General features: G+C 68.8%; 38 protein-coding genes and 10 pseudogenes. 24 read left to right on the top strand and 24 right to left on the bottom strand.

All coding sequences use genetic code 11. The features are described from left to right. Positions 1-1068: 1068 nt before the first annotated feature. Genes ACZ5WG_RS40030 through ACZ5WG_RS40020 form a run of 3 tightly spaced genes read right to left on the bottom strand, consistent with a single transcriptional unit; the run spans position 1069 to position 4191 of the window. Positions 1069-2295 (bottom strand): hypothetical protein, encoded by a 1227-nt coding sequence (locus tag ACZ5WG_RS40030; protein WP_468729570.1) that lies wholly within the window; start codon positions 2293-2295, stop codon positions 1069-1071. Beyond that, positions 2296-3078 (bottom strand): AAA family ATPase, encoded by a 783-nt coding sequence (locus tag ACZ5WG_RS40025; RefSeq protein ID WP_468729569.1) that lies wholly within the window; start codon positions 3076-3078, stop codon positions 2296-2298. A 3-nt stretch (positions 3079-3081) separates the two neighbouring features. Further along, positions 3082-4191, bottom strand: coding sequence for a Mu transposase C-terminal domain-containing protein (locus ACZ5WG_RS40020; RefSeq protein ID WP_468729568.1), 1110 nt, complete (start codon positions 4189-4191; stop codon positions 3082-3084). A 760-nt stretch (positions 4192-4951) separates the two neighbouring features. Between ACZ5WG_RS40020 and ACZ5WG_RS40015 the strand changes: the two genes are divergently transcribed. Next, the gene (locus ACZ5WG_RS40015; RefSeq protein WP_468729567.1) at positions 4952-5290 is read left to right on the top strand and encodes a PadR family transcriptional regulator; all 339 of its coding nucleotides are present in this window, start codon (positions 4952-4954) and stop codon (positions 5288-5290) included. Then, entirely contained in the window at positions 5287-5865 is a 579-nt protein-coding gene (locus ACZ5WG_RS40010; RefSeq protein WP_468729566.1) for a hypothetical protein, read from the top strand. The genes ACZ5WG_RS40015 and ACZ5WG_RS40010 overlap by 4 nt, the downstream gene beginning before the upstream one ends. A gap of 150 nt (positions 5866-6015) precedes the next feature. Here the strand turns inward: ACZ5WG_RS40010 and ACZ5WG_RS40005 are convergent. From ACZ5WG_RS40005 to ACZ5WG_RS39990, 4 genes and pseudogenes are all read right to left on the bottom strand, one after another. Continuing rightward, a pseudogene (locus tag ACZ5WG_RS40005) lies at positions 6016-6369 on the bottom strand (LacI family DNA-binding transcriptional regulator); the annotation flags it as partial. A 188-nt stretch (positions 6370-6557) separates the two neighbouring features. Continuing rightward, a complete protein-coding gene (locus ACZ5WG_RS40000) occupies positions 6558-7859 on the bottom strand; it encodes a cytochrome P450 family protein (protein WP_468729565.1) in 1302 nt (433 codons plus the stop codon). A gap of 81 nt (positions 7860-7940) precedes the next feature. After that, positions 7941-8123, bottom strand: a complete 183-nt coding sequence (locus ACZ5WG_RS39995) for a hypothetical protein (protein WP_189998590.1) — start codon at positions 8121-8123, stop codon at positions 7941-7943. Then, positions 8120-10114, bottom strand: coding sequence for an alpha/beta hydrolase family protein (locus tag ACZ5WG_RS39990; protein WP_468729564.1), 1995 nt, complete (start codon positions 10112-10114; stop codon positions 8120-8122). The genes ACZ5WG_RS39995 and ACZ5WG_RS39990 overlap by 4 nt, the downstream gene beginning before the upstream one ends. 195 nt (positions 10115-10309) lie before the next feature. Here ACZ5WG_RS39990 and ACZ5WG_RS39985 point away from each other — a divergent pair, with 195 nt between their 5' ends. The 5 genes from ACZ5WG_RS39985 (at position 10310) to ACZ5WG_RS39965 (ending at position 15777) form a co-directional block, all read left to right on the top strand. Continuing rightward, positions 10310-11623, top strand: coding sequence for an MFS transporter (locus ACZ5WG_RS39985; RefSeq protein ID WP_468729563.1), 1314 nt, complete (start codon positions 10310-10312; stop codon positions 11621-11623). Between the two features lie 115 nt (positions 11624-11738). Continuing rightward, entirely contained in the window at positions 11739-11975 is a 237-nt protein-coding gene (locus tag ACZ5WG_RS39980) for a hypothetical protein (protein WP_468729562.1), read from the top strand. A gap of 136 nt (positions 11976-12111) precedes the next feature. Next, positions 12112-14214: an NACHT domain-containing protein gene (locus ACZ5WG_RS39975; RefSeq protein WP_468729561.1), complete on the top strand. Its 2103-nt coding sequence runs from the start codon at positions 12112-12114 to the stop codon at positions 14212-14214. A 162-nt stretch (positions 14215-14376) separates the two neighbouring features. Then, complete coding sequence (locus ACZ5WG_RS39970) at positions 14377-14529, top strand: hypothetical protein (RefSeq protein ID WP_468729560.1); 153 nt, start codon at positions 14377-14379, stop codon at positions 14527-14529. A 381-nt stretch (positions 14530-14910) separates the two neighbouring features. Next, positions 14911-15777 carry a hypothetical protein gene (locus ACZ5WG_RS39965; protein WP_468729559.1) on the top strand — a complete coding sequence of 289 codons (867 nt, stop codon included), beginning with the start codon at positions 14911-14913 and terminating at the stop codon, positions 15775-15777. A gap of 341 nt (positions 15778-16118) precedes the next feature. Here ACZ5WG_RS39965 and ACZ5WG_RS39960 read toward each other — a convergent pair whose 3' ends face one another. Beyond that, on the bottom strand, positions 16119-16502 hold the full coding sequence (locus ACZ5WG_RS39960) for a hypothetical protein (RefSeq protein WP_468729558.1): 384 nt from the start codon (positions 16500-16502) through the stop codon (positions 16119-16121). Between the two features lie 71 nt (positions 16503-16573). On the opposite strand from ACZ5WG_RS39960, the pseudogene ACZ5WG_RS39955 reads away from it, so the two are divergent. The 5 genes and pseudogenes from ACZ5WG_RS39955 to tpg form a co-directional block, all read left to right on the top strand. Further along, positions 16574-16822, top strand: a pseudogene (locus ACZ5WG_RS39955) (helix-turn-helix domain-containing protein); the annotation flags it as partial. A 1548-nt stretch (positions 16823-18370) separates the two neighbouring features. Beyond that, positions 18371-19723, top strand: a pseudogene (locus ACZ5WG_RS39950) (helicase associated domain-containing protein); the annotation flags it as partial. A 357-nt stretch (positions 19724-20080) separates the two neighbouring features. Next, positions 20081-21271: an ATP-binding protein gene (locus ACZ5WG_RS39945; RefSeq protein WP_468729557.1), complete on the top strand. Its 1191-nt coding sequence runs from the start codon at positions 20081-20083 to the stop codon at positions 21269-21271. Then, positions 21243-21650 (top strand): helix-turn-helix domain-containing protein, encoded by a 408-nt coding sequence (locus tag ACZ5WG_RS39940; protein ID WP_468729556.1) that lies wholly within the window; start codon positions 21243-21245, stop codon positions 21648-21650. Before ACZ5WG_RS39945 ends, ACZ5WG_RS39940 begins: the two co-directional genes overlap by 29 nt. Further along, on the top strand, positions 21557-21958 hold the full coding sequence (gene tpg, locus ACZ5WG_RS39935; RefSeq protein ID WP_468729573.1) for a telomere-protecting terminal protein Tpg: 402 nt from the start codon (positions 21557-21559) through the stop codon (positions 21956-21958). Before ACZ5WG_RS39940 ends, tpg begins: the two co-directional genes overlap by 94 nt. A 28-nt stretch (positions 21959-21986) precedes the next feature. Here tpg and ACZ5WG_RS39930 read toward each other — a convergent pair whose 3' ends face one another. Together ACZ5WG_RS39930 and ACZ5WG_RS39925 are read right to left on the bottom strand one after the other, a co-directional pair. Further along, a complete protein-coding gene (locus tag ACZ5WG_RS39930; RefSeq protein ID WP_468729555.1) occupies positions 21987-22394 on the bottom strand; it encodes a hypothetical protein in 408 nt (135 codons plus the stop codon). 82 nt (positions 22395-22476) lie between these two features. Next, positions 22477-22923, bottom strand: a complete 447-nt coding sequence (locus ACZ5WG_RS39925) for a hypothetical protein (RefSeq protein ID WP_468729554.1) — start codon at positions 22921-22923, stop codon at positions 22477-22479. Positions 22924-23108: 185 nt separating this feature from the next. Here ACZ5WG_RS39925 and ACZ5WG_RS39920 point away from each other — a divergent pair, with 185 nt between their 5' ends. Then, positions 23109-23792 (top strand): hypothetical protein, encoded by a 684-nt coding sequence (locus ACZ5WG_RS39920; protein ID WP_468729553.1) that lies wholly within the window; start codon positions 23109-23111, stop codon positions 23790-23792. A 58-nt stretch (positions 23793-23850) separates the two neighbouring features. On the opposite strand, the pseudogene ACZ5WG_RS39915 reads toward ACZ5WG_RS39920, so the two are convergent. Further along, positions 23851-24328 (bottom strand): annotated as a pseudogene (locus ACZ5WG_RS39915) (IS5 family transposase); the annotation flags it as partial. 57 nt (positions 24329-24385) lie between these two features. Here ACZ5WG_RS39915 and ACZ5WG_RS39910 point away from each other — a divergent pair. Both ACZ5WG_RS39910 and ACZ5WG_RS39905 read left to right on the top strand, forming a co-directional pair. Further along, positions 24386-24567, top strand: a pseudogene (locus tag ACZ5WG_RS39910) (transposase); the annotation flags it as partial. An 81-nt stretch (positions 24568-24648) separates the two neighbouring features. After that, a complete protein-coding gene (locus ACZ5WG_RS39905) occupies positions 24649-26160 on the top strand; it encodes an oxidoreductase (protein ID WP_468729552.1) in 1512 nt (503 codons plus the stop codon). Here ACZ5WG_RS39905 and ACZ5WG_RS39900 read toward each other — a convergent pair. Both ACZ5WG_RS39900 and ACZ5WG_RS39895 read right to left on the bottom strand, forming a co-directional pair. Continuing rightward, a pseudogene (locus ACZ5WG_RS39900) lies at positions 26157-26920 on the bottom strand (IS5 family transposase). The gene ACZ5WG_RS39905 and the pseudogene ACZ5WG_RS39900 sit on opposite strands and share 4 nt — an antisense overlap. 150 nt (positions 26921-27070) lie before the next feature. After that, positions 27071-27335, bottom strand: a pseudogene (locus ACZ5WG_RS39895) (transposase); the annotation flags it as partial. A 1-nt stretch (position 27336) separates the two neighbouring features. On the opposite strand from ACZ5WG_RS39895, the pseudogene ACZ5WG_RS39890 reads away from it, so the two are divergent. Together ACZ5WG_RS39890 and ACZ5WG_RS39885 are read left to right on the top strand one after the other, a co-directional pair. Then, positions 27337-27465 (top strand): annotated as a pseudogene (locus ACZ5WG_RS39890) (IS5/IS1182 family transposase); the annotation flags it as partial. Positions 27466-27986: 521 nt separating this feature from the next. Beyond that, complete coding sequence (locus ACZ5WG_RS39885; protein ID WP_468729551.1) at positions 27987-28202, top strand: hypothetical protein; 216 nt, start codon at positions 27987-27989, stop codon at positions 28200-28202. Positions 28203-29043: 841 nt separating this feature from the next. Here ACZ5WG_RS39885 and ACZ5WG_RS39880 read toward each other — a convergent pair. The 4 genes from ACZ5WG_RS39880 to ACZ5WG_RS39865 all read right to left on the bottom strand — a co-directional run bounded on the left by ACZ5WG_RS39880 (position 29044) and on the right by ACZ5WG_RS39865 (position 33019). Further along, positions 29044-29331: a hypothetical protein gene (locus ACZ5WG_RS39880; protein WP_468729302.1), complete on the bottom strand. Its 288-nt coding sequence runs from the start codon at positions 29329-29331 to the stop codon at positions 29044-29046. 592 nt (positions 29332-29923) lie between these two features. Next, complete coding sequence (locus tag ACZ5WG_RS39875; protein ID WP_468729550.1) at positions 29924-30496, bottom strand: hypothetical protein; 573 nt, start codon at positions 30494-30496, stop codon at positions 29924-29926. A gap of 371 nt (positions 30497-30867) precedes the next feature. After that, the gene (locus tag ACZ5WG_RS39870) at positions 30868-31896 is read right to left on the bottom strand and encodes an ATP-dependent DNA ligase (RefSeq protein WP_468729549.1); all 1029 of its coding nucleotides are present in this window, start codon (positions 31894-31896) and stop codon (positions 30868-30870) included. Positions 31897-32179: 283 nt separating this feature from the next. Further along, positions 32180-33019 carry an amidohydrolase family protein gene (locus ACZ5WG_RS39865; RefSeq protein WP_468729548.1) on the bottom strand — a complete coding sequence of 280 codons (840 nt, stop codon included), beginning with the start codon at positions 33017-33019 and terminating at the stop codon, positions 32180-32182. Between the two features lie 47 nt (positions 33020-33066). On the opposite strand from ACZ5WG_RS39865, the gene ACZ5WG_RS39860 reads away from it, so the two are divergent. The 5 genes from ACZ5WG_RS39860 to ACZ5WG_RS39840 all read left to right on the top strand — a co-directional run bounded on the left by ACZ5WG_RS39860 (position 33067) and on the right by ACZ5WG_RS39840 (position 37417). Further along, complete coding sequence (locus ACZ5WG_RS39860) at positions 33067-33423, top strand: MerR family transcriptional regulator (RefSeq protein WP_266846390.1); 357 nt, start codon at positions 33067-33069, stop codon at positions 33421-33423. A 926-nt stretch (positions 33424-34349) separates the two neighbouring features. After that, positions 34350-34610, top strand: a complete 261-nt coding sequence (locus ACZ5WG_RS39855; RefSeq protein WP_468729547.1) for a hypothetical protein — start codon at positions 34350-34352, stop codon at positions 34608-34610. Between the two features lie 221 nt (positions 34611-34831). Further along, positions 34832-34957 (top strand): hypothetical protein, encoded by a 126-nt coding sequence (locus ACZ5WG_RS39850; RefSeq protein ID WP_468729546.1) that lies wholly within the window; start codon positions 34832-34834, stop codon positions 34955-34957. A 489-nt stretch (positions 34958-35446) separates the two neighbouring features. Continuing rightward, positions 35447-36706: a hypothetical protein gene (locus tag ACZ5WG_RS39845; protein WP_468729545.1), complete on the top strand. Its 1260-nt coding sequence runs from the start codon at positions 35447-35449 to the stop codon at positions 36704-36706. A gap of 492 nt (positions 36707-37198) precedes the next feature. Next, complete coding sequence (locus ACZ5WG_RS39840) at positions 37199-37417, top strand: hypothetical protein (RefSeq protein ID WP_468729544.1); 219 nt, start codon at positions 37199-37201, stop codon at positions 37415-37417. Between the two features lie 62 nt (positions 37418-37479). Here the strand turns inward: ACZ5WG_RS39840 and ACZ5WG_RS39835 are convergent, their stop codons facing one another. From ACZ5WG_RS39835 to ACZ5WG_RS39825, 3 genes are all read right to left on the bottom strand, one after another. Beyond that, complete coding sequence (locus tag ACZ5WG_RS39835) at positions 37480-38472, bottom strand: AraC family transcriptional regulator (RefSeq protein ID WP_468729543.1); 993 nt, start codon at positions 38470-38472, stop codon at positions 37480-37482. Positions 38473-39002: 530 nt separating this feature from the next. Continuing rightward, complete coding sequence (locus ACZ5WG_RS39830; protein WP_468729542.1) at positions 39003-39947, bottom strand: hypothetical protein; 945 nt, start codon at positions 39945-39947, stop codon at positions 39003-39005. A gap of 455 nt (positions 39948-40402) precedes the next feature. Then, on the bottom strand, positions 40403-40792 hold the full coding sequence (locus ACZ5WG_RS39825) for a helix-turn-helix domain-containing protein (protein ID WP_468729572.1): 390 nt from the start codon (positions 40790-40792) through the stop codon (positions 40403-40405). 104 nt (positions 40793-40896) lie between these two features. On the opposite strand from ACZ5WG_RS39825, the pseudogene ACZ5WG_RS39820 reads away from it, so the two are divergent. Continuing rightward, positions 40897-41013 (top strand): annotated as a pseudogene (locus ACZ5WG_RS39820) (XdhC/CoxI family protein); the annotation flags it as partial. Positions 41014-41085: 72 nt separating this feature from the next. On the opposite strand, the gene ACZ5WG_RS39815 reads toward ACZ5WG_RS39820, so the two are convergent. After that, the gene (locus ACZ5WG_RS39815) at positions 41086-41769 is read right to left on the bottom strand and encodes a hypothetical protein (protein WP_468729541.1); all 684 of its coding nucleotides are present in this window, start codon (positions 41767-41769) and stop codon (positions 41086-41088) included. Positions 41770-41869: 100 nt separating this feature from the next. Continuing rightward, entirely contained in the window at positions 41870-42409 is a 540-nt protein-coding gene (locus ACZ5WG_RS39810; RefSeq protein WP_468729540.1) for a cation:proton antiporter domain-containing protein, read from the bottom strand. Positions 42410-43927: 1518 nt separating this feature from the next. Between ACZ5WG_RS39810 and ACZ5WG_RS39805 the strand changes: the two genes are divergently transcribed. Continuing rightward, positions 43928-45181, top strand: a complete 1254-nt coding sequence (locus tag ACZ5WG_RS39805) for a protein-glutamine gamma-glutamyltransferase (RefSeq protein WP_468729571.1) — start codon at positions 43928-43930, stop codon at positions 45179-45181. Between the two features lie 334 nt (positions 45182-45515). Here the strand turns inward: ACZ5WG_RS39805 and ACZ5WG_RS39800 are convergent, their stop codons facing one another. Beyond that, positions 45516-45800, bottom strand: coding sequence for a hypothetical protein (locus ACZ5WG_RS39800; protein ID WP_468729539.1), 285 nt, complete (start codon positions 45798-45800; stop codon positions 45516-45518). Between the two features lie 1264 nt (positions 45801-47064). After that, positions 47065-48033: pseudogene (locus ACZ5WG_RS39795) on the bottom strand (hypothetical protein); the annotation flags it as partial.

Below are 48033 nucleotides of genomic sequence, written 5' to 3'. Positions count from 1 at the left end.
CCCGCGGAGCGGGTACCTGAGCGCTGCGCGCTCAGGACTGAACGGCCTCGCTGCGCTCGGCCGGGGCCCTTCGGGCCCAGCTCTCCGCTTCGCTCCGAGCCATGGCCGGCCCTTCGGGCCGGAGTCCTGCGCTTCGCTCCGGACTGGCTCAGGCTCCGCTGCGCTCCACCTGAGCGGGCCGGCTTCGCTGGCCTCAGGGCTCCCGCGCTCCGCGCGGGAGGTGACCCCGTTTCACGGAGGCCGGGCCTCCGGCCCGTTGGGCGGGTCCGCTCCGCTCCCCCACCTTGGCCCTTGCGGCTCCGCCTCCAGGACCAGCCCGCTACGCGGGCTAGCTGGCAGCGGCAGGGGGCTCGGGTAAGGCTCCCTCGGCCGGGTCTTCTACTTCGCCTCCTTGTCGCCATCTCTCTAGCTGACGCCTTGGGCGTTCAAAACGGCTGTCAGATACCGCATCGAATCAGGGGCGCACCCGACCAGCACCACAGCATCACCGTCGCGGCACTCGGCCACCTGCCAACCGTGCTGCACCAACCGGGAATCCGTACGGCCTCTCGACCGGATCCGAACCAGCTCCCACCGCGCCGCGGGAAGTGGACTTCGATGAAGGTCCTTGAACTCCGTCGGCGTGACATGAAGCGTGGAACCCGTAGCCCAGAGGAAGACCAACGCCTCATCCCGGCAGTACGGACGGTCACCAAGGACGCAGGCAACGAAACCCGTCTCCGCCCCCTCCGCGAAACCCCGAGCCTTCCGCCCGGCTCTGCGCCTCTCATGACCCCACGTCAGCAGACCGCCAAAAACAAGCTCCAGCAAGAAACCCAGCACGCGCCACCCCCATCGGCCTCAGCCCCCAAGCTGCAATCCAAACAGGCGCAACCAAAGACCGCACTCCTCCCCGAGGAGGAGTGCAGGACACGGTCTTCTACACCGACAGCCAGGAGGAGAGGTGGGCGCCTCCCTCTGAAGACTCCCTCAGTGCTGTGGATGATTCATTCTGATACTCAGATAGACTCAGGGATACGGCCAAAGTGCACACCAGCCGGACACTCCCAGACAAACGACTGCAGAGCCTCAACGCGGAGGCTGGAGCGCACGCAGGCCGTAGTCCGGTGGCAGCCATCCCTTCTTCCGCCGCTCGATGGTCTTCCGCGTGTGCGGAGGCGGATACGGGCAGCCCTGCATCAGATCCGGTTCAGCCCTGGCCCACGCAAGGCCGTAATGGGCAGTACACACAGGCCAGATGGTCTTCGCAGGCTCCTTCGAAGTTGGCACCGTCCCTCTCCGAGTCCGGCGCGGCTTGGGGCGCGGCGGCTGGGGCGGGCGCAGCCTGCAGTCCTCAGCGAAGGACGTCAGGGACGGCAACCCCTCGCCTCCCAGCGGATCGCGGAACAGCGGTCCGCCTGTTCCGGCCCCGATCCGCCGGAGGAGAGCGGCCGCCCTCAGCAGAGGACGGGCCCAGGCGGGAACAGGGTGGGTCATACATCCTCGGCCCAGCCCCTGGTCGTGAAGCGTGAGCGTAGTGCCGTCCGGGCCCAGATCTCGGACGTGCGCGGTGGCAAGCTGAGTCATGGAAGCCGCGGTGAACGCCGCTGTGGCGAGCTGAGCCGCCAAGTAGGGGTGCGCCGTCGCGCGGTGGAGTCGCCACGCCACCTCCGCCTTAGTGACCGGCGGCATGACCGGCGGGAAGAAGTCCCGGTCCGCCGCCATGGGCGCGGTGCAGCAGCACGGGCCGGTCGCGTCGTCGAAGGCCTTGAGGGTGGTCAGGGCGGGCAGGCTGATCCAGCGGTTCGCCAACGGCCGCCCAGCGTGCGGTGCCTGGTGCTCAAGGGTGGTCGGTTCGGCCTCGGGCAGCAGGGCGGAGGCCTCGGCGATGCTGTGGTCGACCTGGCGCAGTTCGCGTTCCAGGAATGCCCGCATGGAGCGGTGGTGGCAGACCAGAACCAGGCGGACACCGGTACGCCGGCGCAGGGCGAGAAGGCCTTTGAGGCGGTGCGGGGTGAGCAGGTGGGCGCGCAGCAGGGTCAGGTGGGTGATGGGGGTGGCCAGGATCCAGGCGGCCGCGACCGCCCAGGCCGGCGCCGGGTCCAGGTGGCGGTAGCCGGGCAGCGGAACGGGCTTGCCCAGGGCCGCAAGGACGTCGTAAGCGAGCGCGATGGCCGCGTCGGTCCCCGGGGTCGGGTGCACGGTGAGGCGCCCGTGCTGCGGGGCGTGGGAGGCCAGGGCCGCCCGGGTGTGGACCACGTCGTCATACGGGTCCAGGACCACCGTGACCGGCGGCGCATTCGGGCACTCCAGCACTCAGGCCACCACCGGGCGCTGGCGCAGTTTGCTGTAGGACCAGCGCAGCAGGTCCTCGTCCAGGATCCGCCCGGACTCCTTCATCCCCGCGGTCAGGTGATGGGTGATCTTCGCCCAGGCCCGGAAGTTGCCGTGCGCGGCCTCGTCATCGCACATCGCGATCAGGTCCGGGTCCGCGTCCGCCCACACGGGGTGAAAGGCCGGGATGACGGTGAGGACCTCCTCCAGCGGCATGGGCTCGATCTCCTGCCACGCGTACACGCGGGACTCCAGCATCGGCTCGCTCTGCAGCATCTCGAAACAGCCGTCCCCGCCCGTGAACACGATCGTCAGGTCCGAGCCGATGTCATCCCACAAATAGCGCAGGTACTCGAAACACATCTTCGACAGCCACTGCGCCTCATCACAGAGCAGGACATGCGTCGCCTCCAGAGCCCCGCGCAGCACCCGGTCGAACTCGATCGGCTGCCCCGGCGGACGGCCCTGCAAGCCCAGAGCGTGGAACAGCTCGTGGCGCAGGTCGCGGGTCGAGGGGCGGGAGCGGAACTGGATTCGGCGCGTCAGCTTCGGCGCGAGCTCACGCAGCGAGGTGTTCACCGCCAACGACTTCCCCCGGCCCGCCTGCCCGTAGATACAGATCATCGCCCTGGCCTCGATCGCGGCACGGATGTTCTCCCGCACCATCAGTAGGGCACGCGTGGAGACGACCTGGGCGCCCGGCAGGCGCATGAAGTGGTCCTCCCGCTCACGCGGCAGCCGGCCCTGTCGCTCAGCAGTCACCATCGCTCAATGCTCCCCGCTGTCGTCACGTACATCAGCCGCTCCAGGCGGCCCGCCGTCGGCGGCCTGCCCGGCATCCGTTCGCGAGTCGGCCGCGCGGCGAGGGCGGACAACCGGCCGGGCCCAGGAAGCCGGGGGCTCGCGGGGAGGGATCAAGTCCGGGAGCGCCCGCGCCGCCAGATCCACGCCCCTGGCCCGGGCGATCTCCGCCTCGGCCTGAGAGGAAGTGACCGTGCGCCGCGGACGGGGCACGGCAGCCGTGGTCGTCGCCGTGTAGCGGGCCTTGCGCAGCTTCTCCGCCGCCTTCAGATCCGCCTTCAGTGCGCGGGCCTTCTTCTCCCTGACCGAACCCAGCGCACGACGCTGCTCCAGCGTCGCCGCCTCCGCGAGATAGGCGCTGCCCAGGTGACGGCCCCACTCCTCGGTAGAGAACACCTCGATCCGCCCGTCGTAGTGCGGCAGATATCGCAGCCGGACCCGCATGCCGACGTGCCCGGCCATCCACGGCGCGATGTAGGCACGGCGCCGCCACGAGATCCCGTTCGTGGTGATCTTCCGGACCCGGCCGTCGTCCTCCAGCGCGAAGAACGCCAGCCGCTCCTCCGCGACGTCCTCGACCGGTGACGGATCCGCCTCCCACGCCGCCAACGGCGTCATCCCCTTCGCGAGACCCTCCGGATGGTGGCCGGTGTTCCACCCCCGCACCCACCTCAGCAGGGCCTCGACGAACTCCGGATACGACAAGAGGTCCTCCACCCGGTCCGGATGGTGAGCACCGACCGGCCGGGCCCTGCGGGTATAGCCAGGCAGAGAAACCAGGAACATCTCCTCCACCGCGTCGTTCAGCGCCTCGACGGTGCCCTTGCGGTACGGCTTGTACGCCGGCAGATCATCCACCGGAACCGTGAACGCGCCCAGAGCGCCCTCCACCGTCCGGCACAAGAACTCCTTGCCCCGGTCGACACGCACCACGCCGGGCAGGCCACCGAACGGGCCATACGGCTCGGTGCGGCTGATCCCCGCGCGGCCAGGACCGCGTCCCTCGCCGGCTGATGCGGGGTAACCGCCACTCCCACGATCGCCTTCGTCGCGACATCGATGAACCACGTCACCCACGGACACACCGCAGAGCCTTCGAGGTCCACACGTACCGGGATCCGCTTGTGGTCCCCCTCCCAACACGCGTTGCGGTCCGTGGGCGGCCGCTTGCCGTACACGTCAAACCGACGACGAGCAGCCTCACCCCCCTTCAACCCCGCCCGCTCCCCCGCCGACAAGTCCTTCCGTACGGCGCGCTGCAGAGCACGAAGAGAAGGCACCGAGTCCGCAACACCAGCCTCCGTCGCCTCGGCGACCAGCTCACGGTGGACCGCGGCCACGTTCCCTCCCCACACCGCCAGACGCGCGCGGACATCCGCGCTCACACCGGCCCGCGCAGGCGTCCGGGCCGACAACCTGCCCTCGCGTCGGGCCACCGCCACCCAGTTCCACACCGTCCGCTCCGACACCCCCAAAGCCGAAGCAGTCAACCGCACATGAGCAGAACCGAGTTCACCGCGACCATCGAGAGCCATCAGCCGCGAGACCGCCGCCTCCCGCCCCACACCAGCCGGCACCATCCAATCGCTGAAGCCACCGGAACCGTCTTCAGTCATCAATCCCTCCCGCAGAGGCCCCGCCCCCGCCCCCGAAACGCTGTCCACGGCCACGCACCCCACACCGACACGCCGGACCCCACCCCACCAACGAGTGACGGCCCCAGCGAGCCAAGCAGTCAGGCCCGTGCTCTCCGAGCAGGATCCAGCCCTCGAAAGGACCTGCGATCAGGACCTGTTGAACCCTGGACAACCTAACTCTACATAGCTAGAGTTCCATTATGGACAGGCCATTCAAGGTCACGCAGGCCACGCTCGACGTGATGGAGGCCCTGGTCGTATCCGAGGAGGGCGTCCACGGGTACGCCATCGCGCAGGCCGCCAAGAAGCCCACCGGCAGCGTCTACCCGATCCTCGCCCGCCTGGAATCAGCGGGATGGCTGGAGAGCAGCTGGGAGACTGCAGAACCAACCCCCGGAGTGCCGCGCAAGCGCTTCTACCGGCTCACCCCAAACGGCACCGCCGGAGTACGTGAAGTACTGCTCGAACGACGTGGCGCACTCCCCCCACCCCCCGCACGGGCCAACCCCCTGCGCAGCCCCGGATGGGGAATCGCGTGATAGACCTTCTGCGCTACATCACCCCGCTCATCGCCGGGCTCCTCGTCAACGAAGCAGTCGACATCAGCCCGTGGCTCGCCCGCAGAACCATCCGATGGGCAGCCCATCGCATCCCCGACGCCGAACTGGCACTGCGCTACGAAGAAGAATGGACCGCCCACCTCGACGAGCGCCCCGGCAAGCTCCTCAAGCTGACCTACGCCCTGACGTTCCTCGCCCCCGCCCTCCGGATGCGGCGCGAGGCCCTCGGACGAACCCCATGGCCCCGCCGGCTCGTCCACACGCACACAGCCTTCTGGACCGGCCCCAAAATGATGCGCGGCTGGCTCCTTTTCCCTCTGGGCATGGCCAGCCTGATGTGTTCTGAACGCATCCCGCCCACTGCGGACAACAACACCCTGCACCTCGCCGTCGCCATACCCGGAAGCATCGCGATGACCTATCTCGCAGCAGGCATGATCACCTACAAGCGCTTCCTACGACGCCAGGCAGCCCTCGCCGCCACAGGCGATGCGCAGGCCCACGAACACCTCGACCGGTGGTACGGAACCAGGCACTGCCCCGAACACCGCTAACCACTCACCCCCACACACGCGACACGAGACCTTCAGCAGGAAACGACACCGGCCTTCAGCAGAAGAACGACACCCCGCAACCCGCCCACCAGCAAAAACACCCACTGAAAGCTCTGTCGCCAACCACTGAAAATCGCACGTCGCGCATCACCTGGTCCGCTCGGCGTCCGAGCGGACCAGGGTGAGCAGCAGCTGTACCGAGGTGTCCGCCAGCGCGTCGCCGACCGCGCGCACCACCTCCGAGAAGAACGGCTCCCCGAACTTGCGCCAGTCCTTCTCGGTGATCGCCAGCGCCACGGCGTCCGCGCGCCGCCCCGCCAGTGAACGGGCCGCCAGGTTGGGCACGTAGCCCAGCTCGGCGATGGCCTGCTGCACGGCACGCCGGGTCGACTCCTTGACACCGGTCGCGTTGTTGATGACGCGGGAGACCGTGCCCCGCCCCACCCCGGCAAGCGCGGCCACTTCCTCCAGCGTCGGCGTGGTGCCAGGGCGCCGCTTCACCATATTCACCCCACCCCCAGGGCACCCGATCGGTCCCGGGCGGGCGCCTGATCGGGGGGTCGGCGTCAGTCTGCGGCCCGTTCGCCTGCCGTACGTCTGGCGCGGTTCCACCTTGCGCACCCCGTGTCCCGTTCTCCATGACCGACCCGGCCCCGGCCGCGACGGTGAGGGCGACAGGGTCAGGGCGGGGGTCAGCGGCGCAGGGTGACGGGCAGCGCCTCCAAGCCGCGCAGCATCATCGTGTTGCGCCAGCGCAGGTCGCGCTCCCGGCAGGCCAGGGTCATCCCGGGGAAGCGGGCGAGGAGCACGGTGAGCGCGATCTCGGTCTCCAGCTTGCCGAGCAGGGCCCCGAGGCAGCGGTGGATGCCACCGCCGAAGGCGAGATGGCCGGCGTCCCGGCGGTCGAGGACGAGGCGGTCGGGGTCCTGGAAGCGCGCCGGGTCGCGGTTGGCCGCGCCGAGGGACAGCAGCACGAACTCGTCCTGCGGGATCACCACCCCGCCGACGTCCACCGGCTCGGTGGTGAAGCGGGTGGTGGCCATACAGATGGGTGAGTCGTAGCGCAGGAACTCCTCGACGGCCCTGGGCATCCGGGTGGGATCGGCGCGCAGCCAGGCCGCCTGGCCGGGATCGCGCAGCAGCGCGAGGCAGGAGGTGCTCAGCAGGTTCACGGTGGTCTCATGCCCGCCGATCAGCAGCAGGGCGACCATGCCCACGATCTCGTCGTCCGTCAGCTCCCCGCGCTCGCGGGCCTCCAGCAGCTCGGTGAGCAGATCGGCGGGACGGTCATTGCGGCGGATACGCCGGTCGGCGATGGCCAGGACGTACGAGCCCATCTCCTGGACGGCTCGCCGGACCGCTGCGTGGTCGCCCTCCTGGGTGACGATGGCGGTCGACCACTTCCGGTAGAGGTCGCGGTCCTCGGGCGGGAAGCCGAGCAGTTCGCAGACGACGAGGATCGGCAGCGGGAAGGCGAAGTCACGTACCAGGTCCACCGTGGGGATGGTGGTGCGGGTCGTGTGGCGCGCGGCTGCCGCGTCCAGCCCGTCGAGGAGTTCGAGGGTGATGCGCTCGACCATCGGCCGCATCGCCTCGACCCGCTTGCGGCTGAACGCCGCCTGGACCACGCGGCGGAGGCGGGTGTGGTCGGGCGGATCGCTGCTGAGCATATGGGTGATATCGGTGCCCAGGTTGACGCCCTCGACCCGGCTGTCGGCCAGGTCCTGGGCGCGCCGCACGTCCTGCGCGAAGCGGCGGTCGAAGAGCGCGGCCCGGACATCGACGTAGCGCGGGATGATCCACAGCCGCAGGCCGCCGTCGCTGTGCAGCACGGAGACCGGCGCCGATTCCCGCATCCTGGCCAGGGTCGGGTACGGGTCGCTGAGGAACGTCGGCGGCTTCTGGCGCGGTTCCGTCGTCGTCTCGGGCTTGTCCGGCCGGTGCTTCTCCGGCCGGGGACTGTTCGTCCGGGGTGCTGCCGTAGCTGTGGTCATGATGTTCTCCTGTCCTCACCGGCACGGCCGGCGCCGCGGCGGGGTGCCGTGCGTGGCACCCCGCTACGGCGCTGCCTGGGCTCACTGCAGAGGGGACTTCTTCTCCGTGTCCTTCTTCGTGCGGGTGGTGCAGGCCGGCGCCGGGCCGTTCGGCCGGACCGGGACCGCCTTGTCCAAGGCGGCCTGGGTGTCCGGATGAATGATGAGCCCGCGCTCCCGCTCGGTGGCGCTGATGGGGTCGACGCGCAGTCCGTGACGCTTCATGGGGTTGACCTTTCTTCGGTTTCTTCGGTGTGGTGGACGGGGTGGTGCCAGCCGGTCCGCCCGCTGTTGCGGTGGTCGGCGGTTCTGGGGGAGGCGCGCAGCGTGTCGTCGGCGTAGCGCACCATGGCGGCCCAGGCGGCGGCGTATCCGGCCGGGTCACGGCCCACGTCGTGTCCGCCGCCGAGCCACCGGACGCGATGCGGGACGTCGTGGCGCCGCAGCGCGGCGAGATAGCGCTCGATCTGTTCCGGAGGGCACTTCTCGTCGTCCGCCGAGGCTGCGAGGAAGAGTGGGCCGCGTACGCGGCCCACATAGGTCATCGGGCAGGCCGCGCGATAGCGGTGTGGCACCTGCTCGGGGGTGCCGCCGAAAAGGCGGTCGTCGACCTCCCGCAGCGCTGGCGTCGTCGCCCGGTACGCCGCCGTGTAGTCGGCCACCGGGGCGACGGCCAGCCCCACGTCCCACAGCCGGGGCTGGACGCCCATCGCCAGCAGCGTCAGATAGCCGCCCCAGGAGTAGCCGCACAGGCCGGTACGGCCCGGCTCCGAGACTCCCGTGTCGATGAGGTGGCCGCGCACCGCGGCGAGGTCTTCGAGCTGGGCGAGGCCGACCCGGTGGCCGAAGTCGTCCCGCCAGCGGGGGCCGTAGCCCGTCGAGCCGCGGTAGTTGGTGCGCACCACGGTGAATCCGGCCCGGACCAGGGCCTCGGTCCGGGCGTCATAGGCGTCCCGGTCGTGGGTGTGGGGGCCGCCGTGGACGAGGAAGACCGTCGGCCAGGGGCGGTGGTCCGCTCTGCGGCCGGGCGGGGTGGCCACAAAGCTGTGGATCTGCCCGTACGGCCGGCGTGTCCACAGCTCGCGGCGCCCGGGTCCGGTCGTTCCGCCGGGCGCCGTGCCGCGTGACGCCGTCGTGGAGCGGCCGGAGTGGCCGGAGTGGCCGGAGTGGCCGGAGTGGTCGGAGTGGCCGGAGTGGTCGGAGTGGTCGGGACGTTCCGGGGGTTCCGGGTGCTCCGCACTTTCCGGGCTTTCCGAGCTTTCCGGGTGGGAGATCAGTGGCCGGGGCAGTTCGCCGTCGCGGCTCCACAGGCAGTGGACCGTGCGGTCGGGTGCGCAGGAGAAGTCGATGATCGTGCCCTCGGGTGTGGGAAGCACCGTCGTCGTACCGCGGTCGAGGTCGGCGCGGAGCAGGCGGCTGCGTCCCGCCCGGTCCTGCTGGACCAGCGCCGTGCGGCCGGGCCCGTACCAGCAGGCGGTGATCTCCGTATCGAAGTCGAGGGCGGAGCCGGGACCGTGCGTACGGATCCCCTCGCCCTGCCGCCAGAAAGCCAGGGTGTAGCGGCCCGCGCGTTCGAGGACGAGCAGCAGTTCCGCCCGTGCGGTGGTGAGGTCCGGGCGGAAGCCCAGCGCCCACACCGCGCCGCCGTCGCCGTCCCCCGCTGCGCCGGGGATGGCGTCCACGAGGACGCCGGAGGCCGGTGACCACAGCCGGACCGCGGCCGGTCCGGCCGGGCACCCCGCGGTGGCCAGCAGCCGGCCGCCGGGGGCCAGGCCCGCCACTGCCGCATAGCCGGGCTCCTCGGCCACCAGGCGGGCGCGCTCACCCGGTCGGCCGAGGTAGTACCGCGAGCGGTCCGCGACCCCGACGCCGACGGCGGCGAGGCCGCTGCGGGGGTCGAAGGACAGGCCGTGCATCCGCCCGGCCGGTACGCCGTCGAGCGCCGGGCGCGGGTGCCCGCCCTCGAACGGCCCGCGCAGCCAGCGGCCTTGACCGTCGGCAGCGCCGTCGAACCACCACAGGCCGTGGCCCTCCGGCTCGATGGCGGCGGTCTCCACACCCATCGGTGCGGTGGTCGCCTGGCGGCGCTGACCCGTCGTCAGATCCCAGGCCACGATCTGCGGGAGACCGTCCACATACCGGGTCTCGACCGCTCGCCGTCCGTCGCGGGCGGCGAAGGACGGGACGTGCACCGCCGTTCCGATATCGCCACTCATCGCCGTCCCTCCCTTCGTTGGTGTCCGCTTTTGCCGCCGGTGGCCTTGGCTGTGGTGGGCTCCGACGGCCATCACACTGCCGGACGGGCGGGCTGCGTGGCAGGGAAGAAAGCGCAGCGGCACGGGCAGTGGGCTACTGCCGGTCCCTCCCTGGCACCGGACGGTGGGCGGGCGACAGAGTGCGGGGGCGACCACATGGTCCGGACCCACCGAGGAGAAAGGGGCGACCCGATGACGATCGCGGCGACCCGGCCCAGCGCAGCCCCCGTCCCACCCGGCGGAGCGCCGAACGGCACAGCGAGTAGCAGACCGAGCCGTGCGCTGACGGCGGTCTATGTCGCCGGCGCGGTGACGGCGTTGGGCACCCAGATGACCATGCTCGCGCTGCCCTGGCTCGTGCTGGAGACCACCGGCTCGGCCACCCGGGCGGGCCTGGTCTTCGCTGGCCAGGTGCTGCCCATGGCGCTGCTCGGCTTCGCGGGCGGAGAGGTCATCCAGCGCCTGGGCGCCCGCCGGACCATGGTCATCTCCGATCTCGCCCGCGCTCCGGTGGTGGCGCTGATCCCGCTGCTGCAAACCCTGGGCGCGCTCAATCTGGCCGTCCTCATGGCGATCGTCACGGCGCTCGGGGCGCTGGCCGTTCCGTACCACGCGGCACAGCGGGTGCTGGCGATGGAACTACTGAGCCCGCACGTCCGCTCTCTGGCCCGCGCCAACAGCGCGCTGGCAGGTGTGACGAACGGCTCGGCGTTCGTTGGACCAGCGCTCGCGGGCGCGCTGATCCCGCTGGTGGGGACCACATCGGTGATATGGCTGGACGCGGCCACGTTCGCCTTCTCCGGGTTGCTGCTGCTGCGCCGCGTCCCGGCAGGGGGTGGCGGGGCCGGAGGGTCAGCGGCCGGGCCCCGCGGCCTGTGGGCGGGGGTGCGCCATCTGTGCGGCGACTGGTTCCTGAGCCGGGCGATGCTGTCCACCGTGGTGTTCGGGCTGATGCTGCGAACCCAGATGATCACCATGCCGGTGCTGGCGTTCGCCCGATTCGAGGGGGACGCCAGGGTCGGCGGCCTGCTGATCGCCGCCTATGGCGCCGGTGGCCTCGTGGGCTCGGTGGTCGCCTATGTGCTGGCGGCACGGGTCGCCCCCGTACGACTCGCCTGTACGGCCCTCGTCTGCGTCGCTCTGCCCCTGTGGACGCTTCTGGTGCCCGTGCCGGCCGGCGTGCTCGTCGTCGCCGTCGGCCTGTCATCGGCCGCCGCGCCCCTGGCGAACGCGCCGCTGATGGGCCTCCTCTCCGCCCGGCTGCCGGACGGCTTCGGGCCCAAGGTGCTGCAGGCCGTGGTCACGATCAGCACCCTGGCCGGGCCGCTCGGCTTCCTGGCCGCGGGCGCCGTGCTGGACCGGGCCGGTGTCGCGGCGACCCTGTGGGGCGTCGCCGCGCTCGCGACGTTCGGCAGCGGCAATCTGATCCTGGCCCTGCGCCGCCTCCAGGCCACCGGGGACCCGGACTGACCTGGTCTTCCGAGAAGACCCCGGTGGACGAGGGTCACGCGGCGGCGGAGTTCACCGGAAGTCCTCCTCGCGGTACTCCGCGTCCGAGCCCGCCGCGGTGGCCTCGCGCAGCTCGATGCGGCGGATCTGGAGGCCGCTGGTGATGACCAGCGACAAGCTCGCCTCCGCCTACGCGCTCGAACGCCGGTCCCCCTACCTCGCCCGCGACCTGATCGAGTTCTCCTGCCGGCTGCCCGGTCCTGCGGGACGCCGCCAAGGCCCTCGGCCTGTCCCGCGAGGTCTGGTCCAGCCGGGACAAGCTCGGCTTCACCTCCCCGGTCCCCGCCTGGCTCACGCAGCACCAGGAACGTGAAGGCAGAGGGCTGCCCGGCCAAGGACACGTCGAGGTTCTGCCCGATGAGTCGGAGCATCGCACGGGTCGTAAGGCGGCCTACCGCGGCCGGTCGCAGCCTGCCCAAGTCTCTTCCGCCGCGCACGACGCCGATGTCTTGCGAATCGCCGAGGCCGTGCACACCAGGGCGGGAGGCGCCCTGCATCTGAGCAAGCACCCGATGCGGGCCCGCCCGCTCGACCTCCTGGAGGAGATCCAGCGGTTGGACCGCGATCTGAGCGACCTCAAGGCCGTCGCGGTCCGCCAAGCCCACGAGAACGGGGCGCAGTGGAGCGAGATCGGCAAGGTGATCTGTCTGGAGGCTGGCCACACGCGGACCCTCTACAGCGGCGAGAAGGTGCTGCAGGTGATCAGCCGCAGGGCAAGCCGCGGAGCCGGTGCACGGCCGGCGGGCGCCGGTCCGGCGCCCGCGCCGCCGCCTGGCCGGGCGGCGCCGGCCAAGGACAGTGCACCCCCGGGGGACGCCTCGTTGCCGGGCCATCCCGGGTACCAGCTCTCCGCCGGACTGGAGGGGCGTGCGCTCGTCGCGCAACGCAGGGCGCTGCGCGGCGAGGTCGAGCAACAATGGTTACACGCTCTCGACGCGTCGTTGGAGAACACCGTGCGGGTAGAGCTGGGGTTCTCCGATCAGCCTGATGCCGTCTCCGATCCCTGGGCCTCGCCGGGACTGCGGGAGTGGGGGCGGTCCCGCCCTATGCCTGCCGGCACCAGGCTGATCGACGTGTATAGGCGATGCTCCCGGCGTCTGCTGGTACTCGGCAGGGCGGGTGCGGGAAAGACCACTCAGCTGTTGACGCTCGCTCGTGACCTGCTGCCCGAGCTGGAGGACGTCGAGGCGCCAGTACCGGTTGTGCTCCTGCTGTCCCGTTGGACGGGAGGACAGTTCCGCGACTGGGTAATCGGTGAGCTGGAGGTGCTCTACCGGGTTCGCGGACCGGTCGCGGCACAGCTTCTGGAAGAGGGCAGAGTCACGCTGATTCTCGACGGCCTGGACGAGGTGGCGCCCCAGATCAGGAGACGATGCGTCCAAGCCATCGACCACTTCATGTCAGCAGACCAATACCCACTGGCCGGTGTGGTGGTCTCCTGCCGGATCGACGACTACGCCGACGTGGGAGAACATCTCGCCCTGCACGCTGCCGTAGAACTCACGCCTCTGACACGCGAAACAGTCCACCGAGCACTGCGGGAAGCGGGACAAGCACTGAACTCCCTGCACGACGCCGCGGTGAGCGACGAGGTGCTGACAGAACTGCTCGACACGCCCCTCATGCTGGGCGTCGCCGTGCTCGCCTACCGTGGCAGCGAGATCGATGCAGCACTGGTTACCGGAAGTCTCCACGACCGGCGCGGACACCTCTTCGACGCGTACGTCTCACGCATGCTCATACGTGACAGGGCGCTGCGAAGGAGGACCTCTGCCCCGGCGCCCTACGAACCCACGGCAGCCTGGCAGGCAATCACACGTCTTGCCCGGATCATGAAGCGTCTCGACGAGCACGTCCTCTACCTTCGTGATCCGCTGCACCGGGGCAGCGGCCTCGTTGAGGCCGCCATCGTCAGCCGGAGGTCGATGAACAAGGTACTCACCTACGTGGAGATCGCCATCGGTACGCGAAGCATCAGGATCTGGGGCATCAAATGGTCGTGGGCCCAGTACCTTCTCGGCACCGCGTTGGGCGCAGTAGTCGGCATGGCAGGTTGCCTGCTTGCGGGACCTGTGACGTCGGGCACCATCTGGACAACGACCACCTCGGCCCTATCGTTCGGAGTAATGTCCGGGTTCGCAATCCAATACGCAAGGACAACCCCCTCGCGCAATGAACGCCCGTGGATCGTCTTCATCGCAGCAGAGCGCGCGATCCTGCTCGCGCTGGCGGCCCTTGGGCCGCTCGGGGATTGGCGACCTTTACACCTCTCGCTGATCGCACTTCTCTCGGTCTCGGTCTATCTCGGTTGGGTGCGGCTTCGGGCCCGGCTCATCCCAGCGCTCCTCCGCGGGATCCTCAGCTGCTTCCTGCACGTGCGGCTGACGCGGTTCCTTGCCTACGCAGACGACAGAGCTCTGATGCGCAGGGCCGGTGCCGGCTACCAGTACCTACACACCACCCTGCTCGAGCACCTTGCGCTCCAAGTAGACAGACCGCTGCCCGAGCCGCCGAGCCTGATAGGGAGCTCCCGGTCCACGTCGTCGAGGTAGAAGAACCGATCCAGCTCCGGACGGGGCGGCTGCTCCACGAACCTCCGAACGCCGCAGCCTTTACGGCATCGACATCACCGTCACTGTCGACGAGGTCGGTAGGCACCCGGTGGGCATGCCATTCTCCTCGACACGACCCAGCGGGAGGGCTGGGACTTCCTGATGGAGATGGACCCCCACTTCTCCGTTGTGTTTCTCGGCAAGGACAACAGCGGGATCTTGGTGAGAGTCTTCGAAGCAGAGGATGGAACCCTCACGCTCATGGAGGTGCTGAACGGGCACGATTCGGTGAACATCACCTTCGACCTCACCTAAGAAGTGCCGCTTCCGTGACAGTAGGGACTTGCCTACATGCCGCCTCATGCCAGCGTGTACCGCCAAGGCGCCACCACCACGTCAGCGGCAGGCCCGACCGCCCAGCCCACCAGCAGCGGGAGCACCACAGGACTGACGGGCTGTCACTGGCACCACCCCACTGACACGAAACCGGCACACCGCCTCGGGACGCCGGGACGGACCTCGACGCCGGGAGGCGGGCGGCCCGGGAAACGGGGAGACTGAGGGAGAGCGTGACGCCTGACCGCTGCGGCCCGGACGGTCCGCGGCGGACGGTCCCGCGCAGGGGCCGGACCATCGACCTACGTCCGCGCGCGCCCCGGGGGGTGGGTGCCACGGCCCTGTCCAGGAGTCCCCATCGTGACTTTGACCCCACAGCGATCCGAACGCCCTCGGCGCACGGCCCGACGGGCCGCGCTCCTGCTCGCCGCCGCGGCGATGCCGGCGGCCCTGGTGGTGCCCGCGGCGCCCGCCGCAGCGGCGCCCGTGACCAAGACCTTCACCGCCGGCGCCAACCAGCAGTTCGTCGTCCCGGCCGGCGTCACCCGGCTGACCGTCACCGCCACAGGCGAGCCGGGACGGTCCGCCATCGAGGGCGGAGCGGGCGGGACCGGCGCCACCGTCACCGGCACCCTCACCGTGGTGCCCGGCACCACCTACTACGTCAACGTCGACACGGGCGGCGGAGCCGTCACCGGTCAACGCCCCGGCGGCAGCGGCGGCGGTGCCAGTGACGTCCGCACCTGCAGCTCGGCGCGCGCGAAGTGTGCCCTGACCGGCGTTCCCGGCACCGACCCCCGCCTCATCGTCGCCGCCGGCGGCGGGGGCGGCGGACGCGGCTCCAGCTTCACCGGCCCCGACCGCGAGGCCACCGGCGGAGACGCGGGCGACACCGGGAAGCCCGGCGGCGAGCGACCGGACAGCGGCGGCGGGGGCGGCGGCGGAACCCAGACCCTCGGCGGCAAGGGCGGAGCCGCCTGCCCCGAGGGCTCCAGGGCCGGCACCAACGGCACGCCCGGTACCGGCGGCACAGGCGGTGGCGGATTCGGCGGGGGCGGTGGTGGCAGCGGCTGGCACGGCGGAGGCGGAGGCGGAGGCTGCTTCCTGGTCACCGCCACTGCCGACGGGCCCGGCGGCGGCGGAGGCGGGTCGAACCTCGTCCCGGCAGGCGGCACTTCCGGCCCCGCCACCGGATCGGCCCAGGTGTCCATCACCTACGATTCCTGAACCGCCGTCCGTGGGGTGCAAAGTACCGGTTTCGTAGCAGCGCCCAACACCAGGTGGTGTAACAGCCCGTGACAGCAGCAACCGCCCACAGACCAGATCCGCGTCAATGGAAACTCACGCCACCACCACACGCGACCAGCGCAAAACCATCAAACTGACGAACCGTCACCGACAACCCCCACTGACACCAAACCGGCGCATCGCAGCTTGTCACCATCAAAACCGCAACGACCTGTCACCCACCCGGCACACCCCTCCCGTCCCCGGCGCGAAGCAAAGCCGAACACTTCCGTGCCTTCACTAAGGGCTGTCCCGTAAGTGGCTTCTGCGGTCTGTGCGGTTCAGACGAAGCCCAGCGGGACGTCCTTCTTGATGCAGAGCCGCAAGACGCCCGCCAGGTGGCGGGCGTCTTCGATGTGCTGCTGGAGGAGCTGGTCGCCTCCCTCCCGTGCCCACTGGTCGGTGATCGCCTCCAGGCGCACCAGAATCGATGCGCACTCGGCAGGTGAGAGGTCGTCACCACCCGCATCCGGATGATCGAGGAGAGGCTTCAGAGCGGTTGACACCTCGCTCCACGGGCGCTCGCCACCGAAGCCCCACATCTCGGAGAGGGCGAACCCTTCGGCCTCGGCCAGACACCGCCGGAACGCGGCGAAGCCGCTGTAGGACCAGGAGACATCCGGGCTGCTGTTGTCTCCGTCGTCCGGGAAAAGAACCAGCCCCATGCGCCCTCCCTTTTGCCGAGCACACAGCATCGATCACATAGGGCAGCGTCAGCAACTGGGATGATCTTGATGTGGCTGGTGTGATCACGGCGTCGGAGCCGTCCTGGATAGCCCCGTTCACCGGGCTGAGCCCGCGTGCCTTCGGGAAGCTGGTGACGGTTCTGCGGCGCGCGGGTGCGGACGCGGTCCGCAAGGGCCGGCCGTGGAGCCTTCCGCTGGAGGACCGGGCACTGCTGGTCGCAGCGTACTGGCGCACGAACTTGACGATGCGGCAGATCGCGCCGCTGTTCGGGGTATCCAAGTCGGCGGCCGCCCGCATCGAGGCGGATGAGCAGCATGGTTTTGCCAGCACCGGGTTCGCCGAGGATGACCAGGCGGCGTGTTGGGACGCGTTCGAAAATCTGGGCGATATCACCCCCGCTGCCGGCCAGCTCTCTGGAGCTGGTAGCCCACAAGGAGGCGGCTTCGAGGGACTGGCCGGGCCAGTCCCTGGCCAACTCGCTCAAACGGGGCCATGACTCCACCAGGTCCCCTTCAGCTGCGGCCCATTCAACCGATAGCGGGAACGGATCGTTGAGGCGGCGCACCTGCGCCTCCGCCTCCCACTGTTTGCGTACACCTTGAGCAAGTTGTCGGCAACGTCGTCCAGCTCGGCACGGGCCGGTGCGCTACCGCGGGGGCGGAGCACGGCGAGCACTGCGGCGGGTAGAGCCAGCAGGCCGGTGAACGCGGACACAACGGCAATCAGATTGTCGACTTGGTGGCCGCGCGCGATGTACCACGTCAAGAATGCCCCGACTGCGAGTACATACAGCAGTCCAACCCACTTCAGTACACGTCTCACACCGTGATCATGCGGGCCATTGATTGACGTCCGCATGATTGACATCGCCGACACTCCCCGATACACAACCCCGCCACCGCCACCCGAGTCGGCAAAGACCCTCAGCAACACGTGGAACGGCACGCAATTCGACCCCGAATCCAAGGAGGCATGACGCCTCCTCAGTGAGATTCCGAATGGTGCGATGGGCCCGCCCCGGGCGCCCGCGGGAGGACTGCGGACGCCGCGGCGGGAGTCAGTGGGTGCCGATGACGATCAGCGCGAGCGAGCCGAGCACGATCAGGACGTACAGCACCTGCCGCAGCGGCTCGGTCACGGGGCGCTCGCTGCGCTGTGGTCACGCGCGATGCGCATCAGGCGCCGGACGATCCGAGCCAGCGCCCGGCAGTGATTCCAGTTCGCCTGCGGGCCCAACCCGAGAGGCCCCACCCGGGAGAAGTACTCCCACTCGTAGCCTGGAAGTGTTCATGCCTCGCCGGTCACCGGGCGAGATCAGGGCTCAGCTCCCACGCCGGGCCAACCGAGTCAGGCATCGTCGGGCTCCCGTGATCCGAGGGCTGTCCGCATCCGCGAACAGGCAGATCGCACACTTCGAACGCATCCATGGGCTCCCAGCCGGCGAGGTCGCACACGCGCTTCGCCGATGGAGTTCCACTGCCCGAAGGCCACGAAGGGATGTCACTCCCTACTACGGATACGACGACACCGACCTGTGGAGCGGCTACTACCACGTCCGCACCCTGCTTGAGCTCACGCTCCGGCTTCTCCGCACGAAGGCACGACGCGAACTGCGTGCAGTCATCGCGCCCGTGGATGACCAGATTCTCCGACGCACGGTCAATAACCCCTTCGAGGCCCCCGATCTTCCGTGGTGGAAGCGCCGAATCGAGTGCTGACCCACTTGGCCGACGGCCCTACCGCTGCCGTGTGCTGCTACTTCTCACCGACATTCCGAGGCCTCTTGAGGGCGAACCGATGCCAGGACTCACCGACATTCGCTCTCCGCTCTCACCTACGCAGCCACGTCCAGAACATCGGCCGCGCCCTGCGGCTCAACAAGGACGGCTCCACGAAGATCGCCCGGATCATCGTGCCCATCTTCATGGAGCCGAACGAGGACCCCACCGACATGGTCGCCAGCGCCAGCTTCCGCCCTCTTGTAGCGGTCCTCCAGGGCCTCCGCAGTCATGACGACCGCCTCGTCGAGCAGCTCGCCTCCAGCGCCCTCACCAGCGGCAAGCGCAAGGTCCATGTCCGGCGCGACGAGGACGGGCGGATCGTCGAGGCCGGCAGCGAGGGCGAGGACCAGGAGGACGACACCGACGCGGCGGCCGAGTCGGCGCTGCTGCACTTCTCCTCGCCCCGGGACGCCGCCACGATCGCCGCGTTCCTGCGCACCCGCGTCTATCGGCCCGAGTCGCTGGTCTGGCTGGAGGGCTACCAGGCCCTGCTGCGGTGGCGGGTCGAGAACGGGGTCGCCGGCCTGCACGCCGTCCCGTACGACGTCGAGGTCGAGGTCGGCGTCACCAAGGCGTTCCCCCTCGGCCGGTGGGTGCACCAGCAGCGCAAGGCCCTACGCACCGGGGACCTCGAGGACCGGCGCAAGGAGCTACTGGACGCGCCGGAGGCCGGGATGGTCTGGGAGCCCGGTGAGGAGGCGTGGGAGGCCAAGCTCGCCGTGCTCCGGTCCTACCGGCGGGCCACCGGCCACCTCGCGCCCCGGCAGGACGCGCTGTGGGGCGAGGACGACGAGATGGTGCCCATCGGCCAGCACATGGCCAACCTCCGGCGCAAGGGCGCCAAGAACGGGCTCGGAAAGGACGAGGGCACCGCAGCGACGCGGGCCGCGCAGCTCGCCGCGGTCGACAAGGACTGGAACTGCCCCTGGCCACTGGACTGGCAGCGGCACCAGCGCGTCCTGGCCGACTTGGTCGACGCCGACGGACAGCTGCCTGACATCGCGCCCGGCGTGCTCATGGACGGCGACGACATCGGCTGGTGGCTTCAGCAGCAGAAGCAGCCGGCCACCTGGGCGCGGCTCCTGCCCGAGCAGCAGGAGCGGCTGACCGCACTGGGCGTAGAACCCGCCCAGGCGCCGCCTCCGGCCCTGGCGACCAGCCGCACGGCGAAGAGGCCGAGCAAGGCGCAGCAGGCGTTCCAACGGGGCCTGGCAGCCCTCGCGCAATGGGTCGAGCGGGAAGGCGCCCACCGGCCGGTACCCCGCAGCCACGGCGAAGAGATCACGGTCGACGGCGAGACGGAACCGGTGACCGTGAAGCTGGGCGTATGGGTCTCCAACACCAAGACCCGACGCGACAAACTCACCGCCGACCAGCTCGCCGCCCTCGCGAAGCTGGGCATCGACTGGGCGCGGTAGCGGTTGTGGCAGAGCTCCAGGGGCCGACCTCTCGACGTGGTCTCTCCAGGGCAGGCGAGTCACACACTGCCGGGAAATTCGCGAGGAAAGACCCCCCGGCTCCAGCCTAGAACGCTCCCTGCACGCCTGTGGCGGGGTCTTCGTGTTGCCCTGCTCCCGGTGGCGGCACTCCAGAACGATGCTGTCGGCAAAGTCGTGGACGCAGCCACCTGCGACCTCAGCACATGTGCTCTGACCTGCACGTTTTCCTCCGGATACCTAGGATAGACGTGCACGGGCGACAGCGTAAAAGCGGTGTTGTCCGCGCTTTGGTGACCTGCGCTCACCATGCTCAGGACGTCCCAGGGAGGGTGCTTCATGACCGAATCCGGCAACCCCAGTCAGCCCGTAAACGTGAACGAGTACGACGCCAGTCACATCCAGGTACTCGAGGGCCTCGAGGCGGTACGCAGGCGGCCCGGCATGTACATCGGCTCGACCGGCGAGCGCGGCCTGCACCAGATGGTCTACGAGGTCGTCTCGTACGCCGTCGACGAGCACCTGGCCGACCACGCCGACGCCATCGACGTCACGATCACCGCAGACGGCGGCATTCGCGTCACGGACAACGGGCGCGGCCTGCCCGTCGAGGTACGGGAGTCCACCGGCAAGTCCGCCGTCGAACGCCAGCTGACGGAGCTGTCCTTCGTCCCCAAGCCCCGCACCGGCTACTGGGTGTCCGGCGGCATCAACGGCCTGGGCCTGTGCGTGGTCAACGCGCTGTCGAGCCGTCTCACGGTCGAGGTCCACCGGGACGGCCACCGTTGGACCCAGGAGTACGAGAAGGGCATCCCGATCAGTGCCTTGACGAGGCACGAAGAGAGCAGCGGACACGGCACCGCGATTGTGTTCCTGCCAGACGCCGACATCTTCGAGACCACCTTGTGGTCGTTCGCCACGCTGTCGCAGCGCCTCCAGGAACTGGCCTTCCTCAACGGGGGCCTGGCCATATCACTCACCGACGAGCGTCCGGAGCGACCGGTCCGCCACCACCACCTTGACGGCCTTCGCGCCTACGTCGCCCACCTCAACCCCTACCCCTCGAGTCTCGTCCACTCCCCCGCCATCGGCTTCACGTCGGAGAACGAGGAGCAGACGATCTTCGTCCAGGTCGCCATGCAGTGGAACACCTGGTCCCCGGGAGAGTTCCGCTCCTTCGCGAACAGCACCCGCACTCATGACAGCGGCGCCCACGAAGTGGGCTTCCGCACCGCGCTCACGTCTGTCGTCAACGAGCACGCGCGCCGTCAACGGCAGATATCCGCAGAGGACGAGGACCTCACGGCCGAGGCCGTCCACGAGGGCCTGACCGCGGTCGTGTCCGTAAAGCTCGCCCATCCCGTCTTCGAGGGATCCACCAGAACCAGGCTCAGCAATCCCGAAGCGGACACCTACGTCCAAGAGGTCATCCGCCAACACCTCGCCGACTGGCTGGACCGCAACCCGAACGAAGCCGCAGCCATCATCCGCCACATCGTCAATGCCTCTACCGGACGCGAGAAGTGGTGACGGAGGCTCTTTAGCGCAAGGGAGAGCCCGGCGTCAGTGCTATGCCGGATACAAGCCCGCCGCCACCCGATCGTGGGAATGGTGGACCCGCTGGGACTCGGGATGCTGTGCCGAAGGGGCTGGTGGGGTCGTGCGGGCGATAGGTGATGGGCTGGAGCGGCTCCTGTACACGCGGCCGGTACCGGTGACGACGGCGGATCAGCTGAAGGCGTTGCTGCGGTGGGAGCGGGGCTCCACCCGGCAGGTCGCCGCTGTCCTGGGCGTGTCCCAGCGGACCGTCCAGCGCTGGGTGACCCCCAAGCCGGGAAGCCAAGGACGCCCGAACCCGGCCACGAGCAGAAGATCACGGAACTCGTGCGGGCTCGCTGGCAGCCGCTGATCCGTGCGCGCCGGCGGGCTGCGGCGGAGGCTGGTGGTGTGGTCGTCCATACCCGGGCCCGGTTCGGGTTCAAAGCCGGTGGCGGCAGCTCGGACGATCCGCGGTTGCGGCGTGTCACCGGGCGTCTGAACGGGGCGGTGACACAGCAGATCTTCGCCGCCTTGGACGCAGGTGTCAGCGAGGAGCAGCACAAGCTGATCCTCGGCCGTGCGCTGGGACACCTCTACTTCCGCGAGGCCGGTCACCGTGCCCACGGTCTCCACGTAACCCTCGATGACATCGACTTCATCGAGTTCGCCCTCCAGTGACGTGTGAGGCCGGGTCTGCGGCAGGTCGTCAGCGGGTGGCCGCGAGCGGGTAGTAGCCACGGGCTTCTTGCATTTCGCGCCAGTCCCACACCACCGCGCCCTTGCGGCCCGCGCGTTCAGCGCCGGGTGGCTGAGGCGGGCGAAGCCCGGCCGTCTCAGCCAGCCGCAGAACGGTCGTGCGCTCCCCCGGGCCGGCCAGCAGGTATGTGGTCCCGGTCAGGTGGGCGTAGCGGGCGGCGGCGCGCAGGAAGACGGTGGCCCAGGGCGGGACGGGGTGAGTGGCGCAGCCGTCGGTGAAACGGGCCTGGTCGTGGAGTGCGAGCAGGGCTGGTGCGTCGTGGAAGTCGTCGCTTCGGGCGGTGGCCAGCTGCTGGAAGGAGGCTCCGGTGAACAGGGTGGCGGCTATGGCTGCGGCCAGCTGTGGGTGGGCGGTCACGGTGTGGATCCGGCGGGCGGCTTCGAAGGCTTGGGCGGGGGTGAGGGGTGTGGGGGCGGGCCGGTGTTTCCAGTCGATCAGGTCAGGGCTGCAGGGGGCCCGTGCAAGGGCTGGTGCTGTCGTAGGAGACGAGCCGGTCCAGGGGAGGCAGTGTGAGCCAGCGTTCCGGTTCCACACCGGTCCCGACCGTGACAGCGGCAGCAGGCCGGGCGTCGGTTGGGGGTGCGGGGTCGTTGCCGTAGAGGGCGCGGGCCTCGGCCAGGGTGGCGGTGCTGATCGCGTAGCGGTCGGAGTGGGTGCTGGGCATGCGGTCTTTGGCGTCGATGGTGATGAGTTCGCTTCCTCGGGCGGCGATGAGGTCGGGGAACTGGCGCAAGGCGGAGCGGGTGCGGATCAGGGCTCGTTGGATGGTGGGTGGGTAGGTTCCCTGGCCGCAGAGTTGAACGGTCCAGCCGTGTTGACGCAGCGCGGCAGCGACGCGCTGCTCGTGGGCGTCTCCGACCGGCTTGCGGTCCTGCCAGCTCGTCACTTCAGCTCCTTCTCAAGGCCGCCTCCCTTCGCGCCGGCCGCCTCCGGCAATCGGGTGAAATCTCCGCTCACCCCCTTGATCAGGTCCCCTGAACGTCCGTTGTTGTCAGTGCAAGGGTCCGATATCGCGTTCGCGTCATCGGCGCCCGCCACGGAAGACCGTCGCACGAGCAGGAGTGACCCACCATGGCCTTGCTTACCCACACTTTGAGGCGGCGTGCCTCTGCCGCTGCCACCGTTCTGGCCCTGGGCGCCGCCCTGCCCCTCGCCATCGGGGCCACACCCGCATACGCCCAGGGCAACCTGGGCATTACGAAAACCCACGCGGGGGACTTCCCCCGAGGCGGGCAAGGGTTCTACCGGATCGTGATCAGCAATAACGATCAGGCCGCGGCCATCGGCGCAACGGTGATGACCGACGTCCTCCCCCAAGGCCTCACAATCGAGGATTTCTACACCCGCGGGTCCTTTGGCTCCTGTGGCGTGCACGCCACGGACACCGTGCTCACCTGTAACATCGATTCCCTGCCTCCCGACGCCGACTTCATTGTCGCGATCATCGTCAACGTGGCTGACAACGCTCCCTGCACCGTCACCAACACCGCCACCATCGTCGAGCAGGCCGAAGGCGGCCTCAGCGCCAGATCCAGTGACCAGACCTCCATCACCGGCGGAACCTGCAATGGGAACGGCGGCACCGGGAACGGGAACGGCGACACCGGGAACGGCGGCACTGGGAACGGTTCGTTCCTGCCCACCAACCTCAACCTCAGCGGCACCCTGCCGACATACAACAGCACCACGAACAACACCTTCCACAGCCAGGGAACAACCAACACCACCACCCAGGACTCGCACCCAAACCCCTGACAACACCAGATCCACATCACCGGAGCTGGCTTCGTTGAGGGCCTGTGTGATGTCGTGATCAGTCGGTGGCTTTGAGGAGGTCGTCGATCCAGATCATTGAGGCGCGGAGGTGGAGTCCGGCTGAGGTGGCTTTCCGGAGTCTTGTCATGGCGGGTGGCGATGCCTCGCCACGCCTTCAGCTTGTTGATCAGGCGCTCGACGGTGTTCCGTTCCCTGTAGAGGTCGGTGTCGTGGCTGACGGGCCGACCGCCCCCGCTGCTCTTCTTCATCCGGTTGGCGGCTTGGTCCTTCTTCTCCGGGATGACTGCCTCGATACCGCGTTTGCGCAGGTAGGCGTGATTGCCGCGGGATGAGTGGGCTTTGTCTGCGACGACGGCACCGGGCCTGGTGCGGGGGCGGCCGACGGGCAGAGGGTTGCGTACCCTCTCGGGCACGGGGACGAATTGCGGGCCGTCCGCGGCCTTCCCGGCGGTCAGGACAAACGTGAGCGGACGACACTTGCGGTCCGCGGCGAGGTGGACCTTGCTGGTAAGTCCGCGGCCGCCGATCGCGCGAAGGCTGAGCATGTAGCGCGGCGCCAGGAGGAGGAGTCTGGCGTCGAGTCCAGCGAACGTCTCGGCCGTCGCAGATGGGGTATCGAACGCACCATGTCCTGGCTCACGGCTACCGCCGGCTCAACCACCGCCACGAACGCAATCCCCGCAACTACCTGGCCTTCCTCAGCCTCGCAGCCGCCCTCTGCTGCTACAAACGACTCGTCCGCCTCACCACATAGGACATGATCTAAGAACTCCTAACGGAATGAACCGGTGACCCGCTTGGCGCGCCTGAGTGAGTAGATCATTACTCTGCATGGATGCTGTCCTATGACGAGATGACCCCGCCGGAGCGCGAGCTGTGGGACGCCTTCCCTGAGGGGCGTCGCGTTGACCTGCGCACAGGAGTACCCGACGCGGACGCTCCCGCTGCGGGTGACCGGTGGGGCCCCGACCGTACTGTCCGCGCGGCCGTCGTCGCGACGCTGTTGCTCGGCGCGAACGAAGACCGGTCTGGCACCGTAGCCGCCTTGCGACTCACCGGCGCGCGTATCACCGGTCGTCTCGACCTGTCCGGGGCGGAGATCTGTCACACGTTCTTGCTGCAGGGCTGTCGGCTGGACGAGGCGGTGCAACTGCACGGTGCGACGACCCGGACGATCGAGATAACGGACAGCTGGGTGCCGGGGATCAACGCCGAGCTCGCCCGAATCGAGGGTGACCTGGACCTGAGGCGGTCGACTCTCGAAGGCGGCTCCCTCATACTCATCAACGCTCGTATGGCCGGGAATCTGGTGATCTCGGATGCCAGGATCTCGGGCCCGGAAGAGTGGGCAGTGCGCGCGGGCGGCCTCGTCCTGGATGGCGGCGTCTTCGGCCAGCGGCTCACCACGCAAGGCGGACTGCGGCTGCCCGGCGCACAGCTGCTCAGCGGCCTGTTCCTGCAAGGCGCACGGCTGGGGAACACCGCGGGCGTCGCACTTGCCGCAGGAAGTATGGCCGCTTCGACGGTGGACTGCTCCCAGGGGTTCACCGCGCAAGGAGGCGTACTGCTGCGAAGGGCCCGAATAGAAGGTCTGCTGACCTTCGAAGGAGCCCATCTGAACGGGGATGGCGTAGCCCTGGACTGCGTATCCATGCACGTGGGCGACTTCGACTACAGAACCGCAGCACCGCTCTCAGGACTGGTGGATCTCCGGTCCGCCCAGGCCACCTGGTGTCAGGACAGCGAGCAGAGCTGGCCGAGGAAGGTGCTCCTGGAAGGGTTCACCTACGGGTCCATCCGATTCGGGGACGCCCCGTCCGCGGCAGGCGACGACGCACCGCCTGCGAGGGACGAGGTGGCCCGTCGCCTGGCCTGGGTCCGCCGGAATCCTGGCTATGTCCCGCAGCCGTACGAGCAACTCGCAGGCTGGTACCGGCAAATCGGCCATGACGATGACGCCCGCCGCGTGCTCCTGGCCAAGCAGCGCCACCGGCGTCTCACCCTGTCCCCGCCGGCCCGGGTATGGGGGCACCTGCTGGACGTGACCGTGGGCTATGGCTATCGGCCCTGGCTGGCTGGCGTCTGGCTCCTCGCGCTGACCCTACTAGGCACGCTGGCCTTTAGCACTCACTCTCCCAGCCCGGTCAAACGAGACGAAGGCAGCCCGTTCCAGCCCCTCGTCTACACGCTCGACCTTTTGATCCCCCTCGGTGGTCTGGGTCAGCGCACGGGGTGGTATTGGCCGAACAGCAGCCTCCAGTGGCTGGCCTACCTGCTGATCGCCTTCGGCTGGATGCTGACGACCGCCATCATCGCCGGTATCACCCGCACCCTGCAGAAAAACTAGTGAGCAATAGTTGAGTTCAGCCGTCGCCAGCAGATCAGTGCGCATCCGAGGGTGAGGAAGGCTTCGTGGATGTCGTCGCGGATCTCCCAGCGGATCCGTAGGCGGCGGAACCAGTGCAGATGGGCGAACGCGCGCTCCACGACCCAGCGTTGGGTGCCAAGTCCGGAGCCGTGCTCGGTGCCCCGGCGGGCGATCAGTGGCTTCACGCCGAGATCCCAGACCAGGCGGCGGTACTTGTCGTGGTCATAGCCGCGGTCGGCCAGCACCACGTCCGGGCGGCGCCGGGGGCGGCCGCGCTTGCCCCGCACGGGCGGCACGGCCTGGAGGAGCGGGATCAGCTGGGTGACATCGTTGCGGTTGCCGCCGGTCAAGGTGACGGCGAGCGGGATGCCGGTGGCGTCGGTGATCAGGTGGTGCTTGCTGCCCGTCCTGCCCCGGTCGACAGGGCTTCGTCCTGTCTTGGAGCCCCCTTTAACGCCCGGATGTGGGAGCCGTCGACCGCCGCACGGGAGAAGTCCAGGACGTTCGCGCTGCGGAGCTCGGCAAGGAGGAGCTCGTGCAGCCGAGGCCACACCCCGGCCTTGGTCCACTCGGCCAGACGGCGCCAGCAGGTCATGCCCGAGCCGAAGCCGAGTTCCTGCGGCAGCTACTCCCAGGCGATCCCGGTGTGCAGCACGAACAGGATGCCCTGGAACACCAGCCGGTCAGGATGCCGCATACGTCCGGGGTGCCGAGCCCGACGCTCGACCTTCGGCAGCATTGGCTCGACCACCGCCCACAGCTCGTCGTCGACTTCCCATGGCTTCAGCCGCGCCACCCCGCACCCCCGGATAATCCGTCCCGGAGTGATCCAACCATCTTGAAGATCATTTCGTTAGGAGTTCTTAAGAGGTCGTTTCATCCTGTTGTTTCATCCCTGGATGCGACTTTGACGTGCTGGTGTCGGGTCGCGCCAGGAGATGGTGTTTTCGCTGGTGAGGCGGCGGGCTATGAGGTCGGTCATCGCGATGTGGATGATGGCTTCGGAGCGGGCGGGCAGGGTTTCGTAGTCGCGGGTCAGGCGGCGGTGGAGCATGAGCCAGCCGTAGGTCCTCTCCACTGCCCAACGTTTCGGGATCGGCGTAAAACCCCTGGTTCCGGGCTTCGATGCCCAAGGTGGCCGCATGCTCGACGAGGTTGTCATGGCTGACCGGCTACCGCCGGCTCAACCACCGCTACGAGCGTCATCCCCGCAACTACCTGGCCCTTCTCGGCTTCGCCGCCGACCTCTGCTGCTACAAACGTCTCGTCCGCCTCACCACATAGGACACGGTCTAAGGGCAGCAGCCTGTCCGGCCACACCCGGGACCACCTCGACGCAGTCGCTGCCGAACTCAACAGCCGCCCGCGCAAGACGCTCGGCTGGGAAACCCCAGCCGAACGCCTGTCTAAACTGCTCGCCACCACACGTCGGTGATCACGTGTTGCAACGACCCCTGGGATTCGCCTATGAGCTGGGCCTTCGCCGTGGAGCGGGTGACGGGAATCGAACCCGCGCTCTGAGCTTGGGAATCACCGGGCCGTCACGGAGGGGGTTGCGCTGACCAGCGCAAACGGCCTCTGGTGATTAATCGCGAGGCGTCGCGCTTGACTGCTCTTGACCGCTGGGATCCGCTCTTTCTGGCAGGGATGTGGCACGGGCTTCCATCCGCTCTGACGGGTCGCGTCACCGACCCCGCACCCGACAACACTGTCACCCGAATGGCCCAACATGACGTGCCACCCACATGGGTGAAGATCAAGCTGGCTAGTGCCCCAACCGAGGCAATCTGTGAAAGGCGAACCAAATGCGCATTCGACGAATCCTCGCCGCAGTCTTCGCCACGGCAGCCCTCGCCGGACTCGGCCTCACAGGCGCCGCCACCGCCACCGCCACCGCCAGCGTCACCCCCGCCAGCGTCACCCCGGGTGAGTGCACGGACAACGGCGGAACGATCGACCGGTCGACGCCCGTGCTCCCGACCTGCAGGGGCGGTATGTATGACGGGCAGACGGTCGACTAAACCCCACTAGGCCCGTTGCGAAAGTGGATCGTCGCCCCGCAGCCACGCGTTGCGGGGCGACTCCCTCGCGAGCGTTCTCCCTCGGCTGACGGCTCAACGTACCTGGGAGGCATGACGATCGCACACGGCCCGATGAGGTCGGCGGGAGCGGCTTTGGGCTGGACCTGCCATAGGGCGAGAGATTGGGGCCCGTACGCTGGTCGCGAATCGGGCAGCCTCTAGGGCAGCAGCCTGTCCGGCCACACCCGGGACCACCTCGACGCAGTCGCTGCCGAACTCAACAGCCGCCCGCGCAAGACGCTCGGCTGGGAAACCCCGGCCGAACGCCTGTCTTAGGGGGACGGGGCGAACGCTGTCTACGAGCTCCTCGCGGTACCTTCGTGGGCTCGATGGTGGCGTTTCATCGGCCGAGCCCGACACCTGGGCAGCTAGCCAGGCAGCGGGTTCCTCCGGACGCGACCAGAATCGGCCCCTCATCCGCGTGAAATCTCTGCCCGGATCTCCATATAGGACATTTTGCGTCCTATATGGAGTCCATGCTTCCGATACCGGCGTCTTCGGCTCCGGGTAGGTGCCTCGTGCCAGGTAGTGGCGCCCTGCGTCAGTCAGCACCGCATTCCACACCCCACCGCGCCTGGATACCTTGGCCAGCCCACGGTTCTGCAGAGCCTGACAGCTGGCTTTGTAGGCCGCGGAGGCCCCTTCGGGGCATCCCTTTCCGACCCACTCCAGCACCGTGGCTTTGTCAGCGAGCTACGGGTTCTGGCACAGATCTTGGGGAGCGGTCGCGGAGGGTAACCGTGTCGTTCGATTACAGGGAAGGGGCACGAGGCCGGGTCCGTCAGCGTTCACGCATCCTGGTCCACCACCAGCCGTCCATTGCCCACTCGATGTAGTTGGGCTCCGGCAAGGTGCGGCGCTCGAATTCCTCATCGATGCGCGCGATCAGTCGACCCAAGTCCCGTTTGGCTCCGGGAGGAAGGTGCAGCATCGCCCGCTCCAGATCGTCTCGAGCGTCTTCCACCTCTATCCCAGGCGAGCAGGCCTCGGAGGCGTTCAGGTAGCGGCCAGGTTGCTTGAAGGCCCACTCGAAGCGAGAGAGCGCATTCGCGACCGCGTTAGGCCACATCTCCTGGTCTTCGACCCGGCGGATCGCTGCACGAGTTCGCGCGGAGACACCGCGGACCCTCAGGACCGGATACTGCCATCGTGGCCGCCACCGCTCTGCACGGACGGCCTTGGGACGCCTACGCGGCATCGCCCTTTCGGATCAACATGACGCCATCCTGCCACGGCTGGGCACCTGGATGGACCCCCGGTCCACACACCCGCGGCAAATCTTCCTACTTCTCGGCTCTGTGCGGGTCTTGGGGGCGTCTCGGAGTGTCACTGGAGCAGGATCATCTTGCGGAGCAGTCCGAATCCGGCTCGGCCGTGAACCGCCGCCCACCCCGCCCCGACCGGGCCCCGGAGGGCCCACGCGGACCGCCTCGGGGTCGGCGGCTCCACCACCGCCCGCGACCACTCCGCACGGCCGGCGTCCGCTGGCGGAACCGGTCCACCGGTCGCTGCCCTGGAGGGGCCGCCAAGCGGGGCTCGGCCTCGGCCTGCGCGAGCCACCGCCACACCGCCCGCTCCACACCCCCAGACGCTCCCCCGCAAGACGCACATGCCCCCGCGAAAGCCGTTCCTCGGCCCGCAGCCGCAACAACCGCGGCTCATCACTCCGCCGGGGGGCCCTCCGGCTCCTCGTTCGGCGGGGCCTTCTCCGGCTCCTCCACCGGCTTATCAGACTCAGCCGGGGCCTCCTCCGGCCTATCAGACTCCGCCGGAGTGGTCCCCGTCCCCCAGGTCGACACCGGGGGGCCCTCCGGCTCCTCGTTTTGCGGGGCCTTCTCCGGCTCCTCCACCGGCTTATCAGACTCAGCCGGGGCCTCCTCCGGCCTATCAGACTCCGCCGGAGTGGTCCCCGTCCCCCAGGTCGACACCGGGGGGCCCTCCGGCTCCTCGTTCTGCGGGGCCTTCTCCGGCTCCTCCACCGGCTTATCAGACTCCTCCAGAGAGATCCCCGTCCCCCAGGTCGGGGGGGCCTCGTAAGGGTTCGGCGGGGCCTTATCCGGCCCGTAATGCGGCGGAGGGGCATAAGGGTCTACTTCGAACGACGCGGTGGTCACCTCGGTCGTCGGAGCCGCCATCGCCGTCGTGGCGGGGACAACGACGCCTCCCGTAACCGCCGCCGCCACGATGGCCGCGACACCCAGACGGACGGAGTTCTTCCGGATCCTGCGAGTCATGGTTTTTCTCCCGCTGGTAGTGAAGAAGCGCCCACGTGGCGCCCCTCGCCTCGGTTCCAGTAGGCCGGAACCACCCCGGCGGGGTCATGCCCCGGGATTTCGGGACTTGACACCACCGGGGACGGCCGAAACCCCCGCGATGGACCGGCCTGTCCCCCTCCATGGAGAGAAGTCGCCCCCGGGCCGAAACCGGCAGGCGGGCGGCGAGGCGGGCCTCACCCGCTGCCACCAGGACGGCCAGACGGCGGGACGGCGGGCGCGACGACGCTGTCCATCCCACTCACAACGCGGAGCAGCCATCGAGGGGCCCCCAGGCGAATACTCGAGGCGGCCCATTCGCCACATTTGTAGCCCGAGTAAGGTCGGCAGACTCAGCCGACCGCCGCAGACGGCCCCTCACCGAACCGGGGAACGTCCTCCGCCGTCACGTCCAAGCGCAGCCGCCGGAAGCGCAGCGGATGCCGGAAAACGCCGCCCCGGTCGATTGCCCGGTCCGCGCTGATCTCCGCCACCAGCTCCGGGCGGACCAGAACCGCGTCCAGGGCCTCTCGCGACCCCCAGGACGCCGCGAAGCGCACGCCGGTCCACGGGTGCCCGGGGTCGGCGGCGGCCAGGTGCTCGCCGACCTGCCGGGACGCGTCCGGGCGCAGCGGTACGGTGCGGCCGACCGCGCGCAGCCGGCTGGCCTGGTCGTGGCGGCCGAGGATCAGGAGCTGCGGGCTGGTCAGGGTGCCGGTGACGGCGCCGACGATGGCTTCGGTGGTGTCTCGTCGGCGGATCTTGGTCCACCCGCGGTACGAGGGGAGATAGCGGCTGGTCAGGGGCTTGACCACGATGCCCTCCACCCCGGACACATCCGTCCAGGTCTCCAGCCACTCCCGCGCCTTGGCCAAGTCTGTCGTCATCGGGCACAGCGTCCAGGGGGCCGTCAGGGCGTGGTCGGTGAACAGCCGCTCCAGGAGAGCACGCCGCTCCGCGTACGGGAGGTGCAGCCGCTCCTGGCCGTCCAGCTGCAGGACGTCGAACGCGACAAAGTAGGCCGGCCACCGGGCGGCCAGGGCAGGGGCGCTGCGGGCGCGGGCGGCGGCCCGGCGCTGCAACGCCTCGAACGACAACCGGCCCGCTTCCACGTCCCAGACCAGCAGTTCGCCATCGAGGACCAGGCCGCGCGGCAGCTGCTGCTCGGCGGCCGCGACGAGATCAGGGAACCGGTCCTGTACCAGCGAACCGCGCCGGGTCTGCACCAGCACCCGCCCACCCGGACCGGCCGCGGTAAACAGCAGCGCCCGGTGCCCGTCCAGCTTCTGCTCATACGCCACCCCGGCGCGCAGCGCGGCCGGGCCCGGCACGGACTCGGCGGCCTGCGCCAGCATCGGCTCCACCGGTGGTCGGAGCACCATCCCGGGGCCTCCCTCACGGCTTGCCCTCTTCCAGAACCGGCCGGGCCGGCTTCGTCACGGTGGCGGCATACGCCGCTGGTCCCTGCTCCTGCTCCTCGCCGCGGCTCGCGGCCTCCGGATGCGTCACCATCCACCCCACCCCTACCCCGCCCGCCAAGGCCTCCCCCGCCGCGGGTGCGGCGGACCACAAGCAGCCCGCTGTGACTGAGCGCTTCAGTTGTCGGGGTTCGCCATCTGAAGTGCTCAGTCTGTCGGAGTCGCACCTGGGGCCGCCGGGCCTGCCTCAGCCGAGCCCGACCAATTCGGCGATCGTCCCGCCGAGCACCCGGTCGCGTACCTCGCCCGGGCTGGTGACCCGCTCCACCATCGCTCGGGCGAGGAGTGGGTCTCCGTACGGGGCGTCCGAGCCGAACAAGGTCCGGTCCGGGATCTCCTTGATGGCCAGCCGGACCGAGAAGACGATGTTGGCAGTGGACAGCTCCAGGTACATGTTCGGGGTGTCCCGGACCAGCTCGACAGTCTCCATCCAGTTCAGCCCTCCGAGCTGGCTGACCACCAGCGGAACCGTCGGATACCGGCCGGCGAGCGCTGACAGCGTTCTCAGATCGTCCGCCGTGGTCGGGGCGGATCCGTGCACGACTACGGGCAGCCGACCGTGATCGACCGCCGCCTGGAGCACCGGTTCAATCATCCCTGCCCGTCCGGGCGGCGGCGTCAGCTCGCCAATCCCGTGCAGTCCACGCCCGATGACCTCGCGTTCCACGGTCGCGGCGATTTGTTCCGGCTCCAGGTCCAGCGGTACGGAAAGGAAGCCAATGAACCGCTCCGGCCGTGCGGCGAGTGCGGCGTCCAACTCCCCCCACGCGCAGCGATACCCCTCGGCCGTGCCGGCCCGACCCCCGATGGCCTCGTGCAGGATCGCCATCTCCCGACGCAGCGAGGTAAGGTCAGCGGCCCGCTCCGGGTGTGGACGGGTGGCGAATAGCACGGCACGGTCCACCCCGGCCTCGTCCAGTAGCCCCACATGTGCCTCGACGGGGTCGTGGACGTGACTGTGTGCATCGATGATCAATGATTCACTCCCTCCTTGACGATCGGCCCGGAATGCGGCCGACCAGTCCACTGTTGCTCCCTGACACGGTGTGAAGGTCAAGTGGGAAGAGCTGGGCGATGCTGATCGGTGAGCTGTCGCGTCGCGTCGGAGTCAGCGAGCGCCTGCTGCGCTACTACGAGCGGATGGAGCTGATCCACTCAGAGCGCCGCACCAACGGCTATCGCGAGTACGACGACCAGACGGTGGAGACGGTGCGGCGCATCCGCGCCTTGCTGGCCGCGGGCCTGCCTACCCGCATAATCCGTCAGGTCCTGCCCTGCACCTTCGACGAGGCAACGCTGCGCCCCTGTCCCGGCATTCTCACCAGCCTTCGCGACCAGCTGAACGTCCTCGACCAGCGAGCCGCCGACCTGGAGACCGCGCGTAGCCTTCTGCGCCAGACGATCGCCGCCACGGAGAACTCAGCAGGCTAGGACCCGACGGCGGGCGCCCAAGTCCCGCGCATCGTTGAGTTGTCGCAGGTGAGAACCGTAGTCACCCTCTCGTCCGCCAACCGAAGCGCTCAGGGCCGCCAAGTCGGACGCTCATCCGCCAAGTGAAGCGCTCAGTCACAGATCATCCCGTAGCGGGTTTCTGGCGTATCTGGGTCATGCCCCTCACGCGGCGGCGGAAGTCTGACCAAGGAGAAGAGCCAGTCGTAGGCGCTGGAAGGGGAAGCCGTACTTCTTCTTGTCGTAGGCGCTGACGTTGGCCTTGGGGACCATGCCGAGTTCCATCGCCGCGGCCTTGAAGCTGGTACCTCCACGTCGTCCGCCTGCACGCGAGCCTGCACGGCCCGGACCACGAAGAGACCGGGCTCGCGGTACGACGCGCCTACAGTATGTGGAGGTCACTGCCAGCCCCGGACGCGGAACGCTTCGCCAAAGACCTGATCAAGGCGTTCACGGAGGTCCAGGGACCAGAGGCGCCGGCGGTCCGGCGGATCCAGGCCCGGCTGCCGCAGCAAGACAAGGCATTGCCAGCCCCTTCGGTCCAGTGACCTTGCCGAGCTGTAGGCGCCAGGTTCACCGTGGGCCCATCCTCCGAGGACGGGCCCACCTGCGTTCTCCGAGAATGAGTACCGATGTTGCCGAAGGCAGGCCTCAATGCGCTGACGTCCAACGGCCCAATGGTGAGTCGCCAGACCGCTGGGGTACGTCTGCTGTGAGGTTCCACGGCTTGTGCCCCTCGACATGGCACTCGATCCACAAGCGGACGCTGCTATCGCGGTAGTCCCTCTCCCAGCGAGGAAGCCACCAGTTACGACGCCAGCAACATCCAGGTATTGGAGGGGTGGGAAGCCGTTCGAAAGCGGCCCGGAATGTACGTCGGCTCGACGAGTGGACGCGGCCTGCGTCAAATGGTGTTCGAGGTCGCGGACCGGGCGATGAACGAGGTTCTGGCTGGCTGTGCCGCCTCCGTCGACATCACTCTGACGTCCGATGGCGGCGTGTGCGTCGCCGCCGACGGGCCGGGCGTTCCTATCGACGAGTGGCTCCCGGAGAGGTCGTATGGCGCGCCGACTCCCGCTGCAAAGGCGTTCCACTTCGAACCCGAACTCATGCTCGACACCGTAGCGACGGCAGCACTTGGCCGCGACTGCTCGGCTCTGTGCGGGTGACCGCCCCACCCACTTGCCACGATCCACCGGCACCGCCCAACTCGAAATTGTGCCGAGATAGAGAGCCTCTGCTGACCGTCGTCATGGGCCGATCGTGGCAGTCGAAGGAGAATGCGCAAACCGAACAAAACTAGGGATTAGGAATCCTGTACGCCGCGCTCGGCGCCCTGTACCTGAAACAGGGACGGACGCACGAGGCCTGCGCCGCGTACCGGTCGGCCGTGGACGCGGGACTCCCCGACGCCTGGGAAGGGCTGCTGTCGGCGATGGCGGCCCAGGCGCCCCGCGCGACTTCGGCGCAGACGGTGGGTCGGCTGCGCACGACGGGACTGCCGGCGGAGAAGTAAGCGTCTAGCCCAACCTCTACTACTGGGCTTTCGGCGAAGACACGTACTCCAGGCCGTCCGCGATGGCGGGATGGTCGCTCCCGCATGAGGGATTCAAATACTTCTCCGATGACGGCCTGGGCCCCGGGAAACCGACTGCTTCCAGTTGACACTTCGTCGGCCTGGTGATCTGGCACCTGGCTGAGGAAAGCTCTTCCGCTGCCGGTCAGTGGTCAAGCCTGAACCCCGTTCACAAGGCCATCCGGACGACGAATCCCTCTTGGCCAGTGGCGTCGTACTGCTGCCGGCGCACCTTCGACACGGCCTGCCAGGCCGGGACACGCCCCACGACGGGCCTGCCCGCCCCGGGCCTCACTGCGGACGATCTGGTGGCCGTCTTCCTCGACCTCGGACCGCACCTCCAGAGGCGAGCGCGATTAGGCGACCAAAGGACGCGACTCATGCCCTCAACAAGCATGTTTGATAGGCCTGTTGGGGAGACTGTGCCGCATGCGGATCCTGGGCGACGCTGAACTTCTCCACCGCGAGGCAATGTGGCTACGGGAGGTCGCGTCACGCACACGCGGGTACACCGCGACGTTCCCCGACCTCGCTGACAGGGAACGACGCGGCGTCCAGCTGGCTGTCCTGCACGCCTGGATCCGTAGCCGTTACCCGCTCGGTCTGCAGTTCGTGGCCAACTACATCGCCACGGTTGTCACCGCGGCCGCGATGGCGGCCGCCTCTGCGATGGCCGGCGTGGTGGCTGCCGTGTTCGCGGCAGGAACCGGAGATTCCGATCGTGCCCCCTGGTGGCTCTTCCCGACCGCGATCTGGGCCGCCCTCTGCCTCAGTACTCTCATCGTTACTTGGAACGATACGCGGGAGGTCATTTCCCTCTTCCGCCGACTCGGCATCCGAGGGATCGCCTGGCGAGTCGCGCATCCGCAGATCGCCTATTGGTTCGTACCCGGAGTGATGATCGCCGTCGTCCTGGTCGCGTCTGCGGCCTCCTGTCTGACCGTCATCACCGCGCTGTACGCGTCGGCGGGCCAGCAGTTGATCACTACTGCGGCAGGGCTCTTCGGTGCGATTCTGGGGCTGCAGGTGGGCCGCTGGATGAGTACGGTCGAAAGAGTCCTCAGCCGCAGATACCGCCAACCTCATCGATCCCGCCCCCTCGACCGCGTGCTGGTCGAGCTCACGGCGGCCACGTCGGCATGCTTCCAAGGGCGGGCCCAGTGGGGTGATCAGCGGAACATCAAGATCGTGAGAACGCGACTCGCGGTCGCCGTCGAAGCGGCCAATGACTGGGAGGTCATCCGACGCCGGACTTCGATCAAGGAACTCGCGGCACGACGCGAGGCGAGCCGCTTCCACGCCGCTCTGGCCGAGCTGATCCGTCGTCACGACCGCGCGATCACCCAGGTACGCACGGTGGAGGAGTACGACGCAATCACGGCCTCCCTGCGTACTGGTGTCCTCGCCCTCGCTGAAGGCGACCTGACGACCCTCATGCAGCACAGCACCGCCGAACCGCCGACTTCTCGCGCCGCCCGGTTCGTGCGCCGCACCGGGCCCGGCCTCGTCCTCGTCGCCTTCGCCGTGGTCATCCCGTTGCTGCCCGGTGTGGACAGCGCCACCGGGGGAGGCGTCCGCGTGCTGCTGCTGATGACGGCCGCATTGTCCCTGACCCCGGCCGGCGACGTCGCGTCCGGATCCGTCCGGTCCGCGCTTGAACGATCCCTGTTCCCCAAGGGCACTCCATAACCGTCCCGCAAAGGGCACCGCGGCACACCGTGGGCGAAGCAGAGCCCGCAGCCAACGTGCCGAAAGAGGAAGCCCGCGGACCTCACTGAGCGCGGCCCTAACCGGTGAGGCCTGTGGTGACCCCCTGCCGGTCCAGCCACAAGGACCGGTGAGTCTCCCGCGTTCAGGGCTGTGACCTGCGGTGGGGAGGTGGCGGTGAGTCACCGGTGAGTTGCGGTTCGAAGCGTTACCGTCCCGTGACCGCGCAGGGCTGGTGACGGTGAGCCGGGTGGTGAGGCGGTGGCCGTTCCGTGGAGTGCAGCACAACCAGCACCCCACGAAAGGCATCACCGATGACTCCTGTCCCCCGCCGCCGCGCATGACCGGCTCCCCGTTCGGCGGCCGCGCAGCCGCTGCGCCGCCGGGACAGGATCGCTCGATGGGGTGATCCCGTCCATCAGCCGGAATTGGCAACGCGACCGCACGGTTCCTCCGTGCGTGAGTGAAGCGAGCATGATCAGCATCGAGATTCGGGGCCACGAGAAAGCTGCGCTCGAAGCGGCGCACCGGATCTCCACCCTGCTCCTGTCCAGCGGGCCCTGTCGGCTGCGGCGTACGCCCGGCGAGGACGAAGTACAGGTTCTCGTCCACGCGGACGTCAGCAGGGGTGCTGGTGAGGGCGGCTATCTCGACCCTGAGGAGGCGGAGGGCGCAGGCTCGTTTCTGTGGTAAATCCGGAGGCCCGCACGGGTGAGTTGTCGGACGAAGGCCTGTCGGGGCGGGGGTCGGGCCCGCTAGGCCGTCTCTTCCGGATCTTCCGCCCGGGCCTGCCCGCGGAAGGCCCCGGGCGGCAGGCCGTAGGCCTCGCGGAACGCCCGGCTGAACGCGGACGCGTGCCGGAAGCCCCGCCGGGCGCCGATGACGTGCACGGGCACCTCCTGGTGCAGCGGGTCCGCCAGGTCCTGGCGTGCCCGCGCGAGCCGCTGGCCCTGCAGGAAGGCCGCGACCGTCGCCCCGTCCCCCTCCTGCTGGAACACCCGGTGGAGATAGCTGACGGAGATGTGGTGGGCGGCGGCGATCGCGGGGACGTCCAGCAGCGGATCGTCGGCGTTGTCCCGGATGAAGGCCATCACGCGGAGCGCCAGGGCGCGCCGGTGCGTCTCCGGGGTCAAGGACCGGTCCGCTTCGAGGACGCCGGCGAAGAGCGAGGCGACGAGGTCGGCCAGTACGCCGCTCAGGCGCGGGCCGTCGGCCGGCTGGTAGGACCGGCTGTCCTTGGTCACCTGGTCGAGGAAGGTGGCCAGCAGGGCCCCCATTCCCTCCCGGGCCGAGATGCGCTTGCCGATGACCCGGCCAGCGGTGTGCGGGGGCAGCGGCAGCAGCGCCTTGGGTACCTCGACCCCGATGATCTCGACGGAATGCGGGCCGGAACTGATCTCGAACGGCCGTGACGTGTCACTGGTGTGGATGTCGAACACACCGTGCACCACGGTGTCCTTGCCCAGCGTTACCGCTCCCGCCCCGCGTTTGATCAGCGAGAGGTGGAACGCCTCGGGGTCCGACCTCGCTATCAGCTTCGGTGTGCGCTGGAAGGTCAGGGGACGGCATTCCATCGGATAGACCGCGATCCCGCCGAGCGAGATGACGCGCTGGTTCACCCAGAAGTCGGCGGCGTACTCACTGCGCATCTCCATGGGCGCATGCGTCTGCGACATCAGGGCCCGCCAGCTCTCGAAACGGTCGGCGGGCGCTAGTTCCGCGCTGCGGAACGCTATCTCGGGCAGCATGATCACGGGTTTACACCGGCCGTGGCGGCCCGCGCAACAAGAGGCGGGACCCCGGGGCGCGAGCGGCGGGGCGACTCTCCGTCAAGACACTGTGCACGCCAGGCCAATGCGCGGTACTCCGGGGCTTGACAGAGTGGGCGCCGGAGGGTCGCTGAGGGGACGGGAAACCAGATATCCCGCCGACGACCGGGGCCTCTCGCGGTCCCGGCACTGAGCTGACGCCGCCCGAGGACGGGGGTTTCGGGCGGCGTCAGCTCAGTGCCGAGACCAGGCCGTCTACCCGTTTGTGGCAGCCCCGCCTGGGGCGGGGCTGCCACAAACGGGTAGTGCTGACTACTTGGCCAGCCGCTTCGCGATGCTGATTCGTGCGTGGACGTCCCCCAGTTCGGGTGTCCTCTGAGCGCAGAAGTTCAAAGGGGCGCCGTTGGGGCGCCCCTCCACTGTAGTGGTGCTGGGTCACGCGCTGCCGATTGCCGAACGTTTTACAGTCCGGCTTCGTGTAGGAAGGCCGGGCTTGCCGCCGTGTCTTTTCAGATGACTTCGATGACTGTGGACGGCGAGATGCGGTCACCGATGGTGAACCGCACGCTGGTGGGGCCCTGGGGTGTGTCGTCGGAGGCGCTGACGCAGACCCACATGACCGATCGTGATCCTTCGTCGGGGATGGCCAGGTCGACGTCGGAGAAGGTCAGTGTCTGGCTGTCGTCGGAGATGCTTCCCGCGTACGCGGTGGTGTTTCCGTCGCTGCCCCAGACGGTCAGCTGGTGATCGGGATTGTCCTGCGTACCGAACCGCATGACGGTGTCGGCCGGAAGGGCTGCGGTGACCGTTTGCAGTGGGATGGACTGCGATCCGCTGTTCTGCAGCTCCACGCCCGGGTATTTGGGTGCTCCTCCCCGTTCTGCGGTTACCGGGGTGCCGCCGGGCGAGACGGAGAAGTCCGGTGTGTCGACGATCGTCGTGGAGGGGGAGGTCTTTCCTCCGACGGTGAAGGTCAGGCTGGTGGTTCCGAGCGGGGCGTCGTGGCCGGCGCTGACGGCGACCCACATCACGGTGGTCCCGGGCAGCTCCAGGTCGACGTCCGAGAAGGCGAGCGATGTTCCGTCCTCGGACAGCGTTCCCGTGTACTGGGTGATTTCCTGGATGGCGTTCTGGACGGTCAGCTGGTAGTCGGCGAGTGTCTGCCTGCCGAAGAGCAGACCGCGGCCGTCGGGCAGGGTGACCGTCACCGACACCGGGTCGAACGCCACGCCGGCTTCGACATGTACTCCCGGGTACCCGGGCGCTCCGCCTTGGACCAGCTGGACGTCGGGCGGCCCGCCGGGCGTGACCGTGAATTCCGACCACTGCAGCACGACCTGGCCGCGGTTGCCTGCGTCGCCGACGGGAGACTGGTACAGGGGATTGTTCTTGCCGCCCGCGTGGGTGCCGTTGCCGGCCAGGGTGTGTCCGCCGGTGACTCCAGGTCCGTTCACAAAGCTGCTGCCACCACCCCCGCCACTCCATGAGGTGCCGTTGCCGCCCCAACCGAAAGCGACGCCGCCACCACCGCCCGCGTAGCCGGCGCCTCCACCCGTATTGCCGCCCCAGCCTGCACCCCCGCCTCCGCCCATACCCGGGATCGGCACCTGTCCTCCAGGAGCTCCGAAGAACGTGGTGCCGCCGCCGTTCTGGCCGGTGTTGCCGCCACGCCCCCCATGGGAACTCGACGAACCGGCCCGGGTCGGTTGAGCGAACAGTACGTCTGGGGCGCGGGCGGCTAAGGGTGCTGGCGGGTCGCCGGCTATATCAGCGCCAAGAACAAGACGGGGAAGTTCGCTCGAACTGCGGGACCCGCGGCCGGGTGGCCGCGGGTCCCGCAGGTGAGGTGGTGAGGGCTATCTCATGATGAGGGGGAGGACGGCGACGAGGAGACTCACCGCGGCGATCATCAGGGGGACGACGCGTGCGTAGCCGTATGGGATGGGCTGGAGCACGGCCATGCGGGGGCGTCTGCTGGCCTTGCCGGGCGGGGTGTGCCGGCGTGGCGGACGTCGGCGATCTCCAGGCGGGCGCGGTGGTAGAGCCAGACGTCGATCTTGTCTTGGGGTACGGCGAAGGCGTCCAGAATGGCCGCAAGGACGTTGGGCGGCGGCAGTTGGTCACCGCTCATGAGCCGGGACAGGGTGGTGCGGGAGAGGGATACGCCGTAGCCGTGGACTTCGTGACGGGCGAGCGTCGCCGCAGGGCGATGAGGCCGATCATCTCGTCGGCGGCGAGGATGGCCCCAGCTCCACTGCGCCCTCGGCGTCTCGGCCGCCCGTGCAAGGGCGCTGCAGATCTTCTCCTGGGCCTGGTCGAGGGGTAGTGGCTTGCCGGTGGTGTACGGACCGAGGCTCCGCTGTAGATGCGGGTGAGGGCGGGGGCGTTGCCGAGGGTCAGGGCGCGGAGATCGACGCCCACCGCCGGGGCGGCAGCGGGGTGTCCCTGACGGGTGCGCACACCCCGATTCACTACGCCACGGCGACCCGGCAGGCGCAGCACATCGGCTCGGACGCCTGAGAGTCGTCGTCGTTCAGGCCTTCCTGAGCAGCTGGGTCGCCGCGCGGCCGAACATGAGGCGGGCCGTCCGGTTCAGGACGCTGTCGAAGAGGCGGGGCAGGAAGCGGATGCGCAGTTCCTCCCGCCACACCACCCGGCTGTGGCCCCCCGGGCCTGGCCGGACGGCAGGACCGCGGCGAGCATCCTGGCGGCGGCGTCGACCACGAGCCGTGCGCCGCCCTCCGGCAGGGCCAGGACGCTCTCCTCCACGTAGCCGACGGTCCTCTTCCACTGGTCGGCCATGGCCTTCGACACGGGAGTGAAGCGGCTGAAGCGCAGCGGACGGGCGGTGTGCCCGGGTGGGCGGCCCGCGACCTCTTCCACGAGGGCGATCGGTACGGTCACGGCGCGCAGCTCGGCCGCGTACACCCGTCCCGCGTAGGGGAGGTGGGGCTGTGAGATCGCGAGGACGTCGCCCCGCCCGGCTTCGGTGACGTCGTCCGCGCACTCTCCGACCATGCGGCCGCCAACCACGTGCGTGACGGCCACGGCTCCGAGGGGACGGGTGGCGTAGGCGTACTCCGTGGGCAGCGCGAGGGTGCTGAGCGACACAGGACCGGCGTTGGTGCGGGTGTAGCGGAAGGAGCTGTGGGGGGCGGGCGTCTTCATGCGCAGGCTCGTCCCGTAGGCCGCCTTCAGCCAGTCGCGGGCGACGTCCACTTCGGTGGTACGGAAGCTGTGCCCGTCCGAAGGGTCGGCGTGCGACTGCTGAAGCATGGCGATGGGCGTCCTCTTCCACGGGGGCGCGGCACGGCAGGGCCGCGCGGTTCAAGCGTACGTGCTGCGGAAGCCTCGACGGGACGTCGCGGAAGAGGTCCTATCCGGCGCCCTCCTCGACGTAGCGAGGCAACTCGGCGACGAGTCTGCGCGAGGCCTCCCGCATCGCCGAACGGGTCATGCCCGCGGCGTGCGGGGAGACGGTGCAGTGGGGGTTGAGGGGCAGCGTGGAGACACGAATCACCCGCTTGTTGGAGAAGGCCTGCTGCCCGAGCGCGGCATCCGTCGGCGCGAGGATGACGGCGGCCAGGGCCAGCCCCCACACGCTCAGGCCGGGCAGCAGCGGCCAGGCCACCAGCAAGCCGAGAGCCATCGTGACCGGCAGGCCGACCACGAGCAGCCGCAGCGGCAGGAACTCCTCCAGGCGCAGGTCCCGGGCCCTGATCCCCGCCGCGTCCGCGAACAGAAGGAGCACCAGCGCGCTCTCCAGGAGCATCCGAGTGACCTCGGGATCCTTCGCCCGGTCGAGCAGGTCTAGTCCCCGCGGGCCGATCGCCAGACCGACGAGCATGAAGACCAGCGGTCCCGAGAGCACCGTCGTCGACAAACGGCGTGAGAGCGCCCCGTAGCCGGCGACCACACCCCCGGCGATCAGGACGGCAGTGGGGGCTTTCGCAGATCAGCTGGCCGATCGTCGCGATGTCCGGTTCGGGAATCATCGCTGATGAGGTTCCACCGGCACTGATGAGTGCAGAGCCGGCCGGCAGGGCCAGTAGGCGGCTCAGGACCGATGCGGGCATGGTCGGATCCGTTGATTCGACCGCCAGATAGCAGTAATTCCTGCCAAGCCCGGGCCCCCGTGCTTCCTGATCCACCCGCCGATCACACCAACCCCCGCTGGCCGGTGATCAGAACTCACGCAACTGAGACAGCGTCACCCCACGTGCGATAAAGCCCGGGAACAGCGATTCCATGCAAATCCCTCACCCCCAAGCCAGTGACCCCACCCGCTGAAAACAGCCTGCTACCAGCAATGACGTCCCAAAGCCCACTGCCTCTCACCCCATCCCCCCAAAGCCAAGAGATCGCAACCAGCCGTTGCACAGACGGCGAGGGCGAATGACAGCCCTGGGTCGGGCAGCAGCGGAAAGTGGCGAAGATCTTGCGGTCCTTCCGGCGGGCGTTCGTCCGGTTGAGACGCGGAGGGTGTGGACCGGAGCCTCCGCATGCGGTTCGCCGCCGCTGCACGTAACGCTTCGGCCCGGCTGACAGCGCCGTTGTGCACCACTTCTCAGGACTCCCGAGCTCATTGTTACCGGTCTCGCCGCGGGCCGTACGCCACGGGCAGGAGAACGCTGCCGCTACGTGTCCCAATGCCGGACTCGACCGCCTTGATGACCGAATACCGCCCTATTAGACAGCGTGGCCGATTCTGAAGCCGCGGTGTTGTCGCGGAGTTGGCACCGGGCCATGATCACTTCTCGTACAACCTGACTACCCACCCGGGAGCTGAGATGTGATAGCAAACCCCCTTCCACGGGATGAGGCTGGACGGCCTGCGGGCCGCCTTCCGGTACCTGCAACCCGGGGCCACAGTGCAGGGTTCTGGTTCCTGAGCAACGGACGTTTCTGAAACTCACCTGCAAAGCGACGCGGAGGAACTCCGGGGGGCTTTTCGTCTCGGCCCCCGCGCAGGCGGTTCTCAGCTTCTCCCGCGCTACAACATCTGCGTAGGCACGGCCGTTCATGCCGAGCGGGTCCGCCTGGCGGCACGGCTTCATGTATGTCGCCCCGCACGCCGGGCTCCGCTACTGCGCCGACGCAGACCACGCGGTCCGACACGCGTCGTCATCACCTGGCCTGATTCAGCCGACCCGGCCCGAACGGGTGGGCAGAGCGGCTCTGACCACGGCAGTCCCCGGTCGGCCGAGACAGACATGGCCATCCACCTGTCAACTGCCGACGGCCGCAGGGCCATGGCTGTCTCGCGCGTCCACTGCCTCTCCTTGTGCCGGTGTTCTACGGCTCTTCGGCGCAACGACGCAGAAGTGCGCGGCCATGACCTGATCAGCAGCTCGCCGCGTTCTCCTCCGCCGTGCCGCTCTCTCACATGCCCTGCATTCACGAAATTCCACTATCAAAGGAGTTCTTGATCTTCATGTACAAACGCTCGGGGTTTCTCGCCCTCACCACGGCGGGCGTAGTGCTGTGCACCGCTGGTCTCACGCCATCGGTCAGCCAGGCAGCCGGCAGTGCCGACGGCGAGAAGGGGTCCTACGCCGAAAAGCACGGCCTGACAGTGGACGACATCGGGCACATCAACGCACTGAACGAGAAGGCTCTGAATCTGGGTCAGCCCGGCAAGCCATCGGGAGGGTTACTGCCGAGTGCCACCGACTCCCTCAGTGCCTCCGGATCGGCTGGCGACAGGGTGACCCCTCCCGCCGAGCCGCTCGACAACATGCCTGACGCGTACCGGGCCCACGGAGACAGGGCCACTACCGGCATCAGCAACTACATACGCAAGTGGCAGCAGGCCTACAGCCACCGCGACGGCAAACCTCAGCAGATGACAGAAGAGCAGCGAGAGCAGCTGTCCTACGGGTGCGTCGGCGTCACCTGGGTCAATTCAGGCCCCTACCCGACGAACAAGCTGGCCTTCGCGTCCTTTGACGAGGACAAGTACAAGAACGCTCTGGAGACCACCGGCCCACGGCCGGGCGAGACGCGGGCCGAGTTCGAGGGGCGCATCGCCAAGCAGAGCTTCGACGAGACAAAGGGGTTCAACCGGGCTCGTGATGTGGCATCCGTCATGAACAAGGCCCTGGAGAACTCCCACGACGAGGGGGCCTATCTCAGCTACCTCAAGTCAGAGCTCACGAAAAACAACGACGCTCTGTCCAAAGAAGATATCCGTTCAAACTTTTACACAGCCCTGAGTAACACACCGGCCTTCAAGGACAGGAACGGGGGCAACTACGACCCGTCCAAGATGAAGGCGGTCATCTACTCGAAGCACTTCTGGAGCGGACAGGACCCCAGGAACCCCTCCGACAAGAGGAAGTACGGCGACCCGGACGCCTTCCGCCCCGCCCAGAACACAGGCCTGGTCGACATGTCGAAGGACAGGAACACCTCGCGTAGCCCCGCCAAGCCCGGCGAGAGCTACGTCAACTTCGACTACGGCTGGTTCGGGGACCAGAAAGAAGCAAACCCCGGCAACACCATATGGACCCACGCCAACCACTACCACTCGCCCGGCGGCGCCATGGGGCCCATGCAGGTATACGAGAGCAAGTTCCGCAGCTGGTCCAGCGGCTACACGGACTTCGACCGCGGAACCTACATCGTCACCTTCATACCCAAGAACTGGAACACCGCCCCCGCCAAGGTGAAGCAGGGCTGGCCGTAACACCCCGCCCCTCACCACGAACACGCCCTCCGCGCAACTGCCCCGCCCCACCACATGCCACATGCGGAGCGGGGCAACCCTTCGATCACCCACACCCCCAGTTCGCGGCCCGATGACCACCCGCCCGGACCGGGTGCTGCCCATCGCCCCAGGCTCCGCTATGAGCACCGAACACTCGGACAGGCAGTCCTCCGCGTCGTCGACAAGGACCAGGTGGAGCCCGTCGAGGAACCGGACCGGCGTATCCCGCCTCCCCTTTTGCCACTGACAACAGGGGAGGCGGCCGGTACCTCCGTGGGGATGACGGTCGCATCGCGGGCCGGAAGCCCGGCGGCTACCACGGCCCGGACGGACACCGGACTACCCGCCGTATGGCAGTCTCCCCCGCCGGGAACCAGCGGGAGACGGCCATACGGCGGTTGACGATGCAGGCGAAGCACGTCGGTACAGCCCTGTCGATGCGGTCCGCGTCCCCCTCCCGGCCGGTGAGGCGTTTCTGGGCAGCGCGGCGGACCGCGTCGGAGATGGTCATCACCAACCGGTAGGCCATCGCCGCGGTCGCCGCCTCCCCCAGCGCCTCGGCGAACGGCTCGGACTGAGGCGGATATCCGGACGTCATCAGCAAGGACTCCCTCGGTCGGGCGGGGTGCGGGGTCAGCGGGTGCGAGCCGGCGCGCCGGTCCGGTCCGACGGACTCTGGCCGGGGCGCGGGCGGGCCGGTACACCGCACACGGGTCCGGCTGTTGGCAGGCCACGGCCCGCGGTGCGCGTCACCCGGCCGGTACGCGTCTTCGGGCCCGTCCTCGGCGAGCGGGTGCCGGTCAGGCCGGCTACTTCCCGCAGCAGGACGACGGCCTGCGATGCGACTCTCGCCTGCGCGCGGTGCTCCTGCGCGCGGTCGGACCGCGGCAGCGGCCGGAGCCGACCCCGACGCCCTGCTCGACTCCCGCGCGTCCGCAGACTGCCTCGCCGACATCGACCCGGCCGTCACCGCCGCCGTCACCGCCGCCATCAAGGCCGCCGTGCAGGCGAACCCCCGCCTCGCCGCAGGCGCCGCACCCGCCAACCCTCATGTCAAGGAGAAACACGTTGGTGCGCACTGGGTGGATGCCCGGCGTGGTCATCGCCCACCGCATCGGGTGGGCTCAGCGGCCGGCTTCCGGACCGCGATGCGTGCCGGAATGGGGGCGGTGCGCGCTGGCCGTCCTCGCGCACCGGACGCGGCACGGTGGCGTCCTTGCGGTCGGCGTACCGTTCCATCCTGCTGCGGGCCCGGTCGGCCGCCTTCGTGAAGACGGCCTGGAGGTGGCGTAGCTGCTCGTGGGTGAACTTGACAGGGAAACCTGCAGTTGCGAGCACAGCCAGGTCCTGTCCGGCGGCCCGATGATGTCCTGGGTCTCTTTCCCCCTGGATGGCCTGAAGTGGACTGGCGCCGGGGGCGAGCTGGCCTGACACTACACCTGGCCGGACTCCCGCCGAGGATTCTGCCCGAACTGCGTTATGCAAGCGGTACGCGTGTCCAGAGATGTTGTGTCTCACGGATGGCGCGGTGCGGATGAGCCGTGCCGGGTCGACCGCTGACCGAAATGAGCAGGCCACCGTGCAAGTCCTGGCCACACCTGGTCCTGCGACAACTGTGAGACTCGTGGGGTGCCGTCGGGGGTCGGAGCCTGACCGGTGCGACAACTGGCCTCAGTTGCCTTGGAGTAGATCTGTCGGCTTTCGGCCCCGGGCGGCACTTGCTGCCGCCGGACCGGCGGGCGTGTCCCGACAGAGGAAGTTTCATCGTGATTCGTGAAGGTCACCGGGCCTGGCGTGAGGAGTCGTTGGGGTGCTCGGGCAGCTCATCACGGTGATCGTGTTCGCAGGCTGGGGTGCCGGGTTCAGTGCCAGGGTGGTGTGGGGGTGCCGTCCGGGTCCAGCCCGTACGGCCACTTCTCTTTGTACCGCTCGCGGCCGAAGGTTTCGCCGTAGTCGACGGCTTGCCAGGTGGAGAGGTCGGGGTCGTCCTGGTCCCCAGTTTTCTCTCGTGGCCGCGCGATGAAGAGCTGGTCCTGGGGGATGTGGGCGTTGGCGGCCTGCCGGACGCGGAGTTCGGCGTTCACCAGGAGCAGCCGCTCTACCAGGGGCGGGACGAAGACGGAGTCACCGCGGTCGTCCTTACGGAAGAGGGTGTAGAGGGCTTCGCTCTTCTCCCGGTGATCGGGCGTCTGGTGTACCTGCGCCACGAGCGACAGGACGTGTGGGGATCGGCGGTGGCCGGCGTCTGCGGCCTGCTGGTATAGGGCTTCGGCGCCTGCAAAGTCTCCGGCCTTCTCCTTGTTACAGGCCAGTTGGGCCAGGGCGTCAGGACTGCCTGCGTCGGCGGCGCGGTGTCGCAGGTAGTGGGCCCACTGCAACCGGTGCCTGCACTCGGCGGCATTGGTGAGGTTGCCGAGGTCGTAGGGGTCGGTGAGGTGGGCGTGGGCGGCGTGCCAGAAGGACGCGGGCGGGCAGAGCAGGAACCGGGTCATGCGCCCGTACTGGTCGAGGTAGTCGGCCAGGCGGTAGACCGGATCCGCGGTCGTGGCTGGTGCCGGTGCGCCTGGTACGCGGCGCAGGGGCCGCGTGGTGGTGCGGCGCAGAGCGGCCTGTTTGCCATGGACGGGGCGGGCGAGGTCGGCGTAGGCGGCTTCGGCCCAGTCGTCGGCAAGCTGGTCGAAGTCGTGGTCGGTGAGGTAGTCGGTGAGGAAGGCCTGCGGGAGATGGAGGCCGCCGCCTAGTAGTGCTTTGTTACCTGGTGTCGTAGGGCTGCCATGGGGCGGGTTGTTGGCAGGTTGGGCAGGTGCCGGTCCAGGTGGCGAGTAGGTGTT

It is taken from the genome of Streptomyces sp. NPDC032745 (genome assembly GCF_055579465.1).
Note: the sequence above shows the minus strand (reverse complement) of the source record. Positions and strands in the feature narration are given on the sequence as shown.

Bases quoted from the DNA above. Each gene is read 5' to 3' on its own strand.
- ACZ5WG_RS40025 (WP_468729569.1), bottom strand. From the start codon at position 3,078: ATGGTGACTGCTGAGCGACAGGGCCGGCTGCCGCGTGAGCGGGAGGAC.
- ACZ5WG_RS40015 (WP_468729567.1), top strand. From the start codon at position 4,952: ATGGACAGGCCATTCAAGGTCACGCAGGCCACGCTCGACGTGATGGAG.
- ACZ5WG_RS40000 (WP_468729565.1), bottom strand. From the start codon at position 7,859: ATGACCACAGCTACGGCAGCACCCCGGACGAACAGTCCCCGGCCGGAG.
- ACZ5WG_RS39995 (WP_189998590.1), bottom strand. From the start codon at position 8,123: ATGAAGCGTCACGGACTGCGCGTCGACCCCATCAGCGCCACCGAGCGG.
- ACZ5WG_RS39990 (WP_468729564.1), bottom strand. From the start codon at position 10,114: ATGAGTGGCGATATCGGAACGGCGGTGCACGTCCCGTCCTTCGCCGCC.
- ACZ5WG_RS39985 (WP_468729563.1), top strand. From the start codon at position 10,310: ATGGTCCGGACCCACCGAGGAGAAAGGGGCGACCCGATGACGATCGCG.
- ACZ5WG_RS39980 (WP_468729562.1), top strand. From the start codon at position 11,739: ATGCGGCGGATCTGGAGGCCGCTGGTGATGACCAGCGACAAGCTCGCC.
- ACZ5WG_RS39970 (WP_468729560.1), top strand. From the start codon at position 14,377: ATGGAGATGGACCCCCACTTCTCCGTTGTGTTTCTCGGCAAGGACAAC.
- ACZ5WG_RS39960 (WP_468729558.1), bottom strand. From the start codon at position 16,502: ATGGGGCTGGTTCTTTTCCCGGACGACGGAGACAACAGCAGCCCGGAT.
- ACZ5WG_RS39945 (WP_468729557.1), top strand. From the start codon at position 20,081: ATGACCGAATCCGGCAACCCCAGTCAGCCCGTAAACGTGAACGAGTAC.
- ACZ5WG_RS39940 (WP_468729556.1), top strand. From the start codon at position 21,243: ATGCCTCTACCGGACGCGAGAAGTGGTGACGGAGGCTCTTTAGCGCAA.
- ACZ5WG_RS39920 (WP_468729553.1), top strand. From the start codon at position 23,109: ATGGCCTTGCTTACCCACACTTTGAGGCGGCGTGCCTCTGCCGCTGCC.
- ACZ5WG_RS39905 (WP_468729552.1), top strand. From the start codon at position 24,649: ATGCTGTCCTATGACGAGATGACCCCGCCGGAGCGCGAGCTGTGGGAC.
- ACZ5WG_RS39885 (WP_468729551.1), top strand. From the start codon at position 27,987: ATGCGCATTCGACGAATCCTCGCCGCAGTCTTCGCCACGGCAGCCCTC.
- ACZ5WG_RS39880 (WP_468729302.1), bottom strand. From the start codon at position 29,331: ATGTGGCCTAACGCGGTCGCGAATGCGCTCTCTCGCTTCGAGTGGGCC.
- ACZ5WG_RS39875 (WP_468729550.1), bottom strand. From the start codon at position 30,496: ATGACTCGCAGGATCCGGAAGAACTCCGTCCGTCTGGGTGTCGCGGCC.
- ACZ5WG_RS39870 (WP_468729549.1), bottom strand. From the start codon at position 31,896: ATGGTGCTCCGACCACCGGTGGAGCCGATGCTGGCGCAGGCCGCCGAG.
- ACZ5WG_RS39860 (WP_266846390.1), top strand. From the start codon at position 33,067: ATGCTGATCGGTGAGCTGTCGCGTCGCGTCGGAGTCAGCGAGCGCCTG.
- ACZ5WG_RS39855 (WP_468729547.1), top strand. From the start codon at position 34,350: ATGGTGTTCGAGGTCGCGGACCGGGCGATGAACGAGGTTCTGGCTGGC.
- ACZ5WG_RS39845 (WP_468729545.1), top strand. From the start codon at position 35,447: ATGCGGATCCTGGGCGACGCTGAACTTCTCCACCGCGAGGCAATGTGG.
- ACZ5WG_RS39840 (WP_468729544.1), top strand. From the start codon at position 37,199: ATGATCAGCATCGAGATTCGGGGCCACGAGAAAGCTGCGCTCGAAGCG.
- ACZ5WG_RS39835 (WP_468729543.1), bottom strand. From the start codon at position 38,472: ATGCTGCCCGAGATAGCGTTCCGCAGCGCGGAACTAGCGCCCGCCGAC.
- ACZ5WG_RS39815 (WP_468729541.1), bottom strand. From the start codon at position 41,769: ATGCTTCAGCAGTCGCACGCCGACCCTTCGGACGGGCACAGCTTCCGT.
- ACZ5WG_RS39805 (WP_468729571.1), top strand. From the start codon at position 43,928: ATGTACAAACGCTCGGGGTTTCTCGCCCTCACCACGGCGGGCGTAGTG.
- ACZ5WG_RS39800 (WP_468729539.1), bottom strand. From the start codon at position 45,800: ATGACGTCCGGATATCCGCCTCAGTCCGAGCCGTTCGCCGAGGCGCTG.